This window comes from Corallococcus caeni, assembly GCF_036245865.1.
GTDB lineage: Bacteria > Myxococcota > Myxococcia > Myxococcales > Myxococcaceae > Corallococcus > Corallococcus caeni.
In genome coordinates, this window is sequence record NZ_BTTW01000003.1 from 976,737 (window position 1) to 1,034,407 (window position 57,671).

Annotated in this window: 38 protein-coding genes and 1 tRNA gene (1 of these 39 only partly in view); 17 read left to right on the top strand and 22 right to left on the bottom strand. The window is 70.0% G+C overall.

Annotation, left to right across the window (positions count from 1 at the left end):
* Window positions 1-19: 19 nt before the first annotated feature.
* The 4 genes from AABA78_RS18050 to AABA78_RS18065 all read right to left on the bottom strand — a co-directional run bounded on the left by AABA78_RS18050 (window position 20) and on the right by AABA78_RS18065 (window position 3,940).
* Complete coding sequence (locus tag AABA78_RS18050; protein ID WP_014397344.1) at window positions 20-382, bottom strand: cupin domain-containing protein; 363 nt, start codon at window positions 380-382, stop codon at window positions 20-22.
* A gap of 30 nt (window positions 383-412) precedes the next feature.
* A complete protein-coding gene (locus tag AABA78_RS18055) occupies window positions 413-1,339 on the bottom strand; it encodes an SPOR domain-containing protein (protein WP_338264256.1) in 927 nt (308 codons plus the stop codon).
* A gap of 193 nt (window positions 1,340-1,532) precedes the next feature.
* Window positions 1,533-2,579 (bottom strand): tRNA 2-thiouridine(34) synthase MnmA, encoded by a 1,047-nt coding sequence (gene mnmA, locus AABA78_RS18060; RefSeq protein WP_338264257.1) that lies wholly within the window; start codon window positions 2,577-2,579, stop codon window positions 1,533-1,535.
* 95 nt (window positions 2,580-2,674) lie between these two features.
* Window positions 2,675-3,940 (bottom strand): CCA tRNA nucleotidyltransferase, encoded by a 1,266-nt coding sequence (locus AABA78_RS18065; protein WP_338264258.1) that lies wholly within the window; start codon window positions 3,938-3,940, stop codon window positions 2,675-2,677.
* Between the two features lie 219 nt (window positions 3,941-4,159).
* Here AABA78_RS18065 and AABA78_RS18070 point away from each other — a divergent pair, with 219 nt between their 5' ends.
* Together AABA78_RS18070 and AABA78_RS18075 are read left to right on the top strand one after the other, a co-directional pair.
* Window positions 4,160-4,549, top strand: coding sequence for a hypothetical protein (locus tag AABA78_RS18070; protein WP_171413711.1), 390 nt, complete (start codon window positions 4,160-4,162; stop codon window positions 4,547-4,549).
* Between the two features lie 99 nt (window positions 4,550-4,648).
* Window positions 4,649-5,077, top strand: a complete 429-nt coding sequence (locus tag AABA78_RS18075) for a DUF4326 domain-containing protein (protein WP_120526226.1) — start codon at window positions 4,649-4,651, stop codon at window positions 5,075-5,077.
* Here AABA78_RS18075 and AABA78_RS18080 read toward each other — a convergent pair.
* Window positions 5,071-6,117 (bottom strand): alpha/beta hydrolase, encoded by a 1,047-nt coding sequence (locus AABA78_RS18080; protein ID WP_338264259.1) that lies wholly within the window; start codon window positions 6,115-6,117, stop codon window positions 5,071-5,073. The genes AABA78_RS18075 and AABA78_RS18080 overlap by 7 nt on opposite strands.
* Before the next feature lie 200 nt (window positions 6,118-6,317).
* Between AABA78_RS18080 and AABA78_RS18085 the strand changes: the two genes are divergently transcribed.
* The 3 genes from AABA78_RS18085 to AABA78_RS18095 all read left to right on the top strand — a co-directional run bounded on the left by AABA78_RS18085 (window position 6,318) and on the right by AABA78_RS18095 (window position 9,090).
* Window positions 6,318-6,656 carry a hypothetical protein gene (locus AABA78_RS18085; RefSeq protein ID WP_338264260.1) on the top strand — a complete coding sequence of 113 codons (339 nt, stop codon included), beginning with the start codon at window positions 6,318-6,320 and terminating at the stop codon, window positions 6,654-6,656.
* A gap of 377 nt (window positions 6,657-7,033) precedes the next feature.
* On the top strand, window positions 7,034-8,353 hold the full coding sequence (locus tag AABA78_RS18090) for a Kelch repeat-containing protein (RefSeq protein ID WP_338264261.1): 1,320 nt from the start codon (window positions 7,034-7,036) through the stop codon (window positions 8,351-8,353).
* A gap of 65 nt (window positions 8,354-8,418) precedes the next feature.
* On the top strand, window positions 8,419-9,090 hold the full coding sequence (locus tag AABA78_RS18095) for a phosphatase domain-containing protein (RefSeq protein WP_338264262.1): 672 nt from the start codon (window positions 8,419-8,421) through the stop codon (window positions 9,088-9,090).
* A 49-nt stretch (window positions 9,091-9,139) separates the two neighbouring features.
* Here the strand turns inward: AABA78_RS18095 and AABA78_RS18100 are convergent, their stop codons facing one another.
* Window positions 9,140-9,445: a hypothetical protein gene (locus AABA78_RS18100; RefSeq protein WP_338264263.1), complete on the bottom strand. Its 306-nt coding sequence runs from the start codon at window positions 9,443-9,445 to the stop codon at window positions 9,140-9,142.
* A gap of 311 nt (window positions 9,446-9,756) precedes the next feature.
* Between AABA78_RS18100 and AABA78_RS18105 the strand changes: the two genes are divergently transcribed.
* Window positions 9,757-10,746 carry an aldo/keto reductase gene (locus AABA78_RS18105; RefSeq protein ID WP_338264264.1) on the top strand — a complete coding sequence of 330 codons (990 nt, stop codon included), beginning with the start codon at window positions 9,757-9,759 and terminating at the stop codon, window positions 10,744-10,746.
* A 21-nt stretch (window positions 10,747-10,767) separates the two neighbouring features.
* Here AABA78_RS18105 and AABA78_RS18110 read toward each other — a convergent pair whose 3' ends face one another.
* Window positions 10,768-11,673, bottom strand: a complete 906-nt coding sequence (locus tag AABA78_RS18110) for a LysR family transcriptional regulator (RefSeq protein WP_338264265.1) — start codon at window positions 11,671-11,673, stop codon at window positions 10,768-10,770.
* Between the two features lie 145 nt (window positions 11,674-11,818).
* Between AABA78_RS18110 and AABA78_RS18115 the strand changes: the two genes are divergently transcribed.
* Window positions 11,819-12,862 (top strand): NAD(P)-dependent alcohol dehydrogenase, encoded by a 1,044-nt coding sequence (locus AABA78_RS18115; RefSeq protein WP_338264266.1) that lies wholly within the window; start codon window positions 11,819-11,821, stop codon window positions 12,860-12,862.
* Window position 12,863: 1 nt separating this feature from the next.
* Here AABA78_RS18115 and AABA78_RS18120 read toward each other — a convergent pair whose 3' ends face one another.
* From AABA78_RS18120 to AABA78_RS18130, 3 genes are read right to left on the bottom strand one after another with little or no spacing between them, the layout of a single operon-like run.
* The gene (locus AABA78_RS18120; protein WP_338264267.1) at window positions 12,864-14,456 is read right to left on the bottom strand and encodes a DUF1501 domain-containing protein; all 1,593 of its coding nucleotides are present in this window, start codon (window positions 14,454-14,456) and stop codon (window positions 12,864-12,866) included.
* An 11-nt stretch (window positions 14,457-14,467) separates the two neighbouring features.
* The gene (locus AABA78_RS18125) at window positions 14,468-15,472 is read right to left on the bottom strand and encodes a hypothetical protein (RefSeq protein ID WP_338264268.1); all 1,005 of its coding nucleotides are present in this window, start codon (window positions 15,470-15,472) and stop codon (window positions 14,468-14,470) included.
* Window position 15,473: 1 nt separating this feature from the next.
* A complete protein-coding gene (locus AABA78_RS18130) occupies window positions 15,474-17,249 on the bottom strand; it encodes a hypothetical protein (protein WP_338264269.1) in 1,776 nt (591 codons plus the stop codon).
* Between the two features lie 361 nt (window positions 17,250-17,610).
* Between AABA78_RS18130 and AABA78_RS18135 the strand changes: the two genes are divergently transcribed.
* The 3 genes from AABA78_RS18135 to AABA78_RS18145 all read left to right on the top strand — a co-directional run bounded on the left by AABA78_RS18135 (window position 17,611) and on the right by AABA78_RS18145 (window position 20,727).
* Entirely contained in the window at window positions 17,611-18,789 is a 1,179-nt protein-coding gene (locus tag AABA78_RS18135; RefSeq protein ID WP_338264270.1) for a right-handed parallel beta-helix repeat-containing protein, read from the top strand.
* Window positions 18,790-18,935: 146 nt separating this feature from the next.
* Window positions 18,936-19,811: an OmpA family protein gene (locus tag AABA78_RS18140; protein WP_171413723.1), complete on the top strand. Its 876-nt coding sequence runs from the start codon at window positions 18,936-18,938 to the stop codon at window positions 19,809-19,811.
* 175 nt (window positions 19,812-19,986) lie between these two features.
* Window positions 19,987-20,727: a fatty acid desaturase family protein gene (locus tag AABA78_RS18145; protein ID WP_338264271.1), complete on the top strand. Its 741-nt coding sequence runs from the start codon at window positions 19,987-19,989 to the stop codon at window positions 20,725-20,727.
* Window positions 20,728-20,753: 26 nt separating this feature from the next.
* Here AABA78_RS18145 and AABA78_RS18150 read toward each other — a convergent pair whose 3' ends face one another.
* Window positions 20,754-22,136 (bottom strand): ATP-binding protein, encoded by a 1,383-nt coding sequence (locus AABA78_RS18150; protein WP_338264272.1) that lies wholly within the window; start codon window positions 22,134-22,136, stop codon window positions 20,754-20,756.
* A 254-nt stretch (window positions 22,137-22,390) separates the two neighbouring features.
* On the opposite strand from AABA78_RS18150, the gene AABA78_RS18155 reads away from it, so the two are divergent.
* On the top strand, window positions 22,391-23,407 hold the full coding sequence (locus AABA78_RS18155; RefSeq protein WP_338264273.1) for an alcohol dehydrogenase: 1,017 nt from the start codon (window positions 22,391-22,393) through the stop codon (window positions 23,405-23,407).
* Between the two features lie 83 nt (window positions 23,408-23,490).
* Window positions 23,491-25,020: a M28 family metallopeptidase gene (locus tag AABA78_RS18160; protein WP_338264274.1), complete on the top strand. Its 1,530-nt coding sequence runs from the start codon at window positions 23,491-23,493 to the stop codon at window positions 25,018-25,020.
* Window positions 25,021-25,060: 40 nt separating this feature from the next.
* On the opposite strand, the gene AABA78_RS18165 is transcribed toward AABA78_RS18160, so the two are convergent.
* From AABA78_RS18165 to AABA78_RS18175, 3 genes are all read right to left on the bottom strand, one after another.
* A complete protein-coding gene (locus tag AABA78_RS18165; RefSeq protein ID WP_338264275.1) occupies window positions 25,061-25,258 on the bottom strand; it encodes a hypothetical protein in 198 nt (65 codons plus the stop codon).
* A 271-nt stretch (window positions 25,259-25,529) separates the two neighbouring features.
* Entirely contained in the window at window positions 25,530-27,608 is a 2,079-nt protein-coding gene (locus tag AABA78_RS18170; protein ID WP_171413730.1) for a sodium-translocating pyrophosphatase, read from the bottom strand.
* Window positions 27,609-27,938: 330 nt separating this feature from the next.
* The gene (locus tag AABA78_RS18175; protein ID WP_338264276.1) at window positions 27,939-29,633 is read right to left on the bottom strand and encodes an alpha/beta hydrolase; all 1,695 of its coding nucleotides are present in this window, start codon (window positions 29,631-29,633) and stop codon (window positions 27,939-27,941) included.
* Window positions 29,634-29,886: 253 nt separating this feature from the next.
* Here AABA78_RS18175 and AABA78_RS18180 point away from each other — a divergent pair, with 253 nt between their 5' ends.
* A complete protein-coding gene (locus AABA78_RS18180) occupies window positions 29,887-30,558 on the top strand; it encodes an SDR family oxidoreductase (protein ID WP_338264277.1) in 672 nt (223 codons plus the stop codon).
* On the top strand, window positions 30,558-31,334 hold the full coding sequence (locus AABA78_RS18185; protein ID WP_338264278.1) for an SDR family NAD(P)-dependent oxidoreductase: 777 nt from the start codon (window positions 30,558-30,560) through the stop codon (window positions 31,332-31,334). Before AABA78_RS18180 ends, AABA78_RS18185 begins: the two co-directional genes overlap by 1 nt.
* Here AABA78_RS18185 and AABA78_RS18190 read toward each other — a convergent pair.
* The 6 genes from AABA78_RS18190 to AABA78_RS18215 all read right to left on the bottom strand — a co-directional run bounded on the left by AABA78_RS18190 (window position 31,264) and on the right by AABA78_RS18215 (window position 37,831).
* The gene (locus tag AABA78_RS18190) at window positions 31,264-31,998 is read right to left on the bottom strand and encodes a TetR/AcrR family transcriptional regulator (protein ID WP_338264279.1); all 735 of its coding nucleotides are present in this window, start codon (window positions 31,996-31,998) and stop codon (window positions 31,264-31,266) included. The genes AABA78_RS18185 and AABA78_RS18190 overlap by 71 nt on opposite strands.
* A complete protein-coding gene (locus tag AABA78_RS18195; protein ID WP_338264280.1) occupies window positions 31,998-33,062 on the bottom strand; it encodes a saccharopine dehydrogenase family protein in 1,065 nt (354 codons plus the stop codon). The genes AABA78_RS18190 and AABA78_RS18195 overlap by 1 nt, the downstream gene beginning before the upstream one ends.
* 240 nt (window positions 33,063-33,302) lie before the next feature.
* Window positions 33,303-34,691, bottom strand: coding sequence for a pyridoxal phosphate-dependent decarboxylase family protein (locus tag AABA78_RS18200; protein ID WP_338264281.1), 1,389 nt, complete (start codon window positions 34,689-34,691; stop codon window positions 33,303-33,305).
* A gap of 89 nt (window positions 34,692-34,780) precedes the next feature.
* Window positions 34,781-35,326 (bottom strand): ester cyclase, encoded by a 546-nt coding sequence (locus tag AABA78_RS18205; RefSeq protein WP_338264282.1) that lies wholly within the window; start codon window positions 35,324-35,326, stop codon window positions 34,781-34,783.
* 76 nt (window positions 35,327-35,402) lie between these two features.
* Entirely contained in the window at window positions 35,403-37,016 is a 1,614-nt protein-coding gene (locus AABA78_RS18210) for an LVIVD repeat-containing protein (RefSeq protein WP_338264283.1), read from the bottom strand.
* A gap of 182 nt (window positions 37,017-37,198) precedes the next feature.
* Window positions 37,199-37,831 carry a glutathione S-transferase family protein gene (locus AABA78_RS18215; RefSeq protein WP_338264284.1) on the bottom strand — a complete coding sequence of 211 codons (633 nt, stop codon included), beginning with the start codon at window positions 37,829-37,831 and terminating at the stop codon, window positions 37,199-37,201.
* A gap of 92 nt (window positions 37,832-37,923) precedes the next feature.
* Between AABA78_RS18215 and AABA78_RS18220 the strand changes: the two genes are divergently transcribed.
* From AABA78_RS18220 to AABA78_RS18230, 3 genes are all read left to right on the top strand, one after another.
* On the top strand, window positions 37,924-38,562 hold the full coding sequence (locus tag AABA78_RS18220; protein WP_338264285.1) for a glutathione S-transferase family protein: 639 nt from the start codon (window positions 37,924-37,926) through the stop codon (window positions 38,560-38,562).
* Window positions 38,563-38,660: 98 nt separating this feature from the next.
* Window positions 38,661-39,629 carry a pyridoxal-phosphate dependent enzyme gene (locus AABA78_RS18225; protein WP_338264286.1) on the top strand — a complete coding sequence of 323 codons (969 nt, stop codon included), beginning with the start codon at window positions 38,661-38,663 and terminating at the stop codon, window positions 39,627-39,629.
* A 286-nt stretch (window positions 39,630-39,915) separates the two neighbouring features.
* Window positions 39,916-41,589 carry a peroxidase family protein gene (locus AABA78_RS18230; RefSeq protein WP_338264287.1) on the top strand — a complete coding sequence of 558 codons (1,674 nt, stop codon included), beginning with the start codon at window positions 39,916-39,918 and terminating at the stop codon, window positions 41,587-41,589.
* Window positions 41,590-41,690: 101 nt separating this feature from the next.
* On the opposite strand, the gene AABA78_RS18235 is transcribed toward AABA78_RS18230, so the two are convergent.
* Both AABA78_RS18235 and AABA78_RS18240 read right to left on the bottom strand, forming a co-directional pair.
* A tRNA-Arg gene (locus AABA78_RS18235) sits at window positions 41,691-41,764 on the bottom strand.
* Window positions 41,765-41,881: 117 nt separating this feature from the next.
* A protein-coding gene (locus AABA78_RS18240; protein WP_338264288.1) for a non-ribosomal peptide synthase/polyketide synthase crosses the window boundary here: on the bottom strand, window positions 41,882-57,671 show its end. Its footprint extends 20,138 nt past the window's final position; 15,790 of the gene's 35,928 nt are visible here — the last part of the coding sequence; its start codon lies beyond the right edge, outside the window — the gene reads right to left on this strand; the stop codon is at window positions 41,882-41,884.

Sequence of the window (57,671 nt, forward strand, 5' to 3'; positions counted from 1 at the left end):
GCGGGCGGTACCGCGAAGGCTACGGGGCGCTGGTGCCCGTGCGCCCGTAGGAGTCCTCCAGGCGCACCACGTCGTTCAGCTCGGGGGTGCTGACCTCGAGGATGTCGCAGTCGGTGATGGCGACCATGCGGTGCTTGGTCAGCGGCTTGATGTGGTAGCTCTCACCGGGGTTCATCTCCTTCTCGATGAGGCCCTGGCCCTCGTCGACGACGAAGAGGAGCTTGCCGCTCTGGACGTGGATGGTCTCGTCCTTGACGTTGTGGAACTGGAGGCTCAGCTTGTGGCCAGCCTTCACGTGCAGGAGCTTGCCCACGTAGCGCTCCGTGTGGGCCCAGATGAGCTCGTGACCCCAGGGCTTCTCCACCCGCTTCGTCGTCGTCATGTTGCTTCGTCTCTTCCTTGCCCAGCAGCGCTAGTTCGTGCCGGCCACGTACGCGTCGAGCTGGGTCTCGCGCTTGAAGTCCGTCAGGTACCGGCCAGCGGCTTCCTTGCTGGCGAAGCTGCCCATCCGGACGCGGTACCAGGTGCCCTTTCCGGGCACCTCCGCCGACAGGATATAGGGGGCATAGCCCTTATCACGCAACCGCGCGGCGAACCGGTCGGCGTCCTGGCGGCTCTGGAAGGCGGAGAGCTGGAGCGTGAACGCCCCACCCTTCACGGCCTCCGAGGGACGCGGCGGCTCCGCGGGCAGCGCCTGGGCCCGGGCGATGGCCTCCTTCATGCCCCCGTCGCGCGCGGCGGTGCGGGTGGCGACCGGCGTCTCCTCCACCTTTCCCTTCACCGGCTCCGGCTTCACGGCGGCGACCTTGGGGTCCTCAGCGGGCTTCGGCTCCGGCTTCACGGGCTCCGGCTTGGCGACGAGCTTGCCGTTGGCGATGGCGTCCTCCTCCGCGGCGTCCATCGCGGGCAGCTCGCCCGTGTCGGGGTCCGGCGTGGGGGCCGGGGCGGCGGGCTTCGCGGCGACCTTGGGGGCCTCAGCGGGCTTGGGCTCCGGCTTCACCTCGGGCTTCGCGGCGGCAACCTTGGGGGCCTCCGGCTTCGCGGCGACCTTGGGCAGCGGCGGCAGGGCCTCCGAGGCCGTCTTGCGGGTGAGCTCGTCCGGGAAGGTGAGCGGCGGCTCCTGGCGCGCGTCGTTGAGGACCTGCGCGTTGGCGTCCAGCGCGGAGAGCAGGTCCGGGGCGGCGGCCGTCTGCGCGTCGCCGGAGAGCTTCTTGCCCACCACCACGCCCAGCACGAACACGGCGCCCATCACGACGATGCCGGCGATCAACAGGCTGACGATCTGCCGGTTGTCCAACGAGACGTCGAACTTCTCCTTCATCCGGTGGGCGTCACGCATGGCGGGGCAAACCTCATTGCGCGCTCGGGCCGTGTAACGGCCTGTAGCGACAGCGTGCGCGCAAGCTACGCCCCACCCCCAGGCGGGTCAAATTCACGGAGGCCGCGTTGGAGCGACGCGCGCGAGGCCCAAAGTCAGGCCCCGGCGGCGCTGGCGACGGCTCCGGTGCAGGCGCACGACGCGCCGGGTGGGATCAGACGATCCACCCGCCGCCGAGCACGCGATCCCGGTCGTAGACCACCGCGGCCTGGCCCGGCGTGACGGCGCGCGCGGGCTCATCCAGCTTCACCGACACGAGCCCGTGCTGCGAGATGTGGATCCGTCCCGGGGCGCCCGCGTGGCGGTGGCGGATGCGGACCTCCACGGCCTGTTCCGGCGGGGGCGGCCCGTCCACCCAGTGCGGCTGGAGCAGCCCGAACTGCGCGCGGCCGGTGCCCTCCGCGGGGCCCACGACGACGCGGTTCGTCTCCGGCTCCAGGCGCTGCACGTAGCGCACCTCGCCGCCGCCCAGGTTGAGCCCCTTGCGCTGCCCCACGGTGAAGCGGTGGATGCCGTTGTGCGTGCCCAGCACCTTGCCGTCCGGATCCACGACCTCTCCGGAGGGCTGCGGCCCGGCGACCTTCTCCACGAACCCGGCGTAGTCGCCGTCGGGCACGAAGCAGATCTCCATGCTCTCCGGCTTGTGGGTGGTGGGCAGGTGGTGGCGCTCGGCGACGGCGCGCACCTCCGGCTTGGTGAGGTGGCCCACCGGGAAGAGGACGTCCTTGAGCTCCTCCTGGCCCAGCGTGAAGAGGAAGTAGCTCTGGTCCTTGGCGGCGTCCACGGCGCGGCGCAGGTGGAAGCGGCCGTCCACCTCCTCCACCTGGGCGTAGTGGCCGGTGGCGAGCCGGGCGCCCAGGGCGCGCGCGCGCTTGAGGAGGAAGTTGAACTTCACGTCGCGGTTGCAGCTCACGCACGGGATGGGCGTCTTGCCGCCCAGGTACGACTGGACGAACGGATTGACGACCCGGTCCTGGAAGATCTCCTCGGCGTTGGCCACGTAGAACGGGATGCCCAGCGTCTGGGCCACCGCGCGGGCGTCGTCGATGTCGTCCGGACTGCAGCAGCTGCCACACTTCGCGTTGCCCTCGTAGGACCAGACGCGCAGGGTGATGCCGATGACCTCGTGGCCCTGCTCCTTGAGCAGGGCGGCGGCGGCCGAGGAATCCACCCCACCGCTCATGGCAACGACGACTCGCATGGGGCCCCTTCCTACACGCCCCCGGGCCGGGACGCACGGCCCGAGGCGCTCCAGGCCCCCTCCCCTGCCCTCCGGCCGGAGAGGAGGCCCCCGTTTCAAGAACCGCGCGCCGCCCAGGCCGTGAGCCGGGCGCGGAGCTCGTCGGCGGTGTTCAGCGACGGCTCATCGAGCACCGTCTCCACCAGGTACCGGGTCGCCTCGCCCACCTTCGGCGAGGGGCCGATGCCCAGCGTCTTCATGATGTCGCCCCCAGTGAGCGCCAGCTCCTTCGCGGACAGGGGGGGCTTCGCGGCGGCCAGCGCCTCCAGCCGCGAGGCCAGCGCCTCCAGCGCCGGAAGCTGCTCCGGGGCCCGGACCTGGACGCGGGCCCGGGCCACCGCGATGAGCGCGGGCAGGTTCGCGATTCCTACGCGGGCGAGCAGCCGGCGCAGCGCGGGATCCGTGTCGCTCACGCGCGTCTCCAGCTTCGCGTGCTCGACGAGCAGGCCGATGAGGTCGGCGGACTTGTTGGGGAACTTCAGGCGCAGGCACAGGTCGCGGGCCTGCGTCGCGGTGTCGATGTCCGCGAGCAGCGTGGCCATGCGCAGGTCCGCGTCCAGCGGCGCGGCCTGCACGGCGGCGCGGGCGAGCCGGGCGGCCTCCGCGTCCACGCGGGCCACCTCCGGAAGAAAGACCTCCATCAACCCCGTGTCCGCGAGCAGGTGGAGCCCCGTCTCCGCGCGGGGGGACAGGAGCAGCTTGAGCAGCTCCTCGCGCACGCGCTCCAGCGCGACCTTGCGGAACACGGCCAGCGTCGCGGGGATGGCGTCGCGGGTGGCGGGGTCCAGGGTGAAGCCCAGCACGGCGGCGAAGCGCACGGCGCGCAGCGGGCGCAGGCCGTCCTCGGAGAAGCGCTCCTGCGCGGAGCCCACGCAGCGGATGAGCTTCGCGGGCAGGTCCACCTGGCCGCCGAACGGATCCACCAGCTCGCGGTCGAGCGGGTTGTACGCCATGGCGTTGATGGTGAAGTCGCGCCGCGACAGGTCCTTCACGATGTCGCGCTCGAAGGACACGGAGCTGGGGCGCCGTCCGTCCAGGTAGTCCCCTTCCGAACGGAACGTCGTCACCTCCACGTGGTTGCCGCCGGTGACGACCGTCACCGTGCCGTGCTGGATGCCGGTGGGGATGACCTTGCGGAAGGCGCGCTGGACCTCTTCCGGCAGCGCGCTGGTCGCGACGTCGAAGTCCTTCGGGTGGACCTTGCGGACCATGTCCCGCACGCAGCCGCCCACCAGATAGGTGGGGTGGCCCAGCTCGCGCAGGCGGGTGATGACTTCGAGCACGGGCTTCGGGATGTCGGCGTCGTGGAGGTTGGCGATCATGACCGCGGACGGGGTGGGAGGAGGCGGGCGCGTACGTTGCCGTCTTCCGGCGAGCCTGGCCACTGCGGAGGCCCCGTGAAGGTCGGCATACGACAAATGACGTATACGTGCGCAAATGAAAGTCTTCAGGAAACTCCTACCCACACGCCCCGACAATCATTTCAACGCAGCACCTACCGCGGGCGGGGCCAACGGCCGCCGCCCCCAGCGAGGAAGACCATGCTCAAGGCCATCAGCAGCTACACGTTCAAGAACCCCTCCCGCCTGCAGGTAGACCGCACGTCGGACGGCTCGAAGAGCGTCTACGGACAGCAGGTCAACGGCATGAACTACTTCCTGGACAAGAAGAACGTCGGCATCTCCGACCGGTCCCGGGACAGCGTCATCGACAACGTCGTCAAGGTGGAGCGCGGGGAGCGCAGCGAGATCAACGCGCACCAGCGCGAGGTCGTGGGCTTCGCGCGGGACGCCTTCGAGAGCTTCAGCAAGGGCAATGTCAGACAGGGGAGCGTGGAGGCCGCCGGGTCGGTGCTCAACGCGGCGGGCTCGGTCTTCAAGTCCACGTACACGCAGACGCCGCACGAGAAGCAGGGCATCCACCCCTGGTGACCCCTGCCTGCTGACGGGGCCGGGGGGCGTTCCTGGAGCGCTCCCCTTCCCCATCCCGCACGGCGTGCGACGGGCGCGTCTGTTAACGATGGACGCGCCATGTCCGAATCCCGAACCACCGCGGTGCACGTGCACGACGCCTGTGACGTCTACGTGGGCCGTGCCTTCCGCGCCTGGGCGAAGCCGGGCCCGCTCAATCCCGTACCGGGCCGCTTCGGCAATCCGTTCAAGCCCGGGGGCGTGAAGACCTGGAAGGCGATGATCCGCACGTACTTCGAGCCCTGGCTGGCGAAGCTGCCCGCCGACGAAGCCGCGCGGATCCGCGACGAGGCCCAGCGGCGCATGGCGCCCGGCCCGGATGCGTTCGAGTCCTTCCGCTGGTACCTGGAGCTGCGCACGAAGCATGACGCGGACTTCCTGCGCGACGTGCGGACGTTGCGCGGCAAGCGGCTGGGCTGCTGGTGCAAGCCGGGCCCGTGCCACGCGGACGTGCTGGCCGCGTGGCTGGACGCAAGTCCGCGTCAGTGACGAGCGCTCTCCCGCTCGCGGACCTGCGCGGGCTGGGGCGTGAGCGTCGCGTCCACCGGCCGCCGCGTGCCCAGCGCTTCCGCCAGCGTCAGGCACGCCTGGGCGATGGCGTTGCGCGCGGCGAGTGAGTCCGCCAGCGGATCCAGCATCACGAAGTCGTGGATCATCCCCTGGTACTCGAGCGCCAGCGTCGGGACGCCCGCGTCCACCAGCCTGCGCGCGTAGGCATGGCCCTCGTCGCGGAGCACGTCGCACTCGCCGTTGAGGATGAGCGCGGGAGGCAGGCCCCGCAGCTGCGCGTCGGTCGCGCGCAGGGGGCTGACCAGGGGGTCGGTGCGCACGGAGGAGTCCGGGGCGTAGTTGTCCCAGAACCACTGCATCCCGCTCCGGGTGAGGAAGTAGCCGTCCGCATAACGCTCGTAGGAGGCTGTGTCGAAGCGGGCATCCGTGACGGGATAGAACAGCACCTGCTGTAGGATGCGCGGGCCGCCGCGCTCCTTCGCCACCAGCGTGAGCGCCGCCGCCAGGGTCCCGCCCGCGCTGTCAGCGGCCACGGCGATCCGCTGGCCATCCAGGTCCGCTTCGCCGCCGTTCTTCGCGATCCACTGGAGCGCGGCGTAGGCCTGCTCGATCTGCGTCGGGTACTGCCCCTCGGGCGCGGGCGTGTAGTTGACGAACACGACCGCGCACCGGCTCCCCACGGCCAGTTCGCGGATCAACCGGTCGTGCGTGTCCTTGTCGCCCAGCACCCAGCCACCACCGTGGAGGTAGAGCACCGCGGGGAGTTTTTCCGACGCGTCCACGGGCCGCACGATGCGGACGGAGACCTGGCCGCCGGGCCCTCCCGGCAGGACGCGGTCCTCGATGCGGGCGGGCTTCTTCGCACTCTTTCCCGACTGCACGCTCCGGAGCACCGCACGCGCATCCACGGGAGGCAGGGTTTCGAGCGCGGGCCCACCCGCTGCCTTCAATTGCTCCAGGAACGCGCGGGCATGGGGATCCAGGCCGGAGTCGGAGGGCTTCTTCGCATCGGTGGGCATGGCGTCTCTCCTCTTCGGCCGAGGATGGTCACGCACGCCCGGAGTGGGAGACGCAGGCTCACGGTGGGCTTGCCCGGAAGGCCCATTTCGGTAGCACGCGCCATCCCTCTCTCGGGGAATGTCCAGGCGCTCCGCACGGTGGGATGGAGTCGCGCGGGCCTGATCCACGGGCCCCTTCTTCTCCACCCAGCGGAGCTCCCATGGCGGTTCGCTACGATCCCAGCATCATCACGAAGCACGCGCAGGCGCTGTACGACCGCGCATCCGGCATCATCTTCGCGTGGGGCGTCATTGGTTTCATCGCGGGCGCGGCGCTGGCGAAGGCCATGAACGCGGAAGGCTTCATCGTCTTGATGGGCGGTCTGGTGGTGGCGTTGATCGGCGTGATCTTCGGCCGGGGCCGGGCCTTCGCGCTCCAGCTCCAGGCACAGGTGGCGCTGTGCCAGGTCGCCACGGAAGCCAACACGCGCAGGGCCGCGGAAGCCACGGTCGCCGGGGCCCCTCCCGCTGCCGCCGTGCCGGTGAGCAGCGCGGGCTAGCTGAACCGATGGCGCCGGGGCTGCCAGGAAGGGGCGCATGGGACTCGATGCGAGCTCGCGCTTCGACCTCTTCCGCGCCTTCCACGTCACGGCCGCGAAGCACGGAGACGGCGTCCTGGTCCGCGTGGACTGACTCCTCCACTGAAACCAGCTCAGGTCCGGCGTTTCCCGTCCCTTGAGACAAACCAGGGTATCTTGAGACACCTGTTTTGTGTTCATGTTTCATGAAAGCAATCCAGGCGCCGCATGCCATGGTCACGGTCCCATTTCCCGGGAGCCCCCACATGCGCACCTCTTGCTGGATGTCCTTGGCCGTCCTTCCCCTGCTGTTCTGTCTCGGTTGCAGCCCCGAGAGCGAATTACCCGAGGAGGACCTCATGTCCTCCCAGTCGTCCGCGGTCGTCGTGTCCGGCGGCTCGATGCTGTCTGCGCGCTATCAGCACACCGCCACGCTGCTCGCCAATGGCAAGGTGCTGGTGGCGGGCGGCGGGACGCCTTCGGGCTCGTACGCCACCACGGAGCTGTATGACCCAGCGACAGCCACGTCCGTCGCCGGTCCGTCGATGCTCACCGCGCGCCGCGGTCACACCGCCACGCGGTTGCAGGATGGCACCGTGCTGGTCGTGGGCGGCATCAACTCGAGCGTCATCGCGTCCGCCGAGCGCTACGACCCCGCCACGAACACCTGGAGCGCCGCCGCTCCCCTGCCGCGCATCAGCTACGGCCACAGCGCCACGCTGCTGACGGACGGGCGCGTGCTGGTGGTGGGCGGCGTGGGCTACGTCACCACGACCTACGTCTACACGCCGTCGACGAACACCTGGGCGGCCACGGGCTCGCTCAACGCGGGGATGATGGGGCAGGCCGCGGTGCTGCTGGCGGACGGGCGCGTGCTCGTGGCGGGCGGTGGAAATGGCACCACGTCCTCCAGCAACCACGCGGAGATCTGGAGCCCCTCCACGGGGGCGTGGACCACCGTCACGTCGATGAACGCGGGGCGCAATGGCCACACGCTGCAGCTGCTCGCCAGCGGCAAGGCGTTGGTCACGGGTTACGTCGTGGCGGCGGAGCTGTATGACCCGGCCGCCAACACCTGGACGAACACCGGCGCCACCGCCGTCCAGCACTTCACCGCGCCGTCGGTGACGCGGCCGGATGGCACCATCCTGATGGCCGGGGGCTCCTACAACACGATGCAGGTGGAGCTGTTCTCCCCCGCGACCAACACCTGGAGCACGGTGGGGACGCTCACCCAGTCCCGCGTCGAACACCCCACCGTGGCGCTGGCGAACGGCCGCGTCCTGTTCCTCGGAGGAACGACCTACAACGCCCAGGGCAACATGCAGGCGCTGGCCAGCATCGAGGTCTTCGACGCGTCCGCCAGCTGCGTCCCGACGACGTGCGCGGCCCAGGGCAAGACCTGCGGGACGATCTCCGACGGCTGCGGCGGCACCCTCACCTGCGGCACCTGTGGCGCCGGGCAGACCTGCTCCACCAGCAACGTCTGTGTCGCCGCGGCCTGCACCCACAACGTCTGTACGTCGGGCACGTCGCTGAGCAAGGACTGCAACTCCTGCACGTTCTCGGTGTGCAACCGCGACCCGTACTGCTGCACCACGTCCTGGGACAGCATCTGCGTCAGTGAGGCCACCTCCTGGTGTGTCATCGCGCAGCCGGGCTGCGTCGTGAGCCAGTAGCCGTCACTTCCGGGGCGGCCTCCGCCGTATGGGGCCCCCCGGGAACCGGCTACGCTGCGCCGCGAATGAAATACACGTTCGTCTTCACCACCGCTGCGGTGCTCCTCGCCTTCCTGGCGCAGCGGATTCAAGGCGCTGGCTGGCTGCTGCTGTGGCCCTCCGTGAGCTTCGCCATCGTGGCGGTTGCCTATGCCGGAGCCGGTGCACGGGCCTTCGGGAAGCAAGCAGATGGACGGATGCGTCCGTGGGCGGTGCTCGCGTTGCTGCCCTACCTGCTGCTCACGTGGGGCACCTGGCACCTGGCACGGCGCATCTCCCGGGAGCGCGTCCTGGATGAAGTGGTGCCCGGTGTCATCGTGGGACGCCGACTGCTGCCCGGCGAGCTGCCCCCGGGCGTCAGCGCGGTGCTCGACCTGACCTCCGAGTTCATCGAACCGGAAGGCATCCGAAGCGCCTGCCGCTACGTGTCGCTGCCCATCCTGGATGCGTCGACGTTGCCCGTGGAGCGGGTGGTCCCGGTCCTTCGGGAGCTGGCCGCCGTGCCCGGGCCGCTGTACGTCCACTGCGCGCAGGGACATGGGCGCACGGGGATGATCGCCGCCGCGCTCCTCGTGGCCCGGGGGGATGCGCCGGACGCGAAGACGGCCCTCGCGAGGGTGCGGCAGGCGCGGCCCGCGGTGCGGCTCTCCGTCCAGCAGGAGCGCGCGCTCGACGCGTTGGCCGCGGCACTGGTCTGAACCGCGAGACCCGGACACGACGCCGGGCCTCACGGATGCTCAAGACCGCTTAGCTCTCGGCGACCGGGGCCTGCTCCACTTCCGGCTGGGCGGCGGCGCACACCGGCGCGGTGTCCTCGGACCGCTGGGTCTGCTCCGAGGAGACGGAGGCGGTCTCCTCTGAAGGCTGCGCGGACGCGGAGCAATACCCGCCCCACGCCTCACAGGTGGTGGGGATGGTCCTCACGAAACAAGATCCGGTGCAGTCGTACATGTAGCAGATGTCATAGCACTGCGGCGGATAGGCAAAAGCGACGGTGGGGGCGACGCCGAGGACAGCAGTGATCGCCATCAGGGACTTCTTCAGCGCGTTCATCGACACTCCATTGCTACGGGGATGTGTCTGCCCGAAGGCAGGCACGTCTGGCAGGAGACGCTGCACTCAGAGCGCAATGACAGACGTCGGCGCCGCCATCGTTGGTGACTGAACGCTTGCTCCGACCGAAGGCCTGTCCGACATGTGGGCCGGCAGTGCCCCTGGTGGCCGGGGGTGCTGGCGCGCTGGACTGCCGGCGCCGTCCACTTTCAAGCCAGGCTTAACAGCCCATTGCGTCCACGCCGCTGGTCCGCCGTGGGGCCGGGCCGTATCTCTCTTCGTGCGACGGAACGCACAGAGGAGAGCGCACCATGCAGAAGCGCAAACTGGGAAACAGCAATCTGGAGGTCTCCGCCCTCGGGCTCGGCTGCATGGGGATGAGCCATGGCTTCGGTCCCCCGGCGGACAAGCGGGAGATGATCTCGCTCATCCGCACGGCGGTCGACCGGGGCGTCACCTTCTTCGACACCGCCGAGGTCTACGGTCCCTGGACGAATGAAGAGCTCGTGGGGGAAGCCCTGGCGCCCGTCCGCGGCCAGGTGGCCATCGCCACGAAGTTCGGGTTCAAGCTGACGCCCGACGGGAAGCAGGCCGGGCTGGACAGCAGGCCCGAGCACATCAAGCAGGTCGCCGAAGCCTCGCTCAAGCGGCTCAGGACCGACACGATCGACCTCTTCTACCAGCACCGCGTGGACCCGGAGGTGCCCATCGAGGACGTCGCCGGAGCGGTCAAGGACCTGATCCAGGCAGGCAAGGTCCGGCACTTCGGCCTCTCCGAGGCGGGAGTGAAGACCATCCGCCGCGCGCACGCCGTCCAGCCGGTCACCGCCCTCCAGAGTGAATACTCGCTGTGGTGGCGCGAGCCCGAGCAGGAGATCCTCCCGACCCTCGAGGAGCTGGGCATCGGCTTCGTTCCGTTCAGCCCCCTGGGCAAGGGCTTCCTGACGGGCAAGCTGAACGACGCGTCGCAGTTCGACAAGAGCGACATCCGCAACGTCCTGCCGCGCTTCACGCCAGAGGCTCGCAAGGTGAACCAGGCCTTCGTGGACCTGATTGGCAGGGTCGCGGCCCGGAAGAAGGTGACCCCGGCCCAGCTCGCGCTGGCCTGGGTCCTGGCGCAGAAGCCGTGGATGGTTCCCATCCCTGGCACCACCAAGCCGCACCGGCTGGAGGAGAACCTCGGCGCGCTCCAGGTGACGCTGACGCCTGACGAAGTCCGAGAGCTCACGGACGCGGCCTCGACGCTCACGGCGCAGGGGGAACGCTACCCCGAGGCAATGCAGAAGATGATCAACCGCTGAAGCGTGGCGGCCGGAGGCCCTTCACACGGCCTTCACCGCCAGCTCTCGCGCCGCTTCGACGAAGAGTCGAAGCGGCGCGGAGCGCTGCGCACGGCTGGGGTAGTAGAGGAAGAAGCCGGGGACGGTGGGCGCGTAGGCCTCCAGCACCCGCACGAGCCGCCCGGTGCGCAGTTGCTCCGCCACCGCTGGCTCGAAGGCATACGCCAGCCCCACGCCCGCCTCCGCCAGGGTCGCCGGCAGGTGCAGGTCGTTGCTGATGACGCCTCCGCGCACCGGCACACGCCAGTTCCTCCGGCCGCGCTCCAGCTCCCAGGGGTAGAGCGCCCCGGTCGTCTGTGAGCGGAAGGTGATGCACTCGTGCCGCAGGAGGTCCTCGGGACGCTGGGGCGTGCCGTGGCGGGCGAGATAGGCCGGTGAGCCCACCACCACGAAGCGGAACGCGTCGGTGAGCCGCACCTGCACCATGTCGCGCTCGATGGCCTCGCTCAACCGCACGCCCGCGTCGTAGCCCTCGGCCACGATGTCCACGAAGCGATCCTCGACGACGACCTCCACCTCTACCCGCGGGTGACGCGCGCGAAAGGTGGGCACCACCGGGGCGATGACGTAGGGCACCGCCGCCGTCAGCACCGTCAACCGGACCCGTCCCACGGCTTCTCCCGGCTGCGCGGAGACCTCTCGAAGCGCGGTGAGCGTCTGCCCGACCGCTGGGCCTGCCTCCTCCACGAGCCGCCTGCCGGTGTCCGTCAGCGCGACGCTGCGCGTGGTGCGGGTGAGCAGCACCACCCGCAGCTGCTCTTCCAGCTGCCGCACCGCCTGGCTCACCGCCGCGGTGGAGACACCCAGCTCGCGCGCCGCGCCGCTGAAGCTGCGCAGCCGGGCCACGGAGAGGAACACCTGCAGCTGCGTGAAGGGCGCCGTATTCATTCGCGAGGACCGTACCCGAGCCCACTGTTAAGCACGGGTTAAGAGCCTATTGGCTCCCTCGCGCGTAGTCATCCGCGGGTCCGGCGCGTATCTCTCTTCTCGAGAACGGGGCTCACTGGCCCCAAGTCCCCCGGAGAAGAGACCCATGCCTACCGTCAACGCCTACGCGGCCAGCTCCGCCACATCACCCCTTGGCCCCATCACCATCCAGCGTCGTGAACTGGGCCCGCGCGACGTCCTCATCGAGATCAAGTTCTGCGGCATCTGCCACTCGGACATCCACACCGTCCGTGGCGAGTGGGGCGGGACGACCTACCCCATCGCCCCCGGCCATGAGATCGCCGGCATCGTCACCCAGGTTGGCGCCGGGGTGAAGAAGCACGCGGTCGGCGACCGCGTCGGCGTCGGCTGCATGGTGGACTCGTGTGGCGACTGCACGTCGTGCCGCAAGGGCGAGGAGCAGCACTGCCTCAAGGGGATGGTCGGAACGTACGGCGCCGTCGGCCGGGACGGCCAGCTCACGCAGGGTGGCTACTCCACGCACATCGTCGTGACCGAGGACTTCGTCCTCAAGATTCCTGAAGGCATCGCGCTCGACGCCGCCGCGCCCCTGTTGTGCGCCGGCATCACGACGTACTCGCCGCTGCGCCGCTGGGGCGCGGGCCCCGGCAAGAAGGTCGCCATCGTGGGCCTGGGCGGCCTGGGACACATGGGCGTGAAGTTCGCTCGCGCGATGGGCGCGGAGGTGACCGTCCTGTCGCAGTCGCTGAGCAAGAAGGAGGACGGCCTGCGCCTGGGCGCGCACCACTATTACGCGACGAAGGACCCGGAGACGTTCCAGAAGCTCGCGGGCTCGTTCGACCTCATCGTGAACACGGTGAGCGCGAAGATCGACGTGAACGCCTACCTGTCCCTGCTGGCCCTGGACGGCGCGCTGGTCAACGTGGGCGCGCCCCCGGAGCCGCTGGCCGTCAACGTGTTCTCCCTCATCATGCCCCGCCGCGTGTTCACCGGGTCGCTCATCGGCGGCATCCGCGAGACGCAGGAGATGTTGGACTTCTGCGCGAAGCATCACATCGGCGCGGAGATCGAGGTCATCCCCGCCAGCAAGATCAACGACGCCTACGAGCGCGTGCTCGCCTCCGACGTCCGGTACCGGTTCGTCATCGACGCCGCGACGTTGAAGTAGCTCAGCCCTTCACGACGCCGTCGAAGACGCCGTAGCCGCCGGGGATGAAGAAGTCCTTCCCCGGCTCCAGTCCGAAGGCGCGCATCACCGTCGCCGCGACGTCCTGGGAGCGCGGAGCCCGCGACACGCGGCTCCCGTCCTCCTCCACCAGCGTCACCGGCGTCCCCATGGGCGAGCCGTTCATCGTCTCGTCGTACCCGCCGAGCATCTGGTTGCCCTGGATGCCGCCGCCCACCAGCAGGGCGCACGTCGCCGGGTGGTGGTCGCTTCCCTGCTTCGGGAAGGTCCGCCCGAAGTCGCTGTAGACATACACGAGCGTCTCATCCAGCAGCGACCGGGTCGGGTCGGCCTTGCTCGGGGTGAGGCTCATCTCGATGCACATCCGTCCCACCATCTCCAGCGCGATGCGCAGGTGGTTGGTGTGCATCTGGACGCCGTTCGCGCTGTGCGTGTCGAAGGAGTTGTTGTTGAAGCTCGTGGCCCGCAGGTTCACGGACGTCACCAGGTCTGACTTCAGCAGCTGCAACGCGAAGTCATACGATCCCATCGACAGGCCCGTGCCGCAGGCGTCCGCGTAGCCAATGCAGGCCGTCCAGTCCACCGGGTAGCGCGCGTCCGCCTTGAGCTTCTCCCACGTGGGCGTGGTGGCCAGCACCGACAGGATGTCGCGGCGGATGGTCCGGCTCGCGCCCTTGTAGGTGTCGTAGAGCTGCTCGATCATCGCGTCCGTGCCGCTCGTGGACACGCCCCGCTCCGCGCGCAGCGCCTTCATGAGCGCCGCGTCCACCGCCGTCGCGGGCACTGTCCCCGGGAGCGCTGAACCGTCAAAGCCCACGTCGGGGATGTCGCTGCGGGCGCGCAGCCCGTTCCAGGCGCTGCCGCGCTTGTCGGACAGCGTCGGCTCCACCGACGACGCGGAGCGCAGCACCGTTGGGTTCGCCAGCGCCGGCAGCCCCAACGCGTTCGGGAGCTCGCCGCCCAGGCTGACGTTGGGGATGGGCCGGTCCGGGAAGTGCCTGGCCATGGCGTTGGCGATGACGGCCTGCACGGCCGGAGCACGGAAGCTCGCGCCCGCCACGCCGCACATGCTGGCGACGATGCCGCTCGCGTGCGCGGCCGTGTTCTGATCCGCGCCCACGAGCAGCGCGGCCTTCTCGTAGAGCTTGTACGTGGGGTCCGCCCACGCGTAGCCCCAGGGCCGGTAAAGCTGCTGGTTGTTCGCGAGGGGGTTCACGCCCCGCGCGTCGGCCGGGTCCGCCCAGTTCCAGTAGATGGGCCCGCGCAGCTTGCGCACCGGCCCCGGCGCATCCAGGTCCACCGGTGAGCGGTCGAAGTTCTCCACCTGCCCGGGCAGGTAGCCGACCGGGATGACGCCGCCCTGCGCCGCAGGGATGAACTTCGTGATGCCCGCGCGGGACAGCGGGGAGAAGAAGCTCTCCCAGTGCAGGCCTCCATCCAGCCAGATGCCTAAAAGCTTCGTGGGCCGTCCCGGCGCCGACGCGGCCGAGGCCGTGGACAGCCCGAAGCGCGCCATGAGTCCCAGTTGCGTGGCCCCAAGGGCCAGCTCGAACAGCTTGCGACGCGAGAGCTTCATGGGGTGCCCCTTCAGTAGAAGATCCAGTGCGGGTGACGGATGAAGTACGAGCACACGCCCACCCAGGCGGGCTCGGTGTCCGTCGGCGTCGAGAGCGGCACGAAGACGTCCGTGTAGAGCGCGTCCACCTGCGCGTCGGTGAAGCGCTCGCCCAGGAAGTGCAGCGACCAGCGGCGCAGCGTGGCCTTCACGTCCGCGGGGTCGGCGGTGCGCTGGGAGCCCGCTGGGAAGAGCGCGGTGTTACCCGTCTTGGCCAGCGCCAGGCGGCACCACCGCTGCGACACCTGCGTCAGCGTGAGCGCGAACGTGGGGGACGCGCTCCGGTCCTGCGCGGTCTGGTTCATCACCGAGCCGCCGCCCAGCCCGTAGAAGCGCTCGGCGGTGGGGAGCTGCCGCGGCGCCGGCACCGCGTCGGGCGGCTGCATCGGGTAGAGGTCGTCATTCCGGGACTCCGCCATCGGGATGCCGAACTCCGTCGCGGAGATGAAGAAGTCGTCATGCGTGAGGCCCAGCTGCTGGTACAGCGCCCGCTGCACCTGGGTCGCGCTCATGCGGGTGATGCGCGTCGCATCGGGGTCCGGCCGTGCGTCGCGCTGCTGGGTGGAGAGGCCCTGGATCCACGCGCGGACGTCCGCGATGGGCAGTGTCGCCGTGCCTTCGGACACGAGCTGGGCGTAGGACTTCTCTCCAATGGGCATCTGCTTGAACGCGGCGATGCCCCGGCCCTCCAGCAGGCGGATCAGCTCGCTGTCGTCGGGGCTGCCCGCCTTCACCAGCCGGGCGTCGGAGACCAGCAGGCTCTGGAAGGTGTCCACCGACGCGAAGTACCCGCGCGCTCCCTGGGCGTGGCAGCCCTCACAGTGCGGCTTGAGGCCCTGCATGATGCGCACGGTCTCGGAGCTGGCCGGGGTGCCACAGGCCTTCTGGGACTGCGTGGAAGGAGCGGACGCGGTGCCGTCCCGGCCGCACGCGAGCGCCACGGGAAGCATGATCAGGAGGAGTGCGAAGCGGTTCATGTCAGCGCCCCCGCTGGAAGAGGTTGGACTGCGTGAGGGATTTGACGAACGGGCGGACCTTGCGGCCTCCCGCGACGAAGCGCTCCACCTGTGCATCCAGGTAGCCCGCCTCCCGCGCCGGATCGATGTCGCGCCCCATCACCTGCGCATGGAGGTGCCGCACCACGCAGCGGTCGAAGGCCCCCGCCGCGACGATGATCTTCGCGAAGCCGAGCGGCCCTACCGTCCCGTCCCCCACCTGCCCCAGCAGCGTCTGCTCCGGCGGGAGGAAGTCGAGGAAGACGGCCTCGGGGTTCGCCAGCGCCTGGGCCTCGGTGACGGGCGTGAGCTTCGTGTCGGGCATGTACCAGCGGTTCCAGTGACTGAACGGATCCCCTCCGTAGGGGTACTCGCCCTTGCGCCACTGCACCGGCCAATGCCAGGCGGTGCCCACGCCCGGCATCAGGTACTTCGCGCCATACCCCTCGGACGCGCTGCCCTGCTTCGCGAAGCGCTTGAAGTGGATGGCCGCGGGGTCCAGCCGTGTATGGCAATGCTGGCAGGGCCCCTCCGTGCCCGGATCCCGGCGGTACTCGTTGAACTTCAGGCCCATGGGCGGCGACAGGACCTCGCAGGCCAGCGTCTCCAGCGCCCGGGCGCCGCGCACGCGCTCGCGCGGGTAGCCCGTGAGGAAGCCCAGGCTGGTGAGCATGCCCGCGGCGGGAATGCCCCGGGACGCGCCGACGTCGGTGCGCGGGTCGTAGTGGTAGTCGCGCTCGGCGAGGAGGAAGGGATTGCGCGCGGGGACCTGATACTCGCGCCAGGCGAGCGGATCCCCCGGCGCGTGGTCCGGGTCCACTGGCGCACCGGCGAAGCGCGACGGCCTCCACCAGGAGTCGTCGTCGAGCAGGCCCGTCGCGCCGCCCGCCAGGCCCTGCATCACGTACGCGGCCTGGAGCCGGGTGGGCGCCACGGAGTAGGTGCCGAGGATGAGGTCCGTCACCGGCCGGTCGTGCCACGCGAGGTGGGCGAAGAGGCGGGCGGGCTCCTCGGCGACGAACCGTCGTTGGCCCTGCTCGTTGTAGTGCAGGTAGTCTTCCCAGCCGGCGTACTGCTGGAAGTCGGCGTGGCAGCGCACGGCGCTGGGGCCGCAGCCGCAGGTGCCCTCCGGACCGACGAGGGCGCAGGTGACCTGCACGGGGCTCCCGTTGACGTTCGTGGTGCCCGTGGCGGCGGTGTTGGCCGCGCCGCCCACCAGCGTTACCGTGGTGTCAGGGGCCCACCAGGGCTCCAGGGAGCGCTCCTCCACGGGCGTGCCATCCCCATTCACTCCGTCGCAGACGGTGGCGGCCTCGCGGAAGTACTTCCAGGCGCCGGCCTTCGCCGTGCCCGCCGGGCAGCGCTGGAGGGACCGCTGTTGCTGCACTCCGTACTCCGGCGCATCGGCGGTGCGAGCGACGAGCGGCACGTTGAACCAGTCGCGCGCCCGCTCGAACATCGTCCGGTAGAACGCGGGCTGCGTGAGCGTCTGGTCGACGAAGCGCTCGACGAAGGCCCGCTGCGCGGCGTCGTCCCCCGCGGCCTCGAGCGCGGCGAACTCCTCATCCGTGGGAGGTGTCCCTCGCAGCGCGAGTGAGGACCGCCGCAGCAGCCGCCCGGGCGCGAGCAGGTCGTTCTTCTCGCCCGCGTCGGGGTCACCGGAAGGCACGGGGTCTTCACAGCCGGCGTCCGGCGAGCCCGACGGATCCACGTCATCGTCAGGCGTCCCGCCGACCACGCCCGTGCAGGCCGTCCACACGGCGAGTATCAGGGCCCATCCAACGGAGCGTCGCCAGGTGCCGGGAGCGATCGAGTTGCGCGGGATCATCCGCCGCCGCAAGGCAATGCGTGTGCCAGGAACTCAACACAGCGCGGACGCAATCCCTGCCTCGGAAGGAGCGCATGCCGCCGGGGAAGCCACCGCGACTGGCGACGGATCTCCCCCACACAGTGAGGCCCGGTCCCCCCACCTTCCTGACGTCGTGATCCGCTTCACCCTTGGGAGCCTCCACGCTGTCGCACCCCGGGCGGCGCGCTGACACCGCTGGGGGGGAACCCGCGAAGAGCGTCGTGAATAGCCTCTCCGCCGGTGCCGGACTCCTCCGGCCCGGGGAGGCAGCATGAAACAGACGCGCGGATTCGCCGTGGCCCTGGCTGTGACCACCTTGCTCACGGGAGCGCCCGACGTCCAGGCCCGTGGCACGGTTGCTTCCGGGGTGGAAGCCGAGGTGACGTTCGCCACCGGCGCCGCCGTCCGGTGCGGTGACACCCTCACCGAGCACACGCGCCTCACGCACGACCTCGACTGCCCGGGCTCGGCGCCCTTCGCGCTCAGGCTCGACGGTGAAGGCATTGTGCTGGACCTGGGCGGACACACCGTGCGCCGCACCGGCCCGGAGAACGAGGACTCGCAAGGCATCGTCGTCGACAACGGCCGGATGGTGCGCAACGGCACGGTGCAGGGGTTCGGCCGGGGCATCATCACCCCCTGGTCCTCGAACACGCTGAACCTGCGGCTGCACGAACTCGCGCTGCTCGACAACGACATCGCCGTCTACAGCCAGGCGGATACGAACTTCCTCATCACCCAGTGCCGTGTGAGCGGGAACGGCCAGGGGCTGAGCAGCGAGTTCGACGCGTCCACGGGGCTCTTCGACGTGCGGTCCTCGACCTTCACCCACAACGGGACCGCGATGATCGCGGACTTCCATCAGATCGACGTGCTCGACTCCACCTTCACGTCCAATGGGCTCGTCATCCTCTGCTTCGGGGGCTCCGCTCGCATTCGCGGGAGCACGCTCGCGTGGAACGAGGCGGTGGGCAGGATGCAGCTCGACTTCGGCGGCCCCTATACCTGCAACGAGATGCGGTTCGAGAACTCGCTCCTGTCGAACAACGCCGCGTTCGCGCCCGCCCTCCAGCCGGTCTGGGAAACGAACCGGCTCGCGATGATCAACACGCTGGCCGTCAGCAATGGCACGGGGCTCCGGACCTCGGCCCTGACGGTCTATTTGGATGGCAACACCTTCTATGACAACGCAGGCGGCCTGACGCTGTCCGACCTGCAGACCGCCGTCCCCGTCCCGCTCACGGGCATCGTCCGCGGCAACCAGTTCCTGAGCAACGACGGAGACGGACTCCGCGTGGAGCCGCCCAGCACACCCACGGTGATCCACAACGTCGCCCTGGGCAACACGGGCTTCGGCATCTACGCGCCCACCGCCTTCGACGGCGGCGGGAACGTCGCGCGAAACAACACCGCGGGTGACTGCGTGGGCATCACCTGCTCCATGTACTGACGTCCCGGCCGGCGGCGGCCGCACCCCTGCTGCCCTGGCTGGAACAATGAACCTCCAGACACAAGCACGCACCCGGGTCGCCTTGAGGCGCACCCGGGGCCCTTCACTAGCGTGGCCTCCGTCCATTCCACCCTGGAGGTCGCGACATGGAAACGGAACGCGGAAGGGCCTGGGTCCCCTGGCTGGTGACGGCGCTGGTGGCGGTGCTCGCGGGCCTGGTGCTGTATCTGTCGCATCGCAGCACGACCCGCGCGGACGCGGAGGCGGCCGTGGCGGCGGCCCGGGCCAGTGACGCGGAGGCGGCGAAGCAGCAGCTGGAGGCGAAGCTGGCCGCGCTGGAGGCGGAGCACGCGAAGCTGTCCACGGAGAAGGAGCAGCTCAACACGGAGAAGGAGCAGCTCAGCCAGACGGTGCAGGAGCAGGAGGCGGAGCTGGCGCGGCTCAAGGCCACCTACGAGGACCTCCAGGACAAGATGAAGAAGGAGATCGCCGAGGGCGCCATCCGCCTGACGCAGGAAGGGGGCCGCCTCCAGGTGGACCTGGTCGACAAGGTCCTCTTCGATTCAGGCGACGCCAGCATCAGCGCGCGCGGCCAGGAGGTCCTCACCCGGCTGGGCGGCGTGCTGTCCAAGGTGGATGACAAGCTCATCCAGGTGACGGGCCACACCGACGACTCCCCGCCCACGCAGAAGCTCCAGGCCACCTTCCCCACCAACTGGGAGCTGTCCGTCGCGCGCGCCGTCAACGTGGTGCGCTACCTCCAGGACAAGGGCGGCGTGCCCGCGAAGCGCATGCTCGCGGCGGGCTACGGCGACACGCGGCCCCTGGCGGCCAACGCCTCGCCGCAGGGGCGCGCCCGCAACCGCCGCATCGAGCTGTTGTTGATCCCGGAGCAGGCCGCCCGGCGGAACCCCGCCATCGCGAAGGCGACGTCCTCGAAGGCGACGCCCGTGAAGGGGACTCCCGCGAAGGCGTCCGCCGTGAAGCCCGCCGTCGGGAAGAAGGCCCCGTCCGGCCGGTAGTCGCGAGGGCCTGCCCGACTTCTATCCCCGACTCCGCCAGCTGATGCCCTGAAGGGCCGTGTACCGCCAGGGGGAACGCGGGACGGTTAGAACCGCCTCGCTGCTCCACCCGTCGTCGGGTTTCACCCTCGACATGGCCTCTCCGGAACTGCTCCGCGGTGTGAAGTGGAAGGACTTGAGGACGCTCTCGACCCGGGAGCTCCTCATCGAGAACAACCTGACCCTGCCCTGGTTCTTGTTCTCGATGCTGCTGGCGTACTTCGAGCACTACGCCCTCGCCCTGCCCTTCTCTGCCTTCTTCTTCCTCACGGGCCTGAGACAGGTGCACAACGGCTTCCACCGCGCGCTGGGCACGAACCGGTTCCTGACCTGGTTCACGCTGTATTCCAACAGCGTGCTGATGGTGGTGTCGCTCCACGCGGTGAAGTTCAATCACCTGAGACATCACCGCTACACCCTGGCGGAGGGAGACTACGAGGGGAAGTCAGCGGGCATGTCCTGGTACGGCGCCATCCTGTACGGCCCCGTCCACATGTGGCTGATCCACAAGGTGACGCTCCAGCAGGGAGACAGGAAGTACCGCTGGAACGTCCTGTTCGAGCTGGCCTCCATCGCGGTCTTCATCGCCGGGGTCTTCCACCTGCGGCTGCACTTCCTCATCTACCACGTCGCGGTGATGGTCCTGGGCGAGTGCCTGATGGCCTTCTTCGCCGTGTGGACCGTGCATCACGACACGCAGGATGCCCCGGCGCTCGCGCGGACCCAGCGCACCGGGTGGAAGAACCTGCTCACGTTCAGCATGTTCTATCACCTGGAGCACCACCTCTTCCCGGCGGTGCCCACCATCAAGCTGCCGGAGCTGGCGAAGCGCCTGGACGCGGCGCTCCCCGGGTTGGAGAAGCGCGCGACGTTCTGAAGGGACCGGGCTCAGTCCCCAACACCTCAGGCGCCGTACGGCAGTTCGACCGTGAAGGTGGCCCCGAGGCCCGGTTCGCTCTCCACGCGGATGACACCGCCGTGTGCCTCGATGACCTGTCTGGCGATCCACAGCCCGAGCCCCAATCCACCATAGTGGTTGGTGGAGACCGCGCGCTCGAACCGGTCGAAGATCCGGGCCTGGGCATCCAGGGGAATCCCGATGCCGGTGTCCCGGACCACGAGCGTCGCCCTGTCCCTGGAGGCCTTCACCATCACCTCCACGGCCCCGCCCGCTCCGTACTTGAGGGCGTTGGAGACGAGGTTCGTCACCACCTGCTCAAGCCGAGCCCCGTCCCATTGGCCTCGCACCGACGGATCGACGAGCACCCGGAGCTGACAGCGCGACTGGGCCGCCGCTTCGGCCGAACGCTCCACCACCTCCTGCACGAGCGCGGACAGGTCACACGCCCCCACCTGGAGCGTGAGCCGCCCGGCGCCTATGCGGACGGCATCCAGCAGTTGCTCCGCGAGGGTGCCGAGCCGCTGCGCCTGTTTCCGCGCCCGCGACAGCCGCTCCCACATGTGGGGATCACCGGTCTGTTGCACCAGGTGCACGAGCGAGTGGAGCTGGAGCTGGAGGGTCGTGAGTGGCGTCCGCAGCTCATGCCCGGCGATGGACAGGAAGTCATCGCGCAGCCGCACCGCCGTCAACAACTCCGTCTCCACGCGCTTGCGGTGCTCGATCTCTGCTTCGAGCATCCTGGAGCGCTGCTGAAGGGCGGCGATTTCGCGCAGGCGCAGCTCGTCGTCAGGGACCTGCGAATAGGACTCGGTGGGGCTGACGTGGGAATGCGCGGCGCAGACCTGATGGAAGGTCCGCGCATCCTCCTGCGTCTGGAAGCCTCCCAACGCATAGGCGCAGAGCACGCTGAACGAATACGACCGGCCCAGCTCGTTCCACTGCTCCTCCAGGAGGAGCGCGGCCTGGGGGTTTTGATCCTTCACCAGCAGGTCCACCATCTCGCCGTAGGCGCGCACCTTGCGCCCGCCCGCGGCGCGATGACTCCTGTCGAGGACCGCGCCGATGACCTGCTGGAAGCGGCTCCAGTCAGGCAGCCCTCCCACCATGAACCGCGCCAGGGTGTCCCGGGCATCCAGCAGGACGAGCCGCCCGTCCTCCAGGGCGGGCTCCACCTCGAAGCCCATGGCGTTCAGCTGCGCCTTGATGCCGCTGAGATGTGCTTCCGTCGCGATGACGACAGCGGGTTCACCCACCTGGAAACCCGTGGCAAGGAACCTCGCGACCACGTCGAACAGGAAGGACGGGGCCTCGTAGAACTGGACATGGTGGTCGCCCCTGGCTGGCGGAGACAGGCGCGGGGCCGGACTTCCCTGGGCGGAACGCATGAGGGAGCATACAACCGGCGGAGGAATTGGCATCCGCCTCGCCCCTCATCCCGAAACCAGACGACTTTGTTCAGGGCCCTGGGTGCCGGGGACGGTCGGCTGCTTGACTGGCTTTGACCGCCAGATTGCGATTCTTTGACGTTCGATGAGTGGCCAGGGCCTGTCCTTCCTGCTCGCCCTCCGACCCGGCGTCCTCCCCTACTCCCCGTGCGCGCGCACCGCGTCATCCCCATCCCTCCCTCCGAGGAGACGCCATGGCCAGGAAGATGAAGGCAGTGCAGGTGCCGAAGGCGGGAGGCCCGCTCGAGGTTGTCGAGCGCGAGATCCCCGAGCCCGGTCCGGGGCAGGTGCGGCTCGCCGTCGAAGCGTGTGGCGTCTGCCACAGCGACGCCATCACCAAGGAGGGCTGGATGCCCATCCAGTACCCCCGGGTGCCGGGCCATGAGGTGGTGGGCCGCATCGATAAGGTGGGTCCTGGCGTGACGGCCTGGAAGGAAGGACAGCACGTCGGCGTGGGCTGGCACGGGGGGCATTGCGGCCAGTGTGTCGCGTGCCGCAGCGGGGACTTCGTCACCTGCGAGAAGCAGCAGATCTGCGGCATCAGCTACGACGGCGGCTACGCGGAGTACCTGGTCGCGCCCCAGGAGGCGCTGGCCCGCGTCCCGGAGGGGATGAGCTCCGAGGATGCCGCGCCCCTGCTCTGCGCGGGCGTCACCACGTACAACTCCCTGCGCAACATGGGGGCGCGGCCGGGTGACCTGGTGGCGGTGCAAGGCATTGGCGGCCTGGGTCACCTGGCCGTCCAGTACGCCCGCAAGTTCGGCTACCGCACCGCCGCCATCTCGCGAGGCGCGGACAAGCGTCCGCTGGCGCTCGAACTGGGTGCGCACGAGTACATCGACACGGAGAAGGGCTCCCCGGCCGAGGCCCTCCAGAAGCTCGGCGGCGCGCGCGTCATCATGATGACCGCGTCGAGCAGCAGCCTGGCGGGAGAGCTGCTCGGAGGCCTGGGGCGCAATGGCACCCTGCTGCTGCTGGGCGCGGGCTCCGAGCCCATCCCCGTCAGCAGCGGGTCCATGATTGGCAAGCGCACGCGCATCCAGGGCTGGCCCAGCGGCGTGCCCCAGGACTCGCAGGAGGCCATGGCCTTCAGCGCGCTTTCGGGCGTGCGCTCGCGCAACGAGGTGTTCCCGCTGGAGCGCGCGACGGAGGCCTTCGAGCGGATGATGAGCAACAAGGCCCGCTTCCGGGTCGTGCTCAAGATGCGCTGAAGGCGCGGGCGGCGACTCGCGCTTGCCGGGGGACGGGCGGGGTGGAGATGCTTGCGCCGTCCTCTTCCCCCGGTGCCCTTCGCATGTCCCCTTCCCGCCCGCTGATCCGCCTCGCGGCGCTGTCCCTCGCCCTGGCCCTCCCGGCACCCTCCAGGGCCGACGCGCCCCTCCCTTCCGCGCGTGAGCGCGAGGCCGCGCTGCTCGTGGGGAGCGTGCTGGGAGGCACGCCCATGCTGGAGGACCTGCGCTCGCTGGTGGACGAGGTGGGCGGCAGGGCCACGGGCTCCGACGCCAACACCCGCTCCGTGGAGTGGGCGCTGGAGCGCTTCCGCGCGGCGGGCGTGACGGCGCGCGCGGAGCCCTTCCCCATGCCGGCGCTGTGGCTGGAGCGCGGCGCCACCGCCTCCGTGCAGGGCCCGGGCGTGCGCTTCGCCCCGCGCGTGGCCGCGATGCCCTTCTCCGCCGCCACGTCCAGGGGCGGCCTCACCGCGCCGCTGCTGGAGGTGGGCCGCGGCACCGAGGCGGACTTCCAGCGGGTGGGCGCGAAGGCGCGGGGCGCGTACCTGCTGGTGGAGACGGACGAGCTCAAGGACGTCGACGGGCTCTTCCGCGAGTACGACGAGGCGGCGGTCATCGAGTCCCGCGCGTTCGCCGCGGGCGTGGCCGGCGTCGTCTACATGGGCAGCCGGCCCGGCAACCAGCTCTACCGGCACAGCGTCTCCGTGGGCCCCCGGAACACCCGTCCCATGATGGTGATGGAGCGCGACGGCGCGAAGCGCGCGCTGCGGCTGCTGCGCGCGGGCAAGGCCCTGAGCCTCACCGCGACGCTGGACCTGCGCACGGGCGGCCCCTACGAGGCCCGCAACGTCATCGGCGAGATTCGCGGCACCACGCGCCCGGACGAGGTCGTCGTGCTGGGCGCGCACCTGGACAGCTGGGACCTGGGCGGTGGCGCGCTGGACAACGGCGCCAACGTCGCGATGCTGCTCGACCTCGCGCGCCAGATGCAGCGCCTGGGCCTGAAGCCCGCGCGCACCCTGCGCTTCGCGCTGTGGAACGGCGAGGAGCAGGGCATGTACGGCTCGGCCGGCTATGCGCGCACGCACGCGGCGGAGCTGGACCGGCACACGCTGGCGCTGTCGGTGGACATCGGCTGCGGGCGCATCACCGGCTTCTACACGAACGGCCGGGCGCCGCTGGTGCCGCTGGTGGACCGGGCGTTGAAGCCGGTGGAGGGCCTGGGGCCCTTCACGCAGCTGGACGTGCCGGTGGTGGGCACGGACAACTTCGACTTCATGATGCACGGCGTGGCCAACCTCATCGCCAACCAGGAACCGGCCACGTACGGACCCAACTACCACGCGCGCTCGGACGAGTTCGAACAGTGCGACGCCCGCACGCTGCGCGCCAACGCGGCCGTGGTGGGCGCGCTCGCGTGGGGCTTCGCCACCATGGACGAGAAGCTGCCCCGCCAGAGCCGCGCGGAGGTGGAGGCGCTCATCCGGGACACCGACCTGGGCCAGCAGATGAAGGCCTTCAACGTCTGGGAGGAGTGGGCCAGCGGCGCCCGGGGACATCCCCTGGAAGGCAAGCCCGCGCCCGCCCCGCGCTGAAGGCCTTACGGCCCCCACCAGGGGGCCAGGCCAGCCCCCGTCAGAGCGCCGGCTGATCCTGTTGCACCCGGGCCTCCACCTGGCGCTGGAGGGCCTGCAGCTGCTCCAGCCGGTCCCTCAGCTCCCCGCGCAGGTCGCGCTCGTCGGTGTGGAGGACCTCGTCGTGCAGCCCCTCGATGCTTTCGGCCAGACAGGCACGGAGGAGGTGGATCTGCTGCGGGGAGAGTTCCAGGACCATGGGACACCTCACTGTCAGAGGAACAGCGGTGGCACTCCTCCCCCACACACCCGAGGGAGCGGGTGCGAGCGCGCGCGCGTCAGGCCCGTGAGGGCCGAGGCTGCTGCTGCTCCTGAGGCCTGGCGCGCAGGCGATCGCGGAACACCGTGAAGTGTAAGCACGCGCTCGCCCACCGCCCCATGGCCCGGCCAGACATCGCCCGGCCGGGTGTTCGGTCTTCCACACCCAGGGTGCGGCGCGCCCAGGCAGGGGGCCGCACCCCGAGGGCGTGCTACCGCAGCGCGATCAGCGAGGCCACGAGCAGCGAGACGACGCTCATGACCTTGATGAGGATGGCCACGCCGGGGCCCGACGTGTCCTTGAACGGGTCGCCCACCATGTCGCCGACGACGGCGGCCTTGTGGACCGCGGAGCCCTTCGCGTGGCCCGGCAGCTTGCCCTTCTCGATGAACTTCTTGGCGTTGTCCCACGCGCCGCCCGCGTTGGCCATGTAGAGGGCCATGGTGGCGCCGACGACGAGCGAACCGGCCAGCAGGCCCGCCAGGGCGAGGGGCCCCAGGACGTAGCCCACCAGCGGCGGGGCGACGATGGCGATGAGGCCCGGGAAGATCATCTCGCGCAGGGCGCTCTTGGTGGAGATGTCGACGATCTTCTTGGGGTCCGGCTCGGCCTTGAGCTCCATCAGGCCCGGAATCTCACGGAACTGACGGCCAATCTCCTCGACGATGGCGCCGGCGGCGCGGCCCACGGCGAGCATCGTGGAAGCGCCCACCAGGAACGGCAGGATGGAGCCCAGCAGCAGGCCGACGATGACGTTCGGGTTGGTCAGCTCCAGGCTCATCTCCGCCAGACCGTTGGCGACGCGCGTGTGGTTGACCTCCAGGTTGAACGCGGAGAAGAGCGCGATCACGGTGAGCGTCGCGGAGCCGATGGCGAAGCCCTTGCCGATGGCCGCCGTGGTGTTGCCCACCGCGTCCAGCTCGTCGGTGATGGCGCGCACGTCCGGGCCCAGGCCGGACATCTCGGAGATGCCGCCCGCGTTGTCGGAGATGGGGCCGTACGCGTCCACCGTCATCACGACGGCGGTGCCGCCCAGCATGCCCACCGCGGAGAGCGCGATGCCGTACAGGCCGAGCGCGCGGTCCGCGATGTAGGCCACCAGGGCGATGGTCGCCATGGAGATGCCCACGCTCTCCATGCCCACGGCGAGGCCGCGGATGAGGTTGGTGCCCGCGCCCGTGATGGAGGCCTCCGCGATGCGCTGCACCGGCGTGGAGGAGGTGTAGTAGTCCGTGACGAGGCCGATGATGGCACCGCCGAAGGCGCCCGCGGCCAGCGCCACCGTGATGGACTGGGACAGGCCGAACACGTTCATCATCACGAACGACAGGCCCACCAGGATGACGGGGGGCATGATGAGCGCGCTGCGCAGGACCTGCGCGGGGTTCATGTGCTTGAGCGCGCGAGCGATGAAGATGCTCAGCAGGCTGACCACCAGGCCCACCGCGGACAGCACCAGCGGGAGGATGACGCCCGCGATCTTCGCGGAGCCCGTCGCGTTCGTGTCCACCACGAGGCGGGAGAGCTCCGTGGAGTTGGCGGTCAGCGCGATGGCCATGGCGGCGACGATGGCGGCCACCATGGACTCGTAGATGTCCGCGCCCATGCCGGCCACGTCGCCCACGTTGTCACCCACGTTGTCGGCGATGACGCCGGGGTTGCGCGGGTCGTCCTCGGGGATGTTCTCGATGACCTTGCCGGCGATGTCGGAGCCCACGTCCGCGGCCTTGGTGTAGATGCCGCCGCCCACGCGCGCGAAGAGCGCGATGGAGCTAGCGCCCACGGCGAACGAGTGGAGGATGGGGGACAGCTCCGGGCTGGACCGGAAGAAGTAGTAGACGACGCCCATGCCGATGAGGCCCAGGCCAGCGACGGCCAGGCCCATCACGGCGCCGCCATCCAGCGCGACCAGCAGCGCGTTCGGCTTGGAGCCGGTGCGCGCGGCCTGCGCGGTGCGCACGTTCGCGAACGTCGCGGCCTTCATGCCGATGTAGCCCGCGAGCAGCGACAGGAACGCGCCCGCCACGAAGCTCGCGCTCGCCGTCGGTCCCAGCGCCAGGCCGATGATCACCGCGACGACGACGCAGTAGATCGCCAGCACCTTGTATTCGCGGACGAGGAACGCCATCGCGCCTTCGCGGATGTAGCCCGCGATGCGGTTCATCGTCGCGTCACCGTCTGGGAGCGCCTTGACGCGGAAGTAGAAGAACGCAGAGAAGAGCAGACCCACGGCGCCGATGACGCTCGGTGCGATTGCCCAGAAATTCGACTCGAGACTCGACAACTCCATCCGTTCCTCCAGAGCGGTCCCGGGGGGCCTCAGACCGCTCGCCCTGCGGATCGCTCGCGTGCCGCGCGAAATGTGCGGAGGGCCTATACGTGATTTCAGGGCAAGCTGGGAGCCTCGGAGCGGATCCTCGGGAACGAGGGCCTGTCCGGGGCCGCCAGCGCGGGAGGGGCCCCAGGCGACAGCCGCAGCGGAACGGAGCCGCTGAGAGGCCATAAGTACCTGGACTCACTCATGATTCATGGCTGGGGAGGGAGCCCTGACGCGCTGAAGTGCCCCGCGGGGGCCCGCCGGGTGAAGGTTTGAGGCCCCCCCTTTACAGGGGCGCCGCACTCAACGTGCGCGCAGCAGGGCCTTCAGCCTCGCCGTCTGTTCCGGGCTCCAGCCCTCGGGCCGCAGGAGCGCGGCCCAGCCGTCCACGTGCTCGCCGGTGTAGACGTGGCCGTACCCCGCGGGCACTTCCATCCCCAGCGGAAGGTCCGCCGTCACCTGCCAGAACGTCACGAAGGGGATCCACACCATCTCCCCCAGGACGTCGGCGCCTCGGGGCTCGCGCAGCCAGTCCGGCCGCCGCACCAGGAGCCGGGGGCTCCACCAGGTGATGGGGTCGGAGGGGTGGAGCAGGTACAGCACGCGCGAGTCACCCCAGGGCGCGGACGCGGGCGGGATGTCTTCGCCCGGCCTGCGGCTGAAGCGGACGATGCGGCCCTGGCGGTAGATGGGCTCCACCTCGGGGCTGCCCGGGTCCCGGTGGTCGGTGAACGCGCGATACAGGGTGTTGAAGTTCGGCGGCCCGACGAAGAGCACCCCGTCGGTGCGGTTGGCCAGGTCCCGCTCGCCGCTGAACGCCGTCTCTCCGCCGTAGGAGCCCAGGCTCTCACCGAACACCAGCAGCTTCGGGCGGTGCGCGGGAGGAAGCCGGGACCAGCGCTCGTAGACGGCGTCGAAGAGCGCACGGCCTGACTCCCGGGCCCGCTCCTGATCCACCAGGACGGAGAGCCACGACCACAGGTGCGAGTACTGCATGGAGACGATCGCGGAGTCGCCGCCGGTCATGTACTCGAAGGCGTCCACGGCCTCCGGCACCACCCAGCCACTGCCCGTGGTCGTCGCCACCAGCAGGTACGCGCGGTCGAAGCCGCCGGCCCGCTCCAGGTCGTCGACCGCGAGCGCGGCCCGGCCCTCCGCATCCGGCGCGGAGGCATAGCCGGCGTACGCGCGGATCGGCTCCTTCACGGCCGGGCCATGGAATCGGGAGAGGTCCTCGACGGAGGGCCCCCGCCCCACGAAGTTGCGCCCTTCCCTTCCCAAGGAGTCCCACGCGATGCGTGAGCCGGCGCCCCCGGAGCGCAGCGCGGTGCGGGGTCGGACCACGCCCTCGTCGGTCAGCGTGTCCTGCACCGCCAGGGTGCGGTCCGCCATCGAGATGAGCCCGTCCCACAGCACGCCGCTGGCCACCAGCGCGGTGAGCACCACCACGGCCAGCAAGCTCGTCGCACGGGCCGCGCGAGGACCGATGTGCCTGGAGAGCCGCGCGGCCAACGCTCGGGCCACGGCGCGCAGACCGCGTCCCAGGGCGACGAGCAGGAAGAAGACGACCGCCGCGACGAAGGGGGCGAGCAGGTACCCCGCGCCACCCGACGCGGCCATGCCCATGAGCTCGCGGATGCGCTGCTGCCAATGCCAGCCCAGCAGCAGCGAGGCGACCAACGCCACGCCGCCCGTGATGAAGAAGGCCTGCCACGCGCGCGGGCGCGGAGTCCTCGCGGGGCGGTCCGCGAACTCCCGCCAGAGCCACGCCCCCAGACACCCCAGCCCATAGCCAATGGCCGCGCTGAGGCCGCTGACGAAGCCCTGGAAGGGACCGCCGCGCGGCAGCAGGGACGGCGTGAAAGCCAGACAGGCGAAGAGGAGCGCGACCCAGGACCCCGGCAAGGTGTAGCGGAGCCAGCGGGGCCAGGCGCGGCCTGCACGGCTGGCCTGGCGCGCCGCGACGGGCTGCTCGGCGTGGGTGAGGAAGTGCTCCATGCGGACTCCCGGCAGGTGCGCTGGCTTTGGCCTGCCAGCCAGGGAGACGGCAGCCATTGAGGCTCGCCGTCCCTCCAGGGCGCACTCCAGAGGGTAGGCCCCGAGAGTGCTCTCCGGCAGCGTGCGCCCGTCATGGCCGGTGCTCATGCAGTCGGCGCACCTGAGGCTCGTGTCGTTGAAGGATGCGCGCACGGCCCAGGACCTTCCGTACTACCTTCCCCACGGGCATGCCCCCAGGGGAAGGACACGGCGCTTGAGCACTCGGAACGTCATCGTCGTCGGAGGAACTGGCGACATCGGGCGCGCTGTCGTCCACAAGCTGCGCGCGGAAGGACTGCGCGTGCTGAGCGCCGCGCAGGACGTGACCGAGGAGCCCCCGGACGCGTTGCACGTGGACGTCACCCGCGAGGACTCCGTGACGTCGATGTTCGACAAGGCGGAGGCGCGGTCGGGACCGCTCTCGGTCCTGATCAACTGCGCGGGCTTCGGCGTCTTCACGCCCATCCACGAGACGTCCCTTGAGGACTGGAATCGCAGCCTCGCCGTGAACCTCACGGGGACGTTCCTGTGCGCGCGCGAGGCCGTCCGGCGGATGAAGTCCCGAGGTGGCGGGCGGATCATCCACATCGGCTCCGTGAGCGACCACCTCACGCTCCCCATGAACGGCGCCTATGCCGCGTCAAAGCACGGCGTCCGGGGACTGACGGGCGTCCTGAACCAGGAGGGCCAGGCGTTCGGCATCCGCGCCACGCTCCTGTCCCTGGGTGCTGTCTACACCGCCTTCTGGAAGACCCGGCCGGAGTTCAGCCCCGCGGACATGCTCTCCGTGGAGGACGTGGCCCAGTGCATCTGGGAGATCGCCATCAAACCCCTGAACGTGCGCGTCGATGAGGTCCGCCTCGTCCCGCCCCGAGGAGTCCTCTGATGAAGACGCAACCGAAGGCCCCTGTCGCCGTCGTCACCGGAGCCAGCCGGGGGATCGGCGCGGCCATCGCCACCGCGCTGGCCCGGAGCGGGTTCGAGGTGGCCCTGATGTCTCGCGACGTGGCCGCGCTGGAACAACTCCAGAAGCAGCTGGTTGAGGCCGGGGGCCGCGCGTGGCCTCTGGCCTGTGACGTCGCGAACCGGGCCGACGTGACGTCAGCGCTGGATCAGCTCGAAGCGAAGGTGGGCGCGCCGGCGGTGCTCGTGAACAACGCGGGCATCGGAGGACCGTTCCATCGCGCGGACGAGGTCAGCGTCGCCGAGTGGGACCTGCTGTTCGGCGTGAACGTGGAGGGCGTGCGCAACCTGTGTCAGTGGGCGCTGCCGCGCATGAAGGCGCAAGGGTACGGGCGCATCGTCAACATCGCGTCCATCATGGGCCTCTTCGGAGGGGCGCAGTCGTCCACCTACGCGGCCACCAAGCACGCGCTCGTGGGCTATTCGAAGGCCATCGCCGCGGAGTGGGGAGCCTATGGCATCACCTGCAACGCGCTCTGCCCTGGCTACATCGAGACGGAGATGCTGGCGAAGGCGCCCGCCGCCGCACGTGAGCGGCTGCTGGAGCGGATCCCCGTGAAGCGCTTTGGAACGCCGGAGGAGGTGGCGGGCCTGGTGGCGTTCCTCGCCGGGCCTGCTGGCGGCTACGTCAACGGGAGCGCGCTGGTGATGGACGGTGGGCTGTCGGCACATCTGGCGTCCGACCTGCCGTCGTTCTGACGCTGGGCTCCCCTGGAAACAGCACCTGCTCCAGCAGCACGCGCAGCTCCTGCTCCAGTCCAGGCACCGAGGCGCCGCGCAGATTCCCGCCGCCCCGGAAGAGGGACAATCCTTCGAAGAGGGCGACCAGCAGCGCCGCGCGCCGTTCCCGGCGCGCCGGGGAGAGCTCGGGATCCAGCTCGCGCAGCAGCTCCACGACGCCCGCGCGATAACCGGCGTAGAAGACCGCGAGCGCGTCGGCGACCATGGCATCCCTCGCGGCCATCGCCCACAGCTCCGCGAAGAACTGGCAAGCATGCGCTGAGTCCTGGTCCTCCAGGATGGCGTCCACGGCCAGCCCAAGCCGCCGCGCAGGCTCCTCTCCTCCGCCCTCCATCCGCTCGCGGACCCGCTGGAGCGCCTGCGCCAGGTAGCGCGCCAGCAGCGCCCGCACCACGTCCTGCTTCGTCGGGAAGTAGTACTGGAGGTTGCCCAGGCTCACCTCCGCGCGCTGGGCCACGGCGCGCAGGCTGAGCCCCGCGTAGCCGTCCTCGGCCAGGACCTCCAGGGTTGCATCGAGGATGCGCCCCACGCGCTCGGTGCCCTTGGCGTGCACCGCCGTCCCCTTTCGGGGGCTCGCGGAGGGCAGCGCCCCCGGGACCTTCTTGCTCGAGCGGCGGGCCATCACGCCACCTCGCGCGCCAGCTGCTCGTCGATGCGGACCTCGACCCCGCAGGCACGCAGGGTGGCCAGCGTCTCCTCGGGCCGGGGCTCATGCTCCGGGAACCACACGCCCGGGGGCGGCGGAGGTGCGCCATCCAGCCCCAGGAGCCGCTCCGCGCCCAGCAGCGCTCCCACAGCGGTGAGGTGGGCCTGTCCCCGCGGATCCACCATCTCGATGCGGACCTTCCCCCGCGCTCCCTCCACGTCCGCGACCCACGCCGCTTCACCTCCCGTGTTGCTGCCGGAGAGCAGCGCCCGGCGCAGCGACGTCCAGCGCGGATGCTGGAGCAGCCGCAGGATGCCCAGCCGCTGGAGCACGACGAGCGTCCAGGTCGCGGAGCCTGAGTCGAAGCCCAGCCGCGTCGTCACGGTGCGAGCGCCCAGCACCCGAGGCAGCGTCGCCTGTTCAGGGGTGTCGAGCCGGAACACCCGGGTCTGGCGTCCATCGGAGAACGTCACCCGCCGTCCGTCCGTCAGCGGCAGCACGTGCCGCTCCTGTCCGTCCTCCGTCACCTCGAAGGACAGGCCCAGCCGGTCCATGTACTCCAGCGAATCGGGCCCGGCCTGATCCGCGAGCGCGAAGCGGATGGCCACCTCCACGCGCTCCAGGCGCCCCACCCTTCGCGCCGCCATCGCCACCAGGCGCGGCACCAGCCCCGCCATCCACGCGGAGCCGAGCACCACCGGCGCGGCCGGCGTCGCACCGGAGAGCCGCAGCACCGTGGCCTTCAACCGGGACGTCCACCGGGTGATGTCCAGCACAGGCACGCCGGCGCGAGACGCCGCCAGCAGCAGCGTGTCATCCGGGTCGTTGACCAGGGACAGCACGGCCCGGGGCTTTCCCCCCAACGCCGCCAGCGCATCCGGAGAGCGGACATCCAGCGCGACGCCCTCCGCCCGCCCCAGACGCTCGGCCAGCTCCTTGGCGGGCGCTTCCCGGCGCCCGGCGATGAGCAACGGCAGGTCCGGGTGACGCTCCCGCAGCAACACGGCGAGCTGTGCACCCACCACTCCATAGCCACCCATCAGCAAAACCTGGCCTTCAGACTCCATGGCGAATCCCCCGCGCAGGCACGGTTCCTTCCGTGACCCGTGACGAATATAGGTCGAATGACCTATTTCTTCACGACATTCGACCGCGAGCGCTGGAAACGCCCTGCGCCGCTGCTTCGGCCGACGCCCATTCGCCATCCTGGGGGCGCCCATGCGGGTCTTCCCTCGTGCTCGTCGCCGGGTGTGGCGGCCTGGGCGTGCTGAATGCCAGCTTCACCCAGCAGAAGTAGCCGAGGCCGCCGCCTCCAGCGCCGCGAGGATGAGGGGGAGATCTGCTGCGTCGGTCCGCCAGTTGGAGAAGGCCGCGCGCAGACCCGGGCGACCGGCGTACTGCGTCGGGGTGAAGTGCACGCGCCCATCTGCTTGCAGCGCCTGAAGGAGGCGGTCACGGCGCGCGGCATCCCCCGAGCGCAACGCGAAGCAGACGATGTTCAACTTCACGGGGGCGAGCACCGCGTAGTGCGGTGACGCCGCGAGTCCCTCTCCCAGGTCACGTGCGAGCGCGCAGCTGCGCTCGACGAGCGCGCGGTGCCCGTCGCGACCGTAGGCCATGAGCGTCATCCACGCGGGCAGCGCCCGGAAGCGGCGCGAGTTCTCAGGCGTGCGGTGCAGCAGATCCGGCCCCTGGCCGAGATAGGCGGCCACCGCGCGGAAGACGCGCTCCTGCAACGCGAGGTGGCGCGTGAAGACGATGCCGGAGTCATAAGGGACGTTGAGCCACTTGTGGCCGTCCGCCGCGATCGAGTCCGCGTGGGCGAGCCCCCGCAGCAGCTGCGCATGCGCCGGGCTGCAGGCCGCGAAGATGCCGAAGGCACCATCCACGTGCAGCCAGGCCCCGTGGCGGCGGCACAACTGCCCCAGCGCCTCCAGGTCGTCGAAGTCCCCGGTGTTCACCTCTCCCGCGCTCGCGAGCACGATGGCCGGTGCGCCGCCGAGTGCCGCGAGCCGCGACTCGAGCGCCTGCGGGTCCATGACGGGCCGGTCCGGGAGGCAGGGGACACCCTCCACCGCGCGCCGTCCCATGCCGAGGATGGAGAGCGCCTTGAGCACGCTCGCGTGCGGCGCGCCACCCAGCACCACGGGCCTCGGCAGGCCCCACAGCCCCTCCTCGCTCACGTCGTGCCCAAGCCGCTCCATCACCCACTGCCGGGCGGTGGCCAGCGAGACGAGGTTCGCCGCCGTCGCACCGCTCACGAAGGCGCCCTCGAAGGACTCCGGCAGGCCGAAGAGGGAGCGCAGGAGCCCCAGCGCTTCCCGCTCCACGCTGGTGGCGAGCGAGTCGCCGTCGTTGCTCACGTTCTGGTCGTACGCGGAGACGAGCCAGTCGCCCACGAGCGCCGCGGGCGTGGTGCCGCCGGTGACGAAGCCGAGGTAGCGCGGCCCCGCTGAGCCGGAGAGCCCTGCCTCGTAGCGGCGGCGGAAGAGCGCGAGCGCGTCCCCGGCCCCCAGTCCCGCCTCGGGCAATCCCAGCGGCTCGGGCGGCGCGGGGCGGATGCACGCGGGGCGCTCGGGCAGGGCGGTAAGGAATTCGAGGGCACTCGCGCGGGCCTGTTCGAGCAGGTCCGGGAGCAGGGAGAGGTCACGGGAGAGCAGGTCACTCATCTCCGCGTGACACCGAGCACGATTCGCGGGTCCATGGGCGCGGAAGATACCACCCGGCTTCGGCTCCACACTTCCCACCTTGCACCGCTTCAGTCAGCGAAGGTGGGCGGCCGGGTCTCGGTGAGCTCGGGTGCGGGCGTGCCGCCGGACATGGCCAGGAGCCCCTTGAAGCAGCGGACGGCCAGGAGCCAGTTCTTCGGCGACTTCATGTCCAACCCGCCCAGGAGCTGTTTGAGCATGCTGAGCGTGTCGAAGTAGACGCGCTCACAGACGAGCTTCTCGGCCTCGTCGAAGATGAAGTACGCGCTCATGCGCACCCGGAAGCGGCTGCCCGTGGGCGGAATGGCGCCCAGCGGCCCCAGGTGGGTACCCATCAGCCAGAACTCGACGATGACGGCGTCATCGCTGTGTCGCAGGGCGATGATTTCATGGTGCTGGTCCGGGAACGCCACGCGGGTTTCCCGGTAGTAGTCCCGCACCGCGCGGTCCCCGTCGTGCACCTTCATGGTGGGGACCAGCTCGTAGTGCGGATGCGGGAAGGTCGACAGGACGTCGTCCCAGTCCTGCCTCACCTCATCGCGAAAGTGATCCAGGACCAGCTTCTGTCGCGCCTTGCGTCTGACGTCTGTCGTCACGGGGGCCTCGGGGGAATGGCGCGGGAGATCTACACCGCAGGAACCGCGCGCGTCCCCCACCCTCTCCTCCGCGCGCTCAAGGCTCGTTGAAGATGAGCAGTCCGCGCGCGGTGTCCACCACGTAGACATACCCGTCGCCCGGGACGCGCATTCCGATGGCGCCCTCAAAGACAATGCCCAGCCGGTGCGGGTCGGTCTCGCGATAGGTGTTGAAGTAGGCAACTTCCTTGGGGAGCGTGGGATTGGCCACGTCGAACACGCGCACGCCTTCCTGGTACCAGGCGACGTACAGCCGGGTGCCCTTCAGGATCATGTTGTGGATGGAGGTGGTGGGGCGCAGCCGGTGCTCGGCGATGAGCTGGATGTGGGCCGGGTCGGTCACATCCAGCACGCGAAGGTGCGAGCCCTCCTGCTCACTGCCCTCGAACGCGATGGTGCGCCCCGCGAAGGTCCCCACCGCGCTGGCATGGCTGTATTGCCGGTTGTAGTGGTACCGGCCCAACTCCTGGACCTGCAGCGGGTCGCTCGGGTCGGTGACCAGGAAGCCGATATCCGTGTGGTTGATGTAGAGGCGGCCGTCGTATGCGACGGCGTCGTGCGGATAGCTGGTGACGAACTCCTCCGACGTGAAGGTGAAGCGGTTGAGCAGGACTGGCTCGCGCGGTGACGTGATGTCGAAGATGAGCGTCTGCGACGGCCGCAGCGCCATGGCGTAGAGCCGGTTGCCCTCCACGAACAGGGTGTGCACATCCAGGGGCGCGCCGCTGGGCACACTGCGGATGTAGGTCGGGTCCCCCGGATTCGAGATGTCATAGAGGATGACGCCCGAAGCGCGGGTGGCGATGTAGAGGACGTCGTCCTTGGCCCACGCGGCGTTCCAGTACCCATCGTCCGGAAGGGCAATGACCTTCTTCAGCACGGGGTGGCGGCGGTCACTGACGTCGAAGACAGTCAAACCGCCCGAGGGCATGTTCTTCTTGAGCTGGATGGACACCACGTAGGCATGGTTCTTCGTGACGTAGACGTCCGCCGGAAAGCCAAGCCCGACGAAGGATTCCGAGACAAGGTTCATGCCCCCGGAGGACTCGGCCTCCCCTCGGCCCCAGACCATCCGCTCCGAGTCGAACGTCCCCTTCTCCACGAGCACCCCGTTGCGGCAGATCGCATAGCAGCCGGTGATGTGGTTGCGTTCCGGCGCGTCACAGCCCGCCAGCGCATACTTCGTGACCACGCCCCGGGACGAGGTGAAGCTGCTTGCGAGGTACATCCCCTGGTCATTGAACTGCTGCCGGGTGAGGGGATCGAAATTCAGGGTTCCGGCGCCGCCATCCTCCGGGAGCAGGATGCCGACGCCCCCCCATGGGTACTCGCCGGAGTTCGAGCGCAGCTCGGTCTGGTAGATGCCGTGCCGCTCCGCCTTGCCGAGCGCACCCAGGTTGCACTTCGACACGTCGAAGAGGGCCGGGGTGTCGCAGTCGAGCTGGGTTTCGAGTGGGGGCGTGAACTCGCAGGGAGCGAAGACGCCGCGGTCGATCCAGTCGCCTTTCTCCTCGATGGGGGTGGAGGTGCCGTCCCACGCCACGACAGGGGGCGTGCCGGCATCCGGCGTCCCCTGGGGGTCAGTGCAGGCCATCAGCAGCACGGGACAGATGAACAGCCACATTCCCAGGCACCGGGGAAGGCAAATCATCGCTCGCCTCCATTGCTGACGGCGTACGACCGGTGCGTCCACATGCACTCACAGCGCGGAGCGGTTCTCGTCATGAAGAGAGGAGCCCCGCGCTACCGCCGTGATGCACCCTCACTGAAGAGCAGGGCTTCCACCGTGTATTCACCCGGCGGCAACGTCGCGGCTCCCTCGACCCACGCCGCTCAGGCCCACTCCGTCAGCCCCTCGCGCTGGTACAGGGTCGCGAACGAAGGCCGCGCCTTCAACCGGGTGGCGACCGCGGCCAGGTGCGGCCACTCCGTGGCGGGCTTCGGCATGGCGCGGGACCAGCGCATCAGCATGACGAGGTAGAAGTCCGCGACGCTGAGCGTCTTCCCCAGCAGGAAGGGGCCGTTCGCGGCGAGGTGCGCATCCAGCACCTGCCACGCGCGCTCGATGCGGCCCGCGACGGTGGAGCGCACGGCTTCGGCATGCGCCTCGCCCGCAGGCTCGTGGGGGTACCACCACTGCCGGAACAGCGGCTGCACCATGTTCGCCAGGTGGAACATCCACTGGTAGTAGGCCATGCGCGTCGCGCTTTCCGGCGCGGGAGCCAGGCTCGCCTCCGGATGGCGGTCCGCGAGGTACATCGCCAGGGCCGCGGCCTCGAAGTGCGGCTTTCCGTCAATCAGCAGGGTCGGCACGACGCCATTCGGGTTGAGCGCCAGGTACTCGGGGCGCTTCTGCTGTCCGGCGCCGGTGTCGACGTGTTCCAGGGAGTGCGGCTGGCCGAGTTCGAGCAGCACCCAGTGCACCAGCATGCTGGCGGCACCGGGCGAATAGTAGAGCGTGTACATGCGGTCTCCGTGCGAACGGGGTGACAAGGTGCGGCATATCCTCTCAGGGAGAGCTCTGCACGCTCCATAAGCGCGCGCAGTAGGATGCGCGAATGATCAAGGTCTACGGCTTCTCCCGAGTGAACAAGATGGCCCGCGGCAGGACCCGCGACCTGCGCGTGCTGTGGGCGCTGGAGGAGATGGGGCTGCCGTACGAGGTCGTGGGGATGGATCATCCGCAGCGCGACCTCGATACGCCCGCGTATCGCGCGCTCAACCCGTTCGGACAGATTCCGGCGATCGACGACGACGGCGTGGTCGTCACCGAGTCCGGCGCGATCCTGCTCTACCTCGCCCGCAAGAGCGGCAAGCTGATGCCGTGTGACCTCGCCGGCGAAGCCCAGGTGCTGCGCTGGTGCGTCGCGGCGCTGAACACCATCGAAGTCCCGATCCTGACCGCGTGGTTCGTCGACCTGAACGGCGGCAAGGGCACCCAGGCGAGCGATGCGCTTCACCAGTGGGGGGACATGCGCCTGAAGCAGCTCGACGGCTGGCTCGAGGGCAGGGAGTTCGTCGCGACCGACGCGTTCACCGTCGCGGACCTCTTGATGACACATGTGCTGGGCGCCGGCATCGACGAGAGTGTCGTCAAGGCCTATCCCAACGTGCTCGCCTTCCAGAAGCGCTGCATCGCGCGCCCGGCCTGGAAGAAGACGTTCGACGCCTACAACGACCGCGTCGAAGCGGCCTGAGCGCTGCGCGCCGCGGCACCGGGCGCATGGACTGGACGGCTGACGAGTCCTACCGGACCGCGATGCGCGGGGTCCGGTTGGTATAGCGTCCGCCCTCCATGCGCCCTCTACACATCACCACCCCCTTGCTCCCCCACGATGCGCTCTCGGCTTCGCTCGGCAAGGACGTGCTGCTCAAGCTGGAGAGTCTGCAGCCTTCAGGATCGTTCAAGCTGCGCGGCATCGGGAGGCTGTGTCAGCGGGCGGTGGAGACCGGCACGCGGCAATTCATCTGCCCCTCCGGTGGCAATGCCGGCTTCGCCGCGGCGGTTGCCGGGCGTGCCCTGGGCGTGCCCACCACCATCGTGGTCCCCCATTCGACACCGGAGTCGGTGCGTCGGCAGATCGCCGCACTCGACGCGTCGGTGGTGGTGCACGGCGCCGTCTGGGACGAAGCCAATGAAGAGGCCCTGCGCCGCTGCGCCACTGGGGAAGCCACCTATGTGCCGCCGTTCGACCACCCGGACATCTGGGACGGCAACGCCACACTCATCGACGAGGCGGTGGCCCAGGCCCAGGATGGCTTTGACGTGGTGGTGTGCGCGGTAGGAGGCGGCGGGCTCATGTGCGGGGTGCTGGAGGGGCTTCACCGCAACAAGCTGTCGCACGTGCCAGTCATTGCCGTGGAGACCGAAGGTGCCGCTTCACTGCACGCCGCGGTGAACGCCGACAAGCTCGTCACACTGCCAGCCATCACCTCCATCGCAACCACGCTTGGCGCCAAGCGCGTGGCGCCCGCGGCCTTCGAATGGACGCGCCGCCACCCGATCCACAGCGTAACGGTGAGCGATACGCAGGCGCTCGATGCGTGTCTGCAGTTCGCTGACGACCTGCGCATCCTCGTCGAACCCGCATGCGGCGCCGCCCTCGCGGTCGCGTACCAGGGGCTCGACGTGCTGGCTCCCTATCGCCGGCCCCTCCTCGTTGTTTGCGGTGGCATTGCCGTGGACCTGGCGAAGCTCGTGACGTGGCGCGAGGAGCAGGCTTCCCGTCGAGCAATGGCCAGGGGTGTGCCGGCGGGCCCCTGAACCCAGCGCGTCATGCAGATGGCTGACGCCGCACCTCCGGGATTTCTTTTCCAGACTTGAATGCATTTCGACCCAGCCCCAAGGCCAGCCCGTCTGGCCATGGGGCTGTGACGATCCGCGCCATGCCCTCATCAACATTGCATGGAGATTGTTTTTGATGTCATTGCGGACCCGGGGACTGCAATCCTTGCTCCACTCCAAATCCAAATCTTGCCACACTTTCATGATGACAAGCGGACAATGACAATTGTATGAAGCGCAAGCATTGAAGCGAGGGGGAGTGCACATGCGCAGAGCGTCAATTGCTGTCCCGAGGAAGCCGGCCCGTGCGTTGATCATGTTCGCCACGGTTGTTGTTGGTTCCGCAGCGCACGCGCAGGATCGTTCCAGCGAAGAGGCGGACACCGAGTCGCTGCACACGCAGTACCGCTCCATCGACGGAACGGGCAACAACCTGGCGCACCCGCGGTGGGGCGCGACGGAGGAGCACCTGCTGCGCGGGTCGAGCGGTGCGCACTACGCGGATGGCGTCTCCGCGATGGGCGGCGTCGGGCGCCCCAGCCCGCGCGACGTCAGCAACGCGCTCTTCCAGCAGGACGTCTCCATCCCGAACCAGCACCGGATCAGCGACTTCATCTGGACCTGGGGCCAGTTCCTCGACCACGACTTCAGCCTCACCGAGGGCGCCAACGAGTCCGTGCCGGTGATCGTGCCGCAGTGCGACCCGTACATGGACGTGCTCTGCACCGGCGCGCAGAAGATCCCCTTCAAGCGCTCCGTGTATGACCCGGCCACCGGCACCGGCCCCACCAACCCGCGCCAGCAGTTCAATGAGATCACGGGCTACCTGGACGGGTCGAACGTGTACGGCTCCGACGCGGCGCGCGCCGCCTGGCTGCGCACGTTCCAGGGCGGCCGGCTCAAGGTGACGCACACCTCCTATGGCGACCTGCTGCCCTACAACGACGGCACGCAGCCGAACGCGGGTTCGCCCGAGCAGCCGGATCTGTCCACCGACCTGTTCGTCGGCGGGGACATCCGCGCCAACGAGCAGCCCACGCTGGCCGTCATGCACACGCTGTTCGTGCGCGAGCACAACTGGCAGGCCGCGCGCATCGCGCGGGAGAACCCCCGCTTCTCCGACGAGCAGATCTACCAGGCCGCGCGGCGCATCGTGATCGCCGAGCTCCAGCACATCACCTACACCGAGTTCCTCGATGCCCTGCTGGGTGCCCACGCGCTGCGGCCCTACCGCGGCTACGACCCCAGCGTGAACGCGGGCATCGCGCAGCGCTTCTCGACCTCCGCCTACCGGCTCGGCCACACGCTGCTCAGCCCCTTCATCCTGCGGCTCAATGAGGACGGCTCGCCGGTCGCCGCGGGGCCGCTGTCGCTGCGCGATGCCTTCTTCAGCGCGACGCCGCCCCTGCTGGAGAACGGCGGCATCGAGCCGTTCCTGCGCGGTGTCGCCGCCCAGAAGGCGCAGGACCTGGACCGCTTCATGATCGACGACGTGCGCAGCTTCCTCTTCGGCCCGGCGGGAGCCGGCGGCCTGGACCTCCTCTCGCTGAACCTCCAGCGCGGGCGCGACCACGGCCTGCCGGACTTCAACACGGTGCGCGCGGAGCTGGGGCTGAGGAAGTACAAGCGCTTCTCGGACATCACCCATGACGCCCAGGCCGCCCAGGCGCTGGAGCAGCTGTACGGGAGCATCGACAACATCGACGTGTTCACGGGCATGTTCGTCGAGAAGGACGTGCCGGGCAGCATCGTCGGCGAGACGCTGCGCGCGGCGCTCGTGGAGCAGTTCGAGCGCACCCGCGCGGGAGACCGCTTCTGGTACGAGCGGTCGCTGAACCTCTTCGACCTCCTGCGGGTGAAGACGACGCGGCTGTCCGACATCATCCGGCGCAACACCAGCATCCGGAAGATCCAGAACGACGTCTTCTTCGTGAAGTAGCGCGAGGAGCCCGGCCGCCGCGCACCCCGAGCGGCGAGCCGGGCGCTGCGCCGCCGGAAAGAAAAACGCCCTGCTTCCGCCAACTTGGGAAGCAGGGCGAGTGACCCCGACAGGAATCGAACCTGTGGCCTGCGGTTTAGGAAACCGCCGCTCTATCCAACTGAGCTACGGGATCAGAGACGGCGGGCGTTATAGCAGGCGCATCGACGCGCGCAATGCGTGAGCGCCCCCCTGGCCGGCGGGGTGACCGCCGGTCGACGAATGCTCCTTGGGGGGCGTTCCTCCCTGCCTGCTAGGTCCCCTCCCCCAGGGCCTCCGCGATCAGCTTCCGGAGGACCTCGGCCAGGGCCGTCACCTGGGGCGCGCGGAGGATGGAGTAGTGGTCTCCCTCCACCTCCAGCAGCTTCACGCCGCCCTGCCCCACCGCTTCCCAGCCGCGGTCCCGGCCCAGGGGCGCCGGGTCCACGCTCTTGCTCGCGCGCACCACGGTGATGACGCCCTCGTAGGACTCGGGGACGTACTGGCGGACGGCGTTCCGGTTGAGCTCGAAGACGCGCATCAGGATGCGGAAGTCCTCCAGCTCCACGTCCTGCGTCACCGCCCCCGCCCGCTTCGCCTCCTCCAGCAGACGCGCCAGCTGTGCGTCGGTGGACTGAGGCGCCTGGGGTTCGGCACCCTCCCCGTCCTGGGTGAAGAGCGCGGCCAGCTCCTGGCCGATCTGCTCGTCCTCCGCGCCGGTACCGCCCGTCCGCGTCACCGAGCCCGGGTCGAGGAGCGCAAGCAGCGCCACGGTCTGTCCCGCCGCGCGCAGCTGACGGGCCATCTCGTAGGCCACGGCGCCACCCATGGACCAGCCCGCGAGCAGGTAGGGCCCCTCGGACCGCACCGTGCGCACGGCTTCGACGTAGGCCGTCGCCATCGCCTCGATGGTCTTCAGCGGCTCCTGCTCGCCCTCGATGCCCAGGGAGCGCAGGGCGTAGAACGGCTGATCCGGGCCCAGGCGCCTGGACAGCTCCACGTAGCTGAGGACGTTGCCACCGGCGGGGTGGACGCAGAACAGCGGCGGCCGGGTGCCTTCCGGCCGGATGGCCACCAGCGGCGACAGCGACGGCGCCGCCTCCTCGCGCAGGAGCGACGCCAGGCCTTCCACCGTCGGCCCCTGGAAGAGCGCCGCCAGCTTCAGGTTCCGGCCCATGCGATTGCGGATCGCCGTCATCAACCTCACCGCCAGCAGTGAGTGACCGCCCAGCTCGAAGAAGTCCGCGTCGACGCTGATGGGCTGGATGCCCAGCAGCTCCTCCCAGATGGACACGAGCTGCAGCTCCATGGTGTCGCGGGGCGCGATGACCTTCCCCGCCGTGCTCGCGTCCGGCTTCACCGCGGGCAGGGCCTTGCGGTCCACCTTGCCGTTGGCGTTGAGGGGCAACGCCTCCAGCACCACGAAGGCCGACGGCACCATGTACTCCGGCAGCCGACCCTTCAGGGCACCGCGCAGCCCCGTGGCCTCCACCGTGTGGCCCGGCTGCGCCACCACGTACGCCACCAGCCGCATGTCACCGGCCACGTCCTCCCGGGCCACCACCACGGCGTCCCGCACCGTCGGCTCCGCGGCCAGCGCCGCTTCGACTTCACCCAGCTCGATGCGGAAGCCGCGCACCTTCACCTGGAAGTCCATGCGGCCCAGGTACTCCAGCGTCCCGTCTTCCCTCCACCGCGCCTTGTCTCCCGTGCGGTACAGCCGCGTCCCCGCCGCCCCGTACGGGTTCGGCACGAAGCGCTCCGCCGTCAGCTCCGGGCGCTGGAGGTAGCCGCGCGCCAGGCCTTCGCCGCCCAGGTACAGCTCTCCCGGCACGCCCACCGGCACCGGCTGTCCGTACGTGTCCAGCACGTACGCCTGCACGTCGGGCAGCGGCCTTCCGAGGACGGGCTGCGTCCCGGGACGCACCTCGCAGGCCGTCGCGTCCACCGTGCACTCCGTGGGGCCGTACACGTTGAAGGCCCGCGTCCCCGGCGCCGCCGCCAGCGCGGCCCACGTGGCCGCGTCCAGCGCCTCACCGCCCGGCAGCACCCACCTGGGGGCCGTCTCCCCTTCCAGCAGCCCCTGCGGGATCAGCAGCCTCAGCAGCGACGGCGTGCAGTCCAGCACGTCCACGTGGTGACGCCGCACCCACTCCACCAGCGCCTTCGGATCCTGCCGCGTCTCCTCCGGCACGATGCAGAGGCAGTGGCCGTCCAGCAGCTGCACCCACTGCTGCACCGACGCGTCGAAGTACAGCGGTGCGTTGACGCTGACGCGCAGCCCCGAAGGCTGGCTGGCGTACACCGTCTGCTTCAGCGCACGGTGGAAGTGCAGCACCGCGTGGTGCTCCACCATCACGCCCTTCGGCGTCCCCGTGCTTCCCGAGGTGTAGATGGCGTAGGCCAGGTTGCGCGCCGTCGCCACCCGCACCGGGGCGTGCGTCGGCAGCCCTTCGGGCAGGGCCTCATCCACGAGGACCAGCTGGGCGCCCTCGACGTCCCAACCCGAAGCGATGCGCGTCCGCGTCAGCAGCACCGGCGCGGCGCTGTCCTTCAGCGCCAGGGTGCGGCGGTGGACGGGCCACGCCGGATCCAGCGGGACGTAGTACCCGCCGGCCTTCATCACCGCCAGCACGGCCACCATCGCCTCCACCGAGCGGCCCAGGCACAGCGCCACCGGCACGTCCGCGCCGACTCCCAGCGTGCGCAGGTGGTGCGCGAGCTGGTTGGCGCGGGCCTCCAGCTGGGCGAAGGAGAGCACCTCCTCCTCGAAGCGCACCGCAGGCGCTTCCGGCGTGCGGGCGACCTGCTGCTCGAAGGCCTCCGTGACGGTGCCCTCCAGCGCGGAGTCACCGGCCGTCGCGTTCCAGTCGCGGAGCACCTGCTGACGCTCTTCGGCCTTCAGCAGCGGCACTTCCCACACGCCCGCGTCCGCGTCCTTCGCGATGCCTTCGAGCAGCATCCCGAAGTGGCCCAGCATGCGCTCGGCCGACTTCGCGTCGTAGAGGTCCGTGTTGTACTCCAGCGTCGCCGCCAGCCCCTGGCCCGTGTCCGCCATCGCCAGCGTCAGGTCGAACTTCGCCGTCGTCGCTTCCATCTCCACTCCGCGCAATGCGAGCGCGTCCCTCGGCCTCGCTTCGCTCGCCTGCGTCGGCGTGTTCTGCAGGAGGAAGCTCACCTGGAAGAGCGGCGTCCGGCTCAGGTCACGCTCCGGCTTCAGCTCCTCCACCAGCTTCTCGAACGGCACCTCCTGGTGCGCGTACGCCCCCAGGGTCATCTCCTTCACCTGACGCAGCACCTGACGGAAGCTCGCGCCCGTCTCCAGCCGGGTGCGCAGCACCAGCGTGTTGACGAAGAAGCCGATGAGGCCTTCCAGCTCCGTGCGGTTGCGGCCCGCGATGGGCGTGCCCACGCTGACGTCCTGCTGGCCGCTGTACCTCGCGAGCAACACCTGCCACGCCGCCAGCAGCACCATGAAGGACGTGGCCCCTTCCCCGCGGGCCAGTGCCGACAGCCGCTCCGCCAGCTCCTTCGGCCACCGGGCCATCGTCGTGGCGCCGTGGAAGCGCTGCACCGCCGGACGCGGCCGGTCCGTCGGCAGCTCCAGCGCGTGCGGTGCGCCCTCCAACTGCTGGCGCCACCACGAGAGCTGGCCTTCCAGCACCTCGCCTCGCAGCCAGCCACGCTGCCACGCGGCGAAGTCCGCGTACTGCACGGGCAGCTCCGGCAGCGTCGACGGACGCAGCTCCGAGTACGCCGTGTACAGCTCGGTGACCTCCCGGACGAGGACGCCCATCGACCAGCCGTCCGACACGATGTGGTGCATCACGAGCACCAGGACGTGCTCCGTCTCCGCGAGCCGCACCAGCATCGTCCGCAGGAGCGGCCCCTGGCTCAGGTCGAACGACTGCTGGATCGCGGCCGCCACCCTGGCCTTCGCCGCGGCTTCCCGCGCGTCCTGAGGAAGCGACTGGAGTTCCACCAATTCGAGCGGCAGCTCCAGCGAGGCCGCGACGTGCTGCACGGGCTCGCCTGCCACTGAATGGAACGTCGTGCGGAGGGATTCGTGCCTGCGCACCAGCTCCTGGAAGGTCCTGCGCAGGGCCTCCTCGTCCAGCCGCCCAGTCAGCCGTACGGCCGCGGGGAGGTTGTAGAGGGCGCTGCCCGGTTGCAGCTGATCCAGGAACCAAAGGCGCTGCTGCGCGAACGACAAGGGCGTTGCCGCCGAGTGCCCGCGCGGAACCAGCGGCGGAGGCTGTGCTCCGCGCCCTCCTCGCACCACCGCGTCCACCCGCTCCGCCAGCGCCCGCAGCACCGGCGCCTCGAAGAGGGCCCGCAGCGGCACCTCCACCCCGAAGGCCGTGCGCAGACGGGATACCACCTGCGTCGCCAGAAGCGAGTGACCGCCCAGCTCGAAGAAGTCGTCGAGCGCCCCCACCCGGGCCACGCCCAGCACCTGCGCCCAGAGGGCCGCCAGCACCTCCTCCGTGGCCGTGCCCGGCGCCTCGTACGGTCCCTTCCGCGATCCGTCCGCTTCAGGCGCCGGCAGCGCGCGCCGGTCCACCTTGCCGTTGGCGTTGAGCGGTAGGGCCTCCAGCACCACCAGCGCGGAAGGCACCAGGTACTCCGGCATGCGCTGCTTCAGGGCACTTCGCAGCGAGGCCGCGTCCACGGTGTGGCCCGGCTGCGCCACCACGTACGCCACCAGCCGCTTGCCCGTCGTCGCCTCGTCGCGCACCAGCGCCACGGCCTCGCGGACTCCAGGCTGTGCCACCAGCGCCGCTTCCACTTCGCCCAACTCAATCCGGTAGCCGCGCACCTTCACCTGGAAGTCCAACCGGCCCAGGTACTCCAGCGTCCCGTCCTCCCTCCACCGCGCCTTGTCTCCCGTGCGGTACAGCCGCGTCCCTGCCGCCCCGAAGGGGTTGGGCACGAAGCGCTCCGCCGTCAGGCCCGGCTGGCCCAGGTAGCCTCGCGCCAGGCCTTCTCCGCCCACGCAGAGCTCGCCTGCCACGCCCACCGGCACCGGGTGCCCGGCCTCGTCCACCACGTACACGTCCGTGTTCGCGATGGGGTGGCCCAGCGGCATGGACTCCACCGCTTCTCGCGGTGTCTCCCAGGCCACGCAGTCGATGCACGCCTCCGTCGGGCCGTACTGGTGCACCAGCCTCGCGCCCAGCTTCTTCACGAAGCGCCGGTGCAGTCCGACTCCCAGCGCCTCGCCGCCGCAGAAGACGTACCGCAGCGCTTCGCACGCCTCCACTCCCGCCGTCTCCAGGAAGGTCCCCAGCGGTGCCGGCCCGAAGTGCAGGTGCGTCACCCCGTGCTTCGCCACCGTCTCCACCAGGTACTCCGTGTCGCGCTGGCCTCCCTGTTTCGCCAGCACCAGCCGCGCTCCACTCACCAGCGGCGCCCAGACTTCCCACACCGAGATGTCGAAGCTGCTCGACGCCTTGGCGAGGAACGCGTCTCCCTCTCCCATGGGGAAGCGCTGCTGACGCCAGTGCAGGTGGTTGACGACGGCGCGGTGGCCCACGCCTACGCCCTTCGGCTTGCCCGTGCTTCCAGACGTGTAGATGACGTACGCCAGTCCGTCCGCGCCCGCGGAGTCCTGTCGAACCGTCTGTGCTGGGGTTTCCATTGCACGGAGCGCGTCCTCAATCAGGACCACTCGCGCGGAGGTCACCGGCAGCTCCTGCGCCCGAGCCGCGTGCGCCAGCACCAGCGCCGCGCCGCTGTCCTGCACCATGAAGGCCAGTCGCTCCGCCGGGTATTCCACGTCCAGCGGCACCCACGCGCCTCCCGCCTTCAGCGTCGCCACCTGCGCGATGACCAGCGCCGAAGAACGCTCCAGCGCCAGGCCCACCTTCACCTCCGGGCCCACGCCCCAGGCGCGCAGCTTCGCCGCCAGTGCTTCGGCCGCTTCGTTCACCTGCCGGTAGCTGAGGCTCCCCTCTTCACTGACGAGCGCCACCGCCTCCGGCGTCCTCGCCACCTGTGCCTCGAAGAGGCCATGCAGCGTCGCCGAGCGTGGGAACTCCACCGCCGTCTGGTTCCACTCCACCAGGACCTTGCGCGCTTCGACCCCTCGCAGCAGCGCCACGTCTCCGACTCGCGCGTCGGGCCGGGCCGTCACCTCCTCCAGCAAGACTCCCAGGTGGCCCAGCAGCCGCTTCGCCGTCCCTTCCACGAAGAGGTCCGTGTTGTACGTCAGCGTCGCCGCCAGCCCCTGCCCTGTCTCCGACATCGACAGCGACAGGTCGAACTTCGCGGTTGACCCTTCCGTCTCCACCGCATGGATCACGAGCCCACCCGGCAGGGCCGTGGTGCCTCCCGTCTTCGCCGTGTTCAGCGTGAAGGACACCTGGAACAGCGGCGTGCGGCCCAGGTCTCGCTCCGGCCTCAGCTCCTCCACCAGCTTCTCGAACGGCACCTCCTGGTGCGCGTACGCGCCCAGTGCCGTCTCTCGCACTCGCGCCAGCACCTGCCGGAAGGACTCGCGCCCCTCCACCTTCGTGCGCAGCACCAGCGTGTTCACGAAGAAGCCGATGAGCCCTTCCAACTGCGTCTGGTTTCGGCCCGCGATGGGCGTGCCCACGCTGACGTCCGGCTGCCCGCTGTACTTCGCCAACACCACCTGCCACGCCGCCAGCAGGAGCATGAAGGACGTCACACCCTCCCGCTGCGCCAGCGTCTTCACCTGCTCCTCCAGCGCGCTCGGCAGGCCCACCGTGTAGCTCGCACCCCGGAAGCGCTGCACCGCCGGACGCGCCTTGTCCGTCGGCAGCTCCAGCGCCGGCGGTGCGCCTTCCAGCTGCTGACGCCACCACGCCAGTTGCGCCTCCAGCACTTCGCCTCGCAGCCATCCACGCTGCCACGCCGCGTAGTCCGCGTACTGCACCGGCAGCTCCGCCAGCGGCGACTCCCGGCCTTCCGCATACGCCGCGTAGAGCGCGCCCACTTCCTTCACCAGCACCTGCATCGACCAGCCGTCCGACACGATGTGGTGCATCACCAGCACCAGCACGTGCTCCGTGGCCGTCAACCGCAGCAGCTTCGCCCGGAAGAGCGGACCCTGGCCCAGGTCGAACGGACGCTGGGTTTCTCGCTGCGCTCGCCGCTGGGCTTCTGCTTCACGCTCCACCTGGGGCAGCGCTTCGAGGTCCACCACCTCCAGCACCGCTCCCGCGGCCGGCACGACGACTTGTGCAGGCTGCCCATCCCGGACCTGGAACGTGGTCCGCAGGGCTTCGTGACGCCGTACCAGTTCATCGAAGGTGCGGCGCAGGGCGCTTTCATCCAACGGACCCGTGAGCCGGACAGCCGCGGGCAGGTTGTAGAAGGCGCTTCCCGGCTGCAGCTGATCCAGGAACCAGAGGCGCTGCTGCGCGAAGGACAACGGCTCCTCCGCCGAGCGCAGCTGCTTCACGAGCACCGGCATCGTCATGTGCTGGCCCGAGCCGTGAGCCACGTCTACCTTGCGAGCCAGCTCCGCGACCGTGGGGGACTCGAAGAGGGCGCGCAGCGGCAGGTCGATGTTGAAGGCCGTGCGGATGCGCGACACCGCCTGCGTCGCCAGCAGCGAGTGGCCTCCCAGTTCGAAGAAGCTGTCCTCTACGCCCACCTGCTTCGCGCCCAGCACCTGCGCCCAGATGTTCGTCAGGGCCTCTTCGGTCGCCGTGCGCGGCGCCACGTACTGGCGCGTGCGCTCTGCTCCGGCCTCCGGCTTCGGCAGCGCCTTGCGGTCCACCTTGCCATTGGCGTTGAGCGGCAGCGCCTCCAGCACCACGAAGGCCGACGGCACCATGTACTCCGGCAGCCGTCCCTTCAGGGCGCTTCGGAGTCCTGCGGCTTCCACCGTGTGGCCCGGCTGCGCCACCACGTACGCCACCAGTCGCTTGTCGCCCGGCGCATCCTCACGCACCACCACCACGACGTCCCGCACCGTGGGCTGATCGCCGAGGGCGGTTTCCACCTCTCCCAGTTCGATGCGGAAGCCACGCACCTTCACCTGGAAGTCCATGCGGCCCAGGTACTCCAGCGTCCCGTCCCGGCCCCACCGCACCTTGTCTCCCGTGCGGTACAGCCGGGAGCCAGGGGTGCCGTACGGGTTCGGCACGAAGCGCTCCGCCGTCAACCCGGGCTGGCCGAGGTAACCGCGTGCGAGGCCTTCACCGCCCAGGTACAGCTCCCCGGGCACGCCCACCGGCACCGGCTGCCCGTACGTATCCAGCACGTACGCCTGCGTGCCTTCCAGCGGACGGCCGATTCGCGGCTCCGTCTTCGCTCCGCGCTCCACTCGCGCGTGCGTTGAGTACGTCGTGTCCTCCGTCGGGCCGTAGAGGTTGTTGACCTCCTTCACCTGCGGCAGTGCGTACAGCGCCTGCACCAGTCGGTTCGGCAGTGCTTCGCCCGCCAGGTTCACCGTCTCCACCGACGAAGGAATGCCTCCGCTTCGCACCAGCTCCGCCACTGCCGACGGCACCGTGTTCAACAGCGTGACGCGGCCCGCCTCCTTCAGCCCCGCCAGTGCCAGTGCGTTCTCCGCCACCACCACCGTGCCGCCACTCACCAGCGGCGCGAAGACTTCGAACACCGACAGGTCGAAGTTCAGCGACGTCGCAGCCAGGACTCCCTTCAGCTGCTCTGCCTTGAAGGTGCTCGTGGCCCACTTCAGGAACGCCACTGCGCTGGCGTGCGTCACCGCCACGCCCTTCGGACGGCCCGTGCTTCCTGACGTGTACAGCACGTACGCCAACTGCTGGGGCTCCGTCTTACTGGCCGGTGCCTCCTCCGGGTACGCGGCCAGTACCGCCGCATCTGCATCCAGCCGTACGCGCTGGCCGGCGTACTCCGGCAGCACGGCCTCCAGGCTCTCCTGCGTGATGACGACAGGCGCACCCGTGCCCTCCAGCATGTAGGCCAGTCGGTCCTTCGGGTACGTCGCATCCAGCGGCACGTACACGGCGCCCGCCTTCAGCACGCCCAGCAGCGCCACCACCATCGCTTCCGTGCGCTCCACGCACACGCCTACCCGGCTTTCCTCGCTGACTCCCAACGTGCGCAGATGCCGCGCCAACTGGTTCGCACGGGCTTCCACCTGCGCGTACGTCAGCGCCCTGCCCTCGTGCACCACCGCCACAGCGCCCGGCGTCTTCACGGCCTGCGCCGCGAAGAGGCTGTGGATCGTCTCCGCTGTGGAGACCTCCGCCCGCGTGCCAGCAAAACGCTCCAGCACCTGCTGACGCTCCTCGGCCTCCAGCAGCGGCAGGCTCCAGAGGTTCGCGTCCGCGTCCTTCGCGATGCCTTCCAGCAGCATCCCGAAGTGGCTCAGCATCCGCTGCGCCGTCTCCGCGTCGTACAGGTCCGTGCTGTACTCGAGCGTCGCCGAGAGCCCTCGGCCCGTTTCGGTCATCGCCAGCGTCAGGTCGAACTTCGCCGTCGTCCCTTCCGTCTCCACCGGACGAAGCACCAGCCCGCCCGGAAGTGCTTCGCCGCTACCGCTGGCCGCGTTGCGCAGGGTGAACATCACCTGGAAGAGCGGCGTCCGGCTCAGGTCACGCTCCGGCTTCAGTTCCTCCACCAGCTTCTCGAACGGCACCTCCTGGTGCGCGTACGCCTCCAACGTCGTCTCCTTCACCTGACGGAGGACGTCGCGGAAGGAAGCGCTGCCTTCGAGCTTCGTGCGCAGCACCAGCGTGTTCACGAAGAAGCCGATGAGGCCTTCCAGCTCCGTGCGGTTACGACCCGCGATGGGCGTGCCCACGCTGATGTCCTGCTGCCCGCTGTAGCGCGCCAGCAACACCTGCCACGCCGCCAGCATCACCATGAAGGACGTAGCGCCTTCCTGACGGGCCAGCGCGGAGAGCTTCTCCTCCAGCTCCTTTGGCATCAGCACCGACGCATTCGCGCCGTGGAAGCGTTGCACCGCCGGACGCGGCCGATCCGTCGGCAGCTCCAGCGCGTGCGGTGCGCCTTCCAGTTGCTGGCGCCACCATGCGAGCTGGCCTTCCAGCACTTCGCCTTGCAACCAGCCTCGCTGCCACGCCGCGTAGTCCGCGTACTGCACCGGCAGCTCTGGCAACGGCGACTCGCGGCCCTCGGCGTAGGCGCCATAGAGCGCGGCGACTTCCCGCACGAGCACGTCCATCGACCAGCCGTCCGACACGATGTGGTGCATCACCAGCACCAGCACGTGCTCCGTATCCGACAGCCTCACCAGCGTCGCGCGGAACAGCGGTCCCTGGCTCAGGTCGAACGGGCGCAGTGCCTCCGCGCTGACCTGCTTGCGGAGCTCCGCCTCCTGCCGAGCCTCGGGCAGCCCGTCCATGGACGTGAAGCTCCAGGCGGCCTCCTGGAACGGTGCGATCCGCTGGAAGGGCTGGCCTTCATGGACCTGGAAGGTCGTGCGCAGCGCTTCGTGACGGCGCACCAGTTCGTCGAAGGTGCGGCGCAGGGCGTCCACGTCCACCTTGCCGGTCAACCGCACCGCCAGGGGGATGTTGTACGACGCGCCTCCCGGCTGGAGCTGATCGAGCAGCCACAACCGCTGCTGTGCGAAGGACAGGGGCTCCTGGCCCGTCCGGGACCGAGCCTCCAGGCGCGGGATCGTCAACGCGACCCCAGCATTCCGGGCCCCGTCCACCTGGACGGCCAGCTCGGCGGCCGTCGGAGTCTCGAAGAGGGCTCGCAGCGGCAGGTCGACGTTGAAGGCGGTACGGATGCGCGACACCACTTGCGTCGCCAGCAGCGAGTGACCTCCCAGCTCGAAGAAGCTGTCCTCCACTCCCACCTGGGGCACACCCAGCACCTGCGCCCAGATGTTCGTCAGGACCTCCTCGGTCGCCGTGCGCGGCGCGACGTACTGACGCGTGCGCTCCACTCCGGCCTCCAGCTTCGGCAGGGCCTTGCGGTCCACCTTGCCGTTGGCGTTGAGCGGCAGGGCCTCCAGCACCACGAAGGCCGACGGCACCATGTATTCCGGCAGCCGTCCCTTGAGTGCATTGCGCAGCGAGGCCGCGTCCACGGTGTGGCCCGGCTGCGCCACCACGTACGCCACCAGCCGCTTGCCCGTCGTCGCCTCGTCGCGCACCAGCGCCACGGCCTCGCGCACTCCGGGCTGTGCCACCAGCGCCGCTTCCACTTCACCCAGCTCAATCCGGTAGCCGCGCACCTTCACCTGGAAGTCCAACCGGCCCAGGTACTCCAGCGTCCCGTCCTCCCTCCACCGCGCCTTGTCTCCCGTGCGGTACAGCCGCGTCCCTGCCGCCCCGAAGGGGTTGGGCACGAAGCGCTCCGCCGTCAGGCCCGGCTGGCCCAGGTAGCCTCGCGCCAGGCCCTCTCCGCCCACGCAGAGCTCGCCCGCCACGCCCACCGGCACCGGGTGCCCGGCCTCGTCCACCACGTACACGTCCGTGTTCGCGATGGGGTGGCCCAGCGGCATGGCCTCCACCGCTTCTCGCGGTGTCTCCCAGGCCACGCAGTCGATGCACGCCTCCGTCGGCCCGTACTGGTGCACCAGCCTCGCGCCCAGCTTCTTCACGAAGCGCCGGTGCAGCCCGACTCCCAGCGCCTCGCCGCCGCAGAAGACGTACCGCAGCCCTTCGCACGCCTCCACGCCCGCTGTCTCCAGGAAGGTCCCCAGCGGTGCCGGCCCGAAGTGCAGGTGCGTCACCCCGTGCTTCGCCACCGTCTCCACCAGGTACTCCGTGTCGCGCTGGCCTCCCTGCTTCGCCAGCACCAGCCGCGCTCCACTCACCAGCGGCGCCCACACTTCCCATACCGAGATGTCGAAGCTGCTCGACGCCTTCGCCAGGAAGCCGTCGCCCTCGCCCATCGGGAAGCGCTGCTGACGCCAGTGCAGGTGGTTGACGACGGCGCGGTGGCCCACGCCTACGCCCTTCGGCTTGCCCGTGCTCCCCGACGTGTAGATGACGTATGCCAGTCCATCCGCTCCCGTGTGCAGCTCGCCGGTGCCCTGTGCTGAAGGCGCAGCCGTCTGGAGTGCCTCCTCCACGAAGACCACTCGTGCGGAGGTCGCCGGCAGCTCCTGCGCCCGAGCCGCGTGCGCCAGCACCAGCGCCGCGCCGCTGTCCTGCACCATGAAGGCCAACCGCTCCGCCGGGTACTCCACGTCCAGCGGCACCCATGCGCCTCCCGCCTTCAGCGTCGCCACCTGCGCGATGACCAGCGCCGCGGAACGCTCCAGCGCCAAGCCCACCTTCACCTCCGGGCCCACTCCCCAGGCGCGCAACTGCGCGGCCAGCACTTCCGCGGCCTCGTTCACCTGCCGGTAGCTGAGGCTTCCCTCTTCGCTGACGAGCGCCACCGCCTCCGGCGTCCTCTCTACCTGCGCCTCGAAGAGGCCATGCAGCGTCGCCGAGCGCGGGAACTCCGCCGCCGTCTGGTTCCACTCCACCAGCACCTTGCGCGCTTCGGCCCCTCGCAGCAGCGCCACGTCTCCGACTCGCGCGTCGGGCCGGGCCGTCACCTCCTCCAGCAGGACTCCCAGGTGGCCCAGCAGCCGCTTCGCCGTCCCTTCCACGAAGAGGTCCGTGTTGTACGTCAGCGTCGCCGCTAGCCCCTGGCCCGTCTCCGACATCGACAGCGACAGGTCGAACTTCGCGGTCGTCGCTTCCGTCTCCACGGGGCGCAACGCCAGCGCTTCCTTCGGTCCGGCGTCACTTGCCTGCGCGGGAGTGTTCTGGAGACTGAAGAACACCTGGAACAGCGGGGTGCGGCCCAGGTCTCGCTCCGGCCTCAGCTCCTCCACCAGCTTCTCGAACGGCACCTCCTGGTGCGCGTACGCGCCCAGCGCCGTCTCTCGCACTCGCGCCAGCACCTGCCGGAAGGACTCGCGCCCCTCCACCTTCGTGCGCAGCACCAGCGTGTTCACGAAGAAGCCGATGAGCCCTTCCAACTGCGTCTGGTTTCGGCCCGCGATGGGCGTGCCCACGCTGACGTCCGGCTGCCCGCTGTACTTCGCCAACACCACCTGCCACGCCGCCAGCAGGAGCATGAAGGACGTCACACCCTCCCGCTGCGCCAGCGTCTTCACCTGCTCCTCCAGCGCGCTCGGCAGGCCCACCGTGTAGCTCGCACCCCGGAAGCGCTGCACCGCCGGACGCGCCTTGTCCGTCGGCAACTCCAGCGCCGGCGGTGCGCCTTCCAGCTGCTGACGCCACCACGCCAGCTGGCCTTCCAGCACTTCGCCTCGCAGCCATCCTCGCTGCCACGCCGCGTAGTCCGCGTACTGCACCGGCAGCTCCGCCAGCGGCGACTCCCGGCCTTCCGCATACGCCGCGTAGAGCGCGCCCACTTCCTTCACCAGCACCTGCATCGACCAGCCGTCCGACACGATGTGGTGCATCACCAGCACCAGCACGTGCTCCGTGGCCGTCAACCGCAGCAGCTTCGCCCGGAAGAGCGGACCCTGGCCCAGGTCGAACGGACGCTGGGTTTCACGCTGTGCTCGCCGCTGGGCTTCCGCCTCGCGCTCCACTTGCGGCAGCGCTTCGAGCTCCACCACCTCCAGCACCGCTCCCGCGGCGGGCGTGATGACCTGGAACGGCTGCCCGTCGCGAACCTGGAACGTGGTCCGCAGGGCTTCGTGACGCCGTACCAGCTCCGCGAACGTGCGCTCCAGGGCCGACACGTCCAACCGGCCCGACAGCCGGATGGCCGCGGGCAGGTTGTACTGGGTGCTTCCTGGCTGCAGCTGATCCAGGAACCACAGGCGCTGCTGCGCGAAGGACAACGGCTCCGCGCCTGTCCTCGCCACTGGCACCAGGGCGGGGATGCCGGTGCGGCCGTGCGTTCCGCGCACCGCCGCGTCCACCTTCCGCGCGAGGCCGGACACCGTGGGCGCCTCGAAGAGGGCCCGCAGCGGCAGTTCCACGCCGAACGCGGAGCGGATGCGCGACATCGCCTGGGTCGCCAATAGCGAGTGGCCTCCCAGCTCGAAGAAGCTGTCCTCCGTCCCGACCTGCGGCACGCCCAGCACCTGCGCCCAGAGGCCCGCCAGCAGGGCTTCCGTCGGGGTGCTCGGGGCCACGTAGCGGTGCGTCCGCGACGCGCCGGCTTCGGGGGCGGGCAGTGCGCGCCGGTCCACCTTGCCGCTGGTGTTGAGCGGCAGCGACTCCAGCGCCACGAACGCCGACGGCACCATGTACTCCGGCAGGTGCTCGCGCAGGAAGCTGGCGAACGCGCCGGTCTCCAGCGCCGCTCCGCCCTCACCCACGACGTACGCTACCAGCCGCCTGCCGCCCGGCACGTCGTCGCGGACCACGACCACGCACTCGCGCACAGCCGGATGCAGGGCGAGCGCCTGTTCAATCTCTCCCGGCTCGATGCGGAAGCCCCGGAGCTTGACCTGATCATCCGCGCGGCCGAGGAACTCCAGCGTGCCTTCGGCCAGCCAGCGCACCCGATCGCCCGTGCGATACAGGCGGGATCCGGGCTCGGTGGTGAAGGCATCCGGGAGGAAGCGCTCCGCAGTCAACGCGGGCCGGCGCAGGTAGCCGCGCGTGACGCCCGCGCCCGCGATGTACAGCTCGCCACCGACCCCGATGGGGACCGGCCTCTGGCGGGCGTCCAGCACGTAGGCACGCATGTTGGCGATGGGCTGGCCGATGGGCGGCGCCTGCGTCGACGCGTGCACCACCGCCGCGGTGGAGACCACCGTGCCCTCCGTGGGGCCGTAGTGGTTGACGACCTGGAACGGCAGGCGCGCGGTCTCCACGCGGTGCAACCGGTCTCCGCCCGTCAGCAGCGTGCGGAGCGCCGTCGTGGCGGGCCACTCGCGGGTGACGACCGCTTCCGCGAGCACCGTGGGCAGGAAGGCGATGGTGATGCCCCGCTCCGTCAGCCAGTGCACCAGCTCGGCGGGCGCCGTGCGCACGTCATCCGGAGGCAGGTGCAGGCTCGCGCCCGAGGTGAGCGTCGGCCAGATCTCCCAGACGGACGCGTCGAAGGCCAGGCCCGCGAGCTGCGTCGTGCGGTCCGCCGCCGTCATGGCGTACGCGCGCTGATGCCAGTCCACCAGGTTGCCAAGGCTCGCGTGTTCGACCTCCACGCCCTTCGGCCGGCCCGTGGAGCCCGACGTGTAGATGACGTAGGCGAGCCGTCCCGCCACCGGAGCGATGGGCTCCGGAGTGACGAGGCGCTCCCAGTCCGAATCCACGCACACGACCTTCGCCTCGCCTTCCGGCAGGGCGTCCCGCAGCGAGCGCTGCGTGAGCACCACCGGCATCCGGGCGTCCTCCAGCAGGTACGCCAGCCGCTCGCGAGGATGGGCCGGATCCAGCGGGACGTACGCACCACCCGCCTTGAGCACGGCCAGCATCCCCACCACCATGCCGGGCGAGCGCTCCACGCACAGGCCCACGCGGACCTCGGGGCCCACGCCCAGCGCGCGCAGGTGCCGGGCGAGCAGGTTCGATCGGGCCTCCAGCTCCCCGTACGTCAGCTTCTCGCCCGTGGCCGACTCCACCGCCAGTGCGCCAGGCGTCCGCGCGGCCTGGGCCGCGAAGCGCTCGTGGACGGCCCCGTTCGCGGGGAACAGGGTCCGGGTGTCGTTCCATTGCACGAGGACCTGCTGGCGCTCGGCCGCATCCATCAGCGGCACGTCCCAGACGTCCACGTCCGCGTCGCTGGCGATCCCCTCCAGCAGCATCCCCAGGTGCTTCAGCATCCGCTCGGCGGTCGTGGCGTCAAAGAGGTCCGTGTTGAACTCGAGCGACGCGGCCAGGCCCGACGTGTCGTCGGTCATGGAGAGCGTCAGGTCGAACTTAGCCGTGCCTCCATCCGTCTCGAGCGACCGCAGCGACAGGCCCTCCGCCGGCGGCGCTTCCCGCGTGGAAGTGGCCGCGGTGGTCAGGGTGAACATCACCTGGAAGAGCGGTGTGCGGCTCAGGTCGCGCTCTGGCTTCAGTTCCTCCACGAGCTTCTCGAACGGCACCTCCTGATGCGCGTACGCGCCCAGGGTCATCTCCTTCACCTGGCGCAGCACCTGCCGGAAGGACGCGCGGTCCTCCAGGTGGGTCCGGAGCACCAGCGTGTTGACG

Bases quoted from the DNA above. Each gene is read 5' to 3' on its own strand.
- AABA78_RS18050 (WP_014397344.1), bottom strand. From the start codon at position 382: ATGACGACGACGAAGCGGGTGGAGAAGCCCTGGGGTCACGAGCTCATC.
- AABA78_RS18055 (WP_338264256.1), bottom strand. From the start codon at position 1,339: ATGCGTGACGCCCACCGGATGAAGGAGAAGTTCGACGTCTCGTTGGAC.
- mnmA (WP_338264257.1), bottom strand. From the start codon at position 2,579: ATGCGAGTCGTCGTTGCCATGAGCGGTGGGGTGGATTCCTCGGCCGCC.
- AABA78_RS18065 (WP_338264258.1), bottom strand. From the start codon at position 3,940: ATGATCGCCAACCTCCACGACGCCGACATCCCGAAGCCCGTGCTCGAA.
- AABA78_RS18070 (WP_171413711.1), top strand. From the start codon at position 4,160: ATGCTCAAGGCCATCAGCAGCTACACGTTCAAGAACCCCTCCCGCCTG.
- AABA78_RS18075 (WP_120526226.1), top strand. From the start codon at position 4,649: ATGTCCGAATCCCGAACCACCGCGGTGCACGTGCACGACGCCTGTGAC.
- AABA78_RS18080 (WP_338264259.1), bottom strand. From the start codon at position 6,117: ATGCCCACCGATGCGAAGAAGCCCTCCGACTCCGGCCTGGATCCCCAT.
- AABA78_RS18085 (WP_338264260.1), top strand. From the start codon at position 6,318: ATGGCGGTTCGCTACGATCCCAGCATCATCACGAAGCACGCGCAGGCG.
- AABA78_RS18090 (WP_338264261.1), top strand. From the start codon at position 7,034: ATGTCCTCCCAGTCGTCCGCGGTCGTCGTGTCCGGCGGCTCGATGCTG.
- AABA78_RS18095 (WP_338264262.1), top strand. From the start codon at position 8,419: ATGAAATACACGTTCGTCTTCACCACCGCTGCGGTGCTCCTCGCCTTC.
- AABA78_RS18100 (WP_338264263.1), bottom strand. From the start codon at position 9,445: ATGAACGCGCTGAAGAAGTCCCTGATGGCGATCACTGCTGTCCTCGGC.
- AABA78_RS18105 (WP_338264264.1), top strand. From the start codon at position 9,757: ATGCAGAAGCGCAAACTGGGAAACAGCAATCTGGAGGTCTCCGCCCTC.
- AABA78_RS18110 (WP_338264265.1), bottom strand. From the start codon at position 11,673: ATGAATACGGCGCCCTTCACGCAGCTGCAGGTGTTCCTCTCCGTGGCC.
- AABA78_RS18115 (WP_338264266.1), top strand. From the start codon at position 11,819: ATGCCTACCGTCAACGCCTACGCGGCCAGCTCCGCCACATCACCCCTT.
- AABA78_RS18120 (WP_338264267.1), bottom strand. From the start codon at position 14,456: ATGAAGCTCTCGCGTCGCAAGCTGTTCGAGCTGGCCCTTGGGGCCACG.
- AABA78_RS18125 (WP_338264268.1), bottom strand. From the start codon at position 15,472: ATGAACCGCTTCGCACTCCTCCTGATCATGCTTCCCGTGGCGCTCGCG.
- AABA78_RS18135 (WP_338264270.1), top strand. From the start codon at position 17,611: ATGAAACAGACGCGCGGATTCGCCGTGGCCCTGGCTGTGACCACCTTG.
- AABA78_RS18140 (WP_171413723.1), top strand. From the start codon at position 18,936: ATGGAAACGGAACGCGGAAGGGCCTGGGTCCCCTGGCTGGTGACGGCG.
- AABA78_RS18150 (WP_338264272.1), bottom strand. From the start codon at position 22,136: ATGCGTTCCGCCCAGGGAAGTCCGGCCCCGCGCCTGTCTCCGCCAGCC.
- AABA78_RS18155 (WP_338264273.1), top strand. From the start codon at position 22,391: ATGGCCAGGAAGATGAAGGCAGTGCAGGTGCCGAAGGCGGGAGGCCCG.
- AABA78_RS18160 (WP_338264274.1), top strand. From the start codon at position 23,491: ATGTCCCCTTCCCGCCCGCTGATCCGCCTCGCGGCGCTGTCCCTCGCC.
- AABA78_RS18165 (WP_338264275.1), bottom strand. From the start codon at position 25,258: ATGGTCCTGGAACTCTCCCCGCAGCAGATCCACCTCCTCCGTGCCTGT.
- AABA78_RS18170 (WP_171413730.1), bottom strand. From the start codon at position 27,608: ATGGAGTTGTCGAGTCTCGAGTCGAATTTCTGGGCAATCGCACCGAGC.
- AABA78_RS18175 (WP_338264276.1), bottom strand. From the start codon at position 29,633: ATGGAGCACTTCCTCACCCACGCCGAGCAGCCCGTCGCGGCGCGCCAG.
- AABA78_RS18185 (WP_338264278.1), top strand. From the start codon at position 30,558: ATGAAGACGCAACCGAAGGCCCCTGTCGCCGTCGTCACCGGAGCCAGC.
- AABA78_RS18190 (WP_338264279.1), bottom strand. From the start codon at position 31,998: ATGGCCCGCCGCTCGAGCAAGAAGGTCCCGGGGGCGCTGCCCTCCGCG.
- AABA78_RS18195 (WP_338264280.1), bottom strand. From the start codon at position 33,062: ATGGGTGGCTATGGAGTGGTGGGTGCACAGCTCGCCGTGTTGCTGCGG.
- AABA78_RS18200 (WP_338264281.1), bottom strand. From the start codon at position 34,691: ATGAGTGACCTGCTCTCCCGTGACCTCTCCCTGCTCCCGGACCTGCTC.
- AABA78_RS18210 (WP_338264283.1), bottom strand. From the start codon at position 37,016: ATGATTTGCCTTCCCCGGTGCCTGGGAATGTGGCTGTTCATCTGTCCC.
- AABA78_RS18215 (WP_338264284.1), bottom strand. From the start codon at position 37,831: ATGTACACGCTCTACTATTCGCCCGGTGCCGCCAGCATGCTGGTGCAC.
- AABA78_RS18220 (WP_338264285.1), top strand. From the start codon at position 37,924: ATGATCAAGGTCTACGGCTTCTCCCGAGTGAACAAGATGGCCCGCGGC.
- AABA78_RS18225 (WP_338264286.1), top strand. From the start codon at position 38,661: ATGCGCCCTCTACACATCACCACCCCCTTGCTCCCCCACGATGCGCTC.
- AABA78_RS18230 (WP_338264287.1), top strand. From the start codon at position 39,916: ATGCGCAGAGCGTCAATTGCTGTCCCGAGGAAGCCGGCCCGTGCGTTG.